General features: G+C 72.5%; 61 protein-coding genes (1 of these 61 running past the window's edge). 36 read left to right on the forward strand and 25 right to left on the reverse strand.

The window, feature by feature from the left end:
• Positions 1–55 precede the first annotated feature (55 nt).
• Together H489_RS21100 and H489_RS21105 are read right to left on the reverse strand one after the other, a co-directional pair.
• Entirely contained in the window at positions 56–2,713 is a 2,658-nt protein-coding gene (locus H489_RS21100) for a phosphoenolpyruvate carboxylase (protein ID WP_017885634.1), read from the reverse strand.
• A gap of 141 nt (positions 2,714–2,854) precedes the next feature.
• The gene (locus tag H489_RS21105) at positions 2,855–3,538 is read right to left on the reverse strand and encodes a heme oxygenase (biliverdin-producing) (protein WP_017885635.1); all 684 of its coding nucleotides are present in this window, start codon (positions 3,536–3,538) and stop codon (positions 2,855–2,857) included.
• Positions 3,539–3,622: 84 nt separating this feature from the next.
• Between H489_RS21105 and H489_RS21110 the strand changes: the two genes are divergently transcribed.
• Together H489_RS21110 and H489_RS21115 are read left to right on the forward strand one after the other, a co-directional pair.
• On the forward strand, positions 3,623–4,468 hold the full coding sequence (locus tag H489_RS21110) for a siderophore-interacting protein (RefSeq protein ID WP_017885636.1): 846 nt from the start codon (positions 3,623–3,625) through the stop codon (positions 4,466–4,468).
• A gap of 125 nt (positions 4,469–4,593) precedes the next feature.
• On the forward strand, positions 4,594–5,160 hold the full coding sequence (locus H489_RS21115) for a GIY-YIG nuclease family protein (protein ID WP_017885637.1): 567 nt from the start codon (positions 4,594–4,596) through the stop codon (positions 5,158–5,160).
• A 49-nt stretch (positions 5,161–5,209) separates the two neighbouring features.
• Here the strand turns inward: H489_RS21115 and H489_RS21120 are convergent, their stop codons facing one another.
• The 3 genes from H489_RS21120 to H489_RS21130 all read right to left on the reverse strand — a co-directional run bounded on the left by H489_RS21120 (position 5,210) and on the right by H489_RS21130 (position 9,196).
• Positions 5,210–6,760 (reverse strand): GMC family oxidoreductase, encoded by a 1,551-nt coding sequence (locus tag H489_RS21120; protein ID WP_017885638.1) that lies wholly within the window; start codon positions 6,758–6,760, stop codon positions 5,210–5,212.
• Complete coding sequence (locus H489_RS21125) at positions 6,757–8,133, reverse strand: alpha/beta fold hydrolase (protein ID WP_167578277.1); 1,377 nt, start codon at positions 8,131–8,133, stop codon at positions 6,757–6,759. Before H489_RS21125 ends, H489_RS21120 begins: the two co-directional genes overlap by 4 nt.
• A gap of 82 nt (positions 8,134–8,215) precedes the next feature.
• Complete coding sequence (locus tag H489_RS21130; RefSeq protein WP_017885640.1) at positions 8,216–9,196, reverse strand: hypothetical protein; 981 nt, start codon at positions 9,194–9,196, stop codon at positions 8,216–8,218.
• A 195-nt stretch (positions 9,197–9,391) separates the two neighbouring features.
• Between H489_RS21130 and H489_RS21135 the strand changes: the two genes are divergently transcribed.
• The 3 genes from H489_RS21135 to H489_RS21145 are packed head-to-tail and all read left to right on the forward strand — an operon-like array spanning position 9,392 to position 12,327.
• Positions 9,392–10,504 (forward strand): amino acid ABC transporter permease, encoded by a 1,113-nt coding sequence (locus H489_RS21135; protein ID WP_017885641.1) that lies wholly within the window; start codon positions 9,392–9,394, stop codon positions 10,502–10,504.
• Positions 10,504–11,277: an amino acid ABC transporter ATP-binding protein gene (locus H489_RS21140; protein ID WP_017885642.1), complete on the forward strand. Its 774-nt coding sequence runs from the start codon at positions 10,504–10,506 to the stop codon at positions 11,275–11,277. Before H489_RS21135 ends, H489_RS21140 begins: the two co-directional genes overlap by 1 nt.
• Before the next feature lie 33 nt (positions 11,278–11,310).
• Positions 11,311–12,327: a transporter substrate-binding domain-containing protein gene (locus tag H489_RS21145; RefSeq protein WP_017885643.1), complete on the forward strand. Its 1,017-nt coding sequence runs from the start codon at positions 11,311–11,313 to the stop codon at positions 12,325–12,327.
• Positions 12,328–12,608: 281 nt separating this feature from the next.
• Here H489_RS21145 and H489_RS21150 read toward each other — a convergent pair whose 3' ends face one another.
• Genes H489_RS21150 through H489_RS21160 form a run of 3 tightly spaced genes read right to left on the reverse strand, consistent with a single transcriptional unit; the run spans position 12,609 to position 16,368 of the window.
• Positions 12,609–13,751 carry an LLM class flavin-dependent oxidoreductase gene (locus tag H489_RS21150; RefSeq protein WP_017885644.1) on the reverse strand — a complete coding sequence of 381 codons (1,143 nt, stop codon included), beginning with the start codon at positions 13,749–13,751 and terminating at the stop codon, positions 12,609–12,611.
• Positions 13,748–15,133, reverse strand: a complete 1,386-nt coding sequence (locus H489_RS21155) for an NtaA/DmoA family FMN-dependent monooxygenase (protein ID WP_017885645.1) — start codon at positions 15,131–15,133, stop codon at positions 13,748–13,750. The genes H489_RS21150 and H489_RS21155 overlap by 4 nt, the downstream gene beginning before the upstream one ends.
• Complete coding sequence (locus H489_RS21160; protein WP_017885646.1) at positions 15,130–16,368, reverse strand: LLM class flavin-dependent oxidoreductase; 1,239 nt, start codon at positions 16,366–16,368, stop codon at positions 15,130–15,132. The genes H489_RS21155 and H489_RS21160 overlap by 4 nt, the downstream gene beginning before the upstream one ends.
• 219 nt (positions 16,369–16,587) lie before the next feature.
• Here H489_RS21160 and H489_RS21165 point away from each other — a divergent pair, with 219 nt between their 5' ends.
• Positions 16,588–17,148 (forward strand): histidine phosphatase family protein, encoded by a 561-nt coding sequence (locus H489_RS21165; RefSeq protein ID WP_017885647.1) that lies wholly within the window; start codon positions 16,588–16,590, stop codon positions 17,146–17,148.
• 69 nt (positions 17,149–17,217) lie between these two features.
• On the opposite strand, the gene H489_RS21170 is transcribed toward H489_RS21165, so the two are convergent.
• A complete protein-coding gene (locus tag H489_RS21170) occupies positions 17,218–18,240 on the reverse strand; it encodes a hypothetical protein (RefSeq protein WP_017885648.1) in 1,023 nt (340 codons plus the stop codon).
• 68 nt (positions 18,241–18,308) lie between these two features.
• Positions 18,309–19,130 (reverse strand): DUF1684 domain-containing protein, encoded by an 822-nt coding sequence (locus H489_RS0118165; protein WP_051067345.1) that lies wholly within the window; start codon positions 19,128–19,130, stop codon positions 18,309–18,311.
• A gap of 382 nt (positions 19,131–19,512) precedes the next feature.
• Here H489_RS0118165 and H489_RS21175 point away from each other — a divergent pair, with 382 nt between their 5' ends.
• Positions 19,513–20,739, forward strand: coding sequence for a cobalamin-independent methionine synthase II family protein (locus H489_RS21175; RefSeq protein WP_017885650.1), 1,227 nt, complete (start codon positions 19,513–19,515; stop codon positions 20,737–20,739).
• Positions 20,740–20,922: 183 nt separating this feature from the next.
• Here H489_RS21175 and H489_RS21180 read toward each other — a convergent pair whose 3' ends face one another.
• Positions 20,923–21,882: an SDR family NAD(P)-dependent oxidoreductase gene (locus tag H489_RS21180; protein WP_017885651.1), complete on the reverse strand. Its 960-nt coding sequence runs from the start codon at positions 21,880–21,882 to the stop codon at positions 20,923–20,925.
• Between the two features lie 75 nt (positions 21,883–21,957).
• Between H489_RS21180 and H489_RS21185 the strand changes: the two genes are divergently transcribed.
• Both H489_RS21185 and H489_RS21190 read left to right on the forward strand, forming a co-directional pair.
• Positions 21,958–22,218, forward strand: a complete 261-nt coding sequence (locus H489_RS21185; RefSeq protein WP_017885652.1) for a hypothetical protein — start codon at positions 21,958–21,960, stop codon at positions 22,216–22,218.
• A gap of 125 nt (positions 22,219–22,343) precedes the next feature.
• Entirely contained in the window at positions 22,344–23,201 is an 858-nt protein-coding gene (locus H489_RS21190) for a family 16 glycosylhydrolase (protein WP_017885653.1), read from the forward strand.
• 27 nt (positions 23,202–23,228) lie between these two features.
• On the opposite strand, the gene H489_RS21195 is transcribed toward H489_RS21190, so the two are convergent.
• Entirely contained in the window at positions 23,229–23,444 is a 216-nt protein-coding gene (locus H489_RS21195) for a hypothetical protein (protein WP_139179681.1), read from the reverse strand.
• A gap of 23 nt (positions 23,445–23,467) precedes the next feature.
• Positions 23,468–23,806 carry a DUF3140 domain-containing protein gene (locus tag H489_RS21200; RefSeq protein ID WP_017885655.1) on the reverse strand — a complete coding sequence of 113 codons (339 nt, stop codon included), beginning with the start codon at positions 23,804–23,806 and terminating at the stop codon, positions 23,468–23,470.
• Positions 23,807–23,920: 114 nt separating this feature from the next.
• On the opposite strand from H489_RS21200, the gene H489_RS37985 reads away from it, so the two are divergent.
• Positions 23,921–24,067 (forward strand): hypothetical protein, encoded by a 147-nt coding sequence (locus tag H489_RS37985; RefSeq protein WP_156155412.1) that lies wholly within the window; start codon positions 23,921–23,923, stop codon positions 24,065–24,067.
• 115 nt (positions 24,068–24,182) lie between these two features.
• A complete protein-coding gene (locus tag H489_RS21210) occupies positions 24,183–25,130 on the forward strand; it encodes a methyltransferase family protein (RefSeq protein WP_017885657.1) in 948 nt (315 codons plus the stop codon).
• 192 nt (positions 25,131–25,322) lie between these two features.
• Here H489_RS21210 and H489_RS38575 read toward each other — a convergent pair whose 3' ends face one another.
• Both H489_RS38575 and H489_RS36555 read right to left on the reverse strand, forming a co-directional pair.
• Positions 25,323–25,940: an acyltransferase gene (locus H489_RS38575; protein ID WP_017885658.1), complete on the reverse strand. Its 618-nt coding sequence runs from the start codon at positions 25,938–25,940 to the stop codon at positions 25,323–25,325.
• A 135-nt stretch (positions 25,941–26,075) separates the two neighbouring features.
• Positions 26,076–27,032, reverse strand: a complete 957-nt coding sequence (locus H489_RS36555) for an AraC family transcriptional regulator (protein ID WP_017885659.1) — start codon at positions 27,030–27,032, stop codon at positions 26,076–26,078.
• Between the two features lie 106 nt (positions 27,033–27,138).
• Between H489_RS36555 and H489_RS0118175 the strand changes: the two genes are divergently transcribed.
• Positions 27,139–27,468: a hypothetical protein gene (locus H489_RS0118175; protein WP_017885660.1), complete on the forward strand. Its 330-nt coding sequence runs from the start codon at positions 27,139–27,141 to the stop codon at positions 27,466–27,468.
• Between the two features lie 35 nt (positions 27,469–27,503).
• Here the strand turns inward: H489_RS0118175 and H489_RS21225 are convergent, their stop codons facing one another.
• Positions 27,504–27,818 carry a hypothetical protein gene (locus H489_RS21225; RefSeq protein ID WP_152427129.1) on the reverse strand — a complete coding sequence of 105 codons (315 nt, stop codon included), beginning with the start codon at positions 27,816–27,818 and terminating at the stop codon, positions 27,504–27,506.
• Between the two features lie 202 nt (positions 27,819–28,020).
• Between H489_RS21225 and H489_RS21230 the strand changes: the two genes are divergently transcribed.
• A complete protein-coding gene (locus H489_RS21230) occupies positions 28,021–28,518 on the forward strand; it encodes a hypothetical protein (protein WP_017885662.1) in 498 nt (165 codons plus the stop codon).
• Positions 28,519–28,543: 25 nt separating this feature from the next.
• Here H489_RS21230 and H489_RS21235 read toward each other — a convergent pair whose 3' ends face one another.
• Positions 28,544–28,897 carry a hypothetical protein gene (locus tag H489_RS21235; protein ID WP_017885663.1) on the reverse strand — a complete coding sequence of 118 codons (354 nt, stop codon included), beginning with the start codon at positions 28,895–28,897 and terminating at the stop codon, positions 28,544–28,546.
• A 293-nt stretch (positions 28,898–29,190) separates the two neighbouring features.
• Between H489_RS21235 and H489_RS21240 the strand changes: the two genes are divergently transcribed.
• Entirely contained in the window at positions 29,191–30,378 is a 1,188-nt protein-coding gene (locus H489_RS21240) for a glycosyltransferase (RefSeq protein ID WP_017885664.1), read from the forward strand.
• 191 nt (positions 30,379–30,569) lie between these two features.
• Here H489_RS21240 and H489_RS21245 read toward each other — a convergent pair whose 3' ends face one another.
• Positions 30,570–31,238 carry a MarR family transcriptional regulator gene (locus H489_RS21245; RefSeq protein ID WP_017885665.1) on the reverse strand — a complete coding sequence of 223 codons (669 nt, stop codon included), beginning with the start codon at positions 31,236–31,238 and terminating at the stop codon, positions 30,570–30,572.
• Positions 31,239–31,283: 45 nt separating this feature from the next.
• Here H489_RS21245 and chrA point away from each other — a divergent pair, with 45 nt between their 5' ends.
• Together chrA and H489_RS21255 are read left to right on the forward strand one after the other, a co-directional pair.
• Positions 31,284–32,495, forward strand: a complete 1,212-nt coding sequence (chrA, locus tag H489_RS21250; RefSeq protein ID WP_017885666.1) for a chromate efflux transporter — start codon at positions 31,284–31,286, stop codon at positions 32,493–32,495.
• A gap of 14 nt (positions 32,496–32,509) precedes the next feature.
• Entirely contained in the window at positions 32,510–32,902 is a 393-nt protein-coding gene (locus H489_RS21255; protein WP_017885667.1) for an arsenate reductase ArsC, read from the forward strand.
• Here the strand turns inward: H489_RS21255 and H489_RS21260 are convergent.
• Together H489_RS21260 and H489_RS21265 are read right to left on the reverse strand one after the other, a co-directional pair.
• Complete coding sequence (locus tag H489_RS21260; protein WP_017885668.1) at positions 32,880–33,674, reverse strand: alpha/beta hydrolase; 795 nt, start codon at positions 33,672–33,674, stop codon at positions 32,880–32,882. The two genes, H489_RS21255 and H489_RS21260, sit on opposite strands and share 23 nt — an antisense overlap.
• A gap of 2 nt (positions 33,675–33,676) precedes the next feature.
• The gene (locus tag H489_RS21265; protein WP_017885669.1) at positions 33,677–34,204 is read right to left on the reverse strand and encodes a phenolic acid decarboxylase; all 528 of its coding nucleotides are present in this window, start codon (positions 34,202–34,204) and stop codon (positions 33,677–33,679) included.
• 63 nt (positions 34,205–34,267) lie between these two features.
• Here H489_RS21265 and H489_RS21270 point away from each other — a divergent pair, with 63 nt between their 5' ends.
• Positions 34,268–34,738 (forward strand): MarR family winged helix-turn-helix transcriptional regulator, encoded by a 471-nt coding sequence (locus H489_RS21270; RefSeq protein WP_017885670.1) that lies wholly within the window; start codon positions 34,268–34,270, stop codon positions 34,736–34,738.
• A 240-nt stretch (positions 34,739–34,978) separates the two neighbouring features.
• On the forward strand, positions 34,979–35,923 hold the full coding sequence (locus tag H489_RS21275; protein ID WP_017885671.1) for a nuclear transport factor 2 family protein: 945 nt from the start codon (positions 34,979–34,981) through the stop codon (positions 35,921–35,923).
• A 31-nt stretch (positions 35,924–35,954) separates the two neighbouring features.
• Here H489_RS21275 and H489_RS21280 read toward each other — a convergent pair whose 3' ends face one another.
• Positions 35,955–36,530, reverse strand: coding sequence for a GrpB family protein (locus H489_RS21280; RefSeq protein WP_017885672.1), 576 nt, complete (start codon positions 36,528–36,530; stop codon positions 35,955–35,957).
• A gap of 105 nt (positions 36,531–36,635) precedes the next feature.
• Between H489_RS21280 and H489_RS21285 the strand changes: the two genes are divergently transcribed.
• The 5 genes from H489_RS21285 to H489_RS21305 all read left to right on the forward strand — a co-directional run bounded on the left by H489_RS21285 (position 36,636) and on the right by H489_RS21305 (position 39,700).
• A complete protein-coding gene (locus H489_RS21285; RefSeq protein WP_017885673.1) occupies positions 36,636–37,484 on the forward strand; it encodes an alpha/beta fold hydrolase in 849 nt (282 codons plus the stop codon).
• Complete coding sequence (locus H489_RS21290) at positions 37,477–38,049, forward strand: TetR/AcrR family transcriptional regulator (RefSeq protein WP_017885674.1); 573 nt, start codon at positions 37,477–37,479, stop codon at positions 38,047–38,049. The genes H489_RS21285 and H489_RS21290 overlap by 8 nt, the downstream gene beginning before the upstream one ends.
• Positions 38,046–38,480, forward strand: coding sequence for a hypothetical protein (locus H489_RS21295; protein ID WP_017885675.1), 435 nt, complete (start codon positions 38,046–38,048; stop codon positions 38,478–38,480). The genes H489_RS21290 and H489_RS21295 overlap by 4 nt, the downstream gene beginning before the upstream one ends.
• Before the next feature lie 49 nt (positions 38,481–38,529).
• Positions 38,530–39,069: a hypothetical protein gene (locus H489_RS21300; protein ID WP_139179683.1), complete on the forward strand. Its 540-nt coding sequence runs from the start codon at positions 38,530–38,532 to the stop codon at positions 39,067–39,069.
• Between the two features lie 103 nt (positions 39,070–39,172).
• Positions 39,173–39,700: a hypothetical protein gene (locus tag H489_RS21305; RefSeq protein ID WP_017885677.1), complete on the forward strand. Its 528-nt coding sequence runs from the start codon at positions 39,173–39,175 to the stop codon at positions 39,698–39,700.
• Between the two features lie 63 nt (positions 39,701–39,763).
• Here H489_RS21305 and H489_RS21310 read toward each other — a convergent pair whose 3' ends face one another.
• A complete protein-coding gene (locus tag H489_RS21310; RefSeq protein ID WP_017885678.1) occupies positions 39,764–40,417 on the reverse strand; it encodes a helix-turn-helix domain-containing protein in 654 nt (217 codons plus the stop codon).
• A 178-nt stretch (positions 40,418–40,595) separates the two neighbouring features.
• Between H489_RS21310 and H489_RS21315 the strand changes: the two genes are divergently transcribed.
• From H489_RS21315 to H489_RS21340, 6 genes are all read left to right on the forward strand, one after another.
• Positions 40,596–41,093 carry a hypothetical protein gene (locus tag H489_RS21315; protein WP_017885679.1) on the forward strand — a complete coding sequence of 166 codons (498 nt, stop codon included), beginning with the start codon at positions 40,596–40,598 and terminating at the stop codon, positions 41,091–41,093.
• Positions 41,094–41,117: 24 nt separating this feature from the next.
• Positions 41,118–41,921, forward strand: a complete 804-nt coding sequence (locus H489_RS21320; RefSeq protein WP_017885680.1) for a trypsin-like serine protease — start codon at positions 41,118–41,120, stop codon at positions 41,919–41,921.
• A gap of 192 nt (positions 41,922–42,113) precedes the next feature.
• Positions 42,114–43,205, forward strand: coding sequence for a tyrosine-protein phosphatase (locus tag H489_RS21325; RefSeq protein ID WP_017885681.1), 1,092 nt, complete (start codon positions 42,114–42,116; stop codon positions 43,203–43,205).
• Positions 43,206–43,367: 162 nt separating this feature from the next.
• Positions 43,368–44,387 carry a LacI family DNA-binding transcriptional regulator gene (locus tag H489_RS21330; RefSeq protein WP_017885682.1) on the forward strand — a complete coding sequence of 340 codons (1,020 nt, stop codon included), beginning with the start codon at positions 43,368–43,370 and terminating at the stop codon, positions 44,385–44,387.
• A 134-nt stretch (positions 44,388–44,521) separates the two neighbouring features.
• Entirely contained in the window at positions 44,522–45,172 is a 651-nt protein-coding gene (locus tag H489_RS21335) for a 2'-5' RNA ligase family protein (RefSeq protein ID WP_017885683.1), read from the forward strand.
• 2 nt (positions 45,173–45,174) lie between these two features.
• On the forward strand, positions 45,175–46,194 hold the full coding sequence (locus H489_RS21340) for a LacI family DNA-binding transcriptional regulator (protein WP_017885684.1): 1,020 nt from the start codon (positions 45,175–45,177) through the stop codon (positions 46,192–46,194).
• Positions 46,195–46,287: 93 nt separating this feature from the next.
• On the opposite strand, the gene H489_RS21345 is transcribed toward H489_RS21340, so the two are convergent.
• Positions 46,288–47,187, reverse strand: coding sequence for an inositol monophosphatase family protein (locus H489_RS21345; RefSeq protein WP_031259088.1), 900 nt, complete (start codon positions 47,185–47,187; stop codon positions 46,288–46,290).
• Between the two features lie 241 nt (positions 47,188–47,428).
• Between H489_RS21345 and H489_RS21350 the strand changes: the two genes are divergently transcribed.
• From H489_RS21350 to H489_RS21365, 4 genes are all read left to right on the forward strand, one after another.
• On the forward strand, positions 47,429–48,415 hold the full coding sequence (locus H489_RS21350; RefSeq protein WP_017885686.1) for a carbohydrate ABC transporter permease: 987 nt from the start codon (positions 47,429–47,431) through the stop codon (positions 48,413–48,415).
• Positions 48,415–49,245, forward strand: coding sequence for a carbohydrate ABC transporter permease (locus H489_RS21355; protein WP_017885687.1), 831 nt, complete (start codon positions 48,415–48,417; stop codon positions 49,243–49,245). Before H489_RS21350 ends, H489_RS21355 begins: the two co-directional genes overlap by 1 nt.
• Positions 49,246–49,301: 56 nt before the next feature.
• Positions 49,302–50,639: an ABC transporter substrate-binding protein gene (locus H489_RS21360; protein ID WP_017885688.1), complete on the forward strand. Its 1,338-nt coding sequence runs from the start codon at positions 49,302–49,304 to the stop codon at positions 50,637–50,639.
• A 122-nt stretch (positions 50,640–50,761) separates the two neighbouring features.
• A complete protein-coding gene (locus H489_RS21365) occupies positions 50,762–51,955 on the forward strand; it encodes a glycosyltransferase (RefSeq protein ID WP_051067346.1) in 1,194 nt (397 codons plus the stop codon).
• A 444-nt stretch (positions 51,956–52,399) separates the two neighbouring features.
• Here H489_RS21365 and H489_RS37240 read toward each other — a convergent pair whose 3' ends face one another.
• Complete coding sequence (locus H489_RS37240; protein ID WP_161598062.1) at positions 52,400–52,918, reverse strand: GrpB family protein; 519 nt, start codon at positions 52,916–52,918, stop codon at positions 52,400–52,402.
• Positions 52,919–52,983: 65 nt separating this feature from the next.
• Positions 52,984–53,256 carry a hypothetical protein gene (locus H489_RS21370; protein ID WP_152427132.1) on the reverse strand — a complete coding sequence of 91 codons (273 nt, stop codon included), beginning with the start codon at positions 53,254–53,256 and terminating at the stop codon, positions 52,984–52,986.
• A 306-nt stretch (positions 53,257–53,562) separates the two neighbouring features.
• Between H489_RS21370 and H489_RS21375 the strand changes: the two genes are divergently transcribed.
• The 3 genes in view from H489_RS21375 to H489_RS21385 are tightly spaced (each overlapping or abutting the next) and all read left to right on the forward strand, a layout consistent with a single transcriptional unit that may run on beyond the window.
• On the forward strand, positions 53,563–54,069 hold the full coding sequence (locus H489_RS21375) for a universal stress protein (protein WP_031259090.1): 507 nt from the start codon (positions 53,563–53,565) through the stop codon (positions 54,067–54,069).
• Positions 54,054–54,809, forward strand: a complete 756-nt coding sequence (locus H489_RS21380) for a 2,3-bisphosphoglycerate-dependent phosphoglycerate mutase (protein WP_017885692.1) — start codon at positions 54,054–54,056, stop codon at positions 54,807–54,809. Before H489_RS21375 ends, H489_RS21380 begins: the two co-directional genes overlap by 16 nt.
• Positions 54,806–55,067, forward strand: partial view of a FluC/FEX family fluoride channel gene (locus H489_RS21385; protein WP_175470743.1) — the 5' portion only. 242 nt of this gene lie beyond the right edge of the window; only the first 262 of its 504 coding nucleotides appear in the window; it begins with the start codon at positions 54,806–54,808; its stop codon lies beyond the right edge, outside the window. The genes H489_RS21380 and H489_RS21385 overlap by 4 nt, the downstream gene beginning before the upstream one ends.

Below are 55,067 nucleotides of genomic sequence, written 5' to 3' on the forward strand. Positions count from 1 at the left end.
GACAGGAGGCCCGGTGCCAGCTGGCACCGGGCCTCCTGTCCGTGGGGTGGGGGCGTCAGCCCGTGTTCTGCAGGCCGGCGGCGATCCCGTTCACGGTGAGCAGCAGGAGCCGGTGGTCGGCGTCCGTCGGGTCCGTGCTGCCGGACGTGCGGATGGCGCGCAGCGCACGGAGCTGCAGGTGCGACAGGGCGTCGACGTACGGGCTGCGCAGGCGCACGGCGCGGGCCAGGACGGGTCGGTCCTCGAGCACGTCGCTGCCGCCGGAGACGCGGAGCACCCAGTCGCGGGTGCGGACCATCTCGTCGAGCACCTTCGCGGCGAGGTCGTCACGGTCGGCGAGCTCGAGGTACCGGCGGGCGATGTGCTCGTCGGTCTTCGCGAGCGACATCTCGACGTTCTTGATCATCGCGGCGAAGAGCGGCCACTCCGCGTAGGCGGCGCGGAGCACGTCGACGTCGCCGACGGCCTCGAGCGCGGATCCGAGCCCGTACCAGCCGGCGAGGTTGATGCGCGCCTGCGTCCACGAGAACACCCACGGGATGGCGCGGAGGTCCTCCAGCGACTCGACCGACAGCCCGCGACGGGCCGGGCGGGAGCCGAGGGGCAGCAGGCCGATCTCCTCCATCGGGGTGACCCGGGCGAACCACGGCGCGAACCCGTCGGCCTTGACCAGGTCGTAGAAGGCGACGCGCGAGACGTCGTCGAGCTGCTGGGCGAGGTCGGCGAAGCGGGCGGCCGCGGCGGCGGTCCGTGCCTCGTTGGACGGCGAGGACGCGAAGAGCGTCGCCGAGGCCATCTGCTCAAGGTGGCGGGCGGCGATGTCCTGGTCGCCGTACTGGGCGAAGATGACCTCGCCCTGCTCGGTGAGCTTCAGCCGACCGTCGATCGATCCCGGCGGCTGCGCCAGGACGGCTTCGTTCGCGGGGCCGCCACCGCGGCCGAGCGAACCGCCGCGGCCGTGGAACAGGGTCAGCTCGATGTCGTTGTCGCGGGCCCAGTCGGCGATGCGGGCCTGGGCGTCGTAGAGCGCCAGGTTCGCGGACACCGGGCCGACGTCCTTCGAGGAGTCCGAGTACCCGAGCATGACCTCGAGCCGACGGCCGGTCGCGGCGAGGCGTCGCTGGAACGCCTCGGTGCGGACGGCCTCGTCGAGGATGTCGACACTGGCGTGCAGGTCGGCGAACGTCTCGAACAGCGGGATCACGTCGAGCACCGGCGCGGCCTCGGCGGACCCGAGCGCGGCGACGGCCAGCTCGTGCACGTTCGCCAGGTCGGCCGGGGACTGCGTGAAGGACACGATGTACCGGTTCGCCGCGCGGACGCCGTAGCGGGACTGCAGCCCGGCGATCGTGCGGAAGACGGCGAGGACCTCTTCCGTGGTCTCGCTCAGTTCACCACCGGCGCGGATCTCGGCCAGGGCCGTGCGGTGCACCTGCGAGTGCTGGCGGACCTCGAGCTCGGCCAGGTGGAACCCGAAGGTCTCGACCTGCCAGAGGAGGTTCTGCAGTTCACCGTTCGCCGGTCGGATCGCACCGGCGGCGATGAGCGAGGCCTGGATGACACGGAGGTCGGCCAGCAGCGCCTCGGGCCCGTCGTAGGCCAGCGGCGTGCTGCCGGTCCGGGTGGCGTCGATGCGCGCGGCGACGAACAGGAGCGCACGTCGGTGCGTCTCGTTCGGTGCGCGGACACCGATGCGCTCCGCGATGCCCGGGTCGAGCGACTCCTGCGCGGCGACGAGGGCGGTGAGCCCGGCGTCGGCGGGGGTGTCGCTCGCGTCGAGGGTCAGGGCGCTGCCGATGCGGGTCGTCGCGCGGGCGAGGCCGAGCAGGATGTGCTCCGCCGCGATCTCGGCGGCCTGACGGGTGACGTCGGCGGTGACGTGCGGGTTGCCGTCGCGGTCGCCGCCGATCCAGGTGCCGAAGCGCACGAACGCGGGGGCGATCACGGGCGCCCGGCCGGCGTCGTCGCCCTGCAGCCGGTCGTCGAGCAGGCGGTACACCTGCGGGACGATCTCGAACAGGGTCTGGTCGAACACGCTCATCGCGGTGCGGACCTCGTCCAGCGGGGTCGGCCGCGTGGTGCGGAGCGGCGAGGTGCGCAGGAGGGTCGTGATCTCCTCGAGCAGGCGGCGCTCGTTCTCGGCGCGGGCCGTGGCGTTGCGGGCACGGTCACGCTCGTCGATGAGGTCCGTGATGCGGCGGACACCCGTCGTGACCGCGCGCCGGCGGGCCTCGGTCGGGTGGGCGGTCAGCACCGGGTGGAACCGCAGGGTGCGGAGCCGCTCGGCCGCCTCGGCCTCGCCCACCTCGGCGACGAGTTCGGCGTACGTGGCGGGGAACGAGTCCCCGGGCACGCCGCCGTCGTCTCCGCGCTGCCGGAGGACGCGCACGCGGTGGTGCTCCTCGGCCAGGTTCGTCAGGTGGAAGTAGGTGGTGAACGCCTGCGCCACTGCCTCGGCGCGTTCGGCCGACATGCCCGAGACGATCGCCTGGGCACGTGCGGCGCCCTCGGCGTGGTCGCCCTCGTAGGCGTCGATCACGGCCGCGCGCAGTGACTCCACGTCGTGGAGCAGTTCGTCGCCCCCGTTCTCGCGCAGCACCCGGCCGAGCAGGTTGCCGAGGTACCGGACGTCGGCGCGCAGGTCGCTGTCGACCGCACCGCTGACGTCGTCCCGCGCGCGCTCGTGGCGTGCAGATCCGTCGATCGCCGTCATGGAGTCCTTTCCGGGTCGTCCGGGAGGCTGGTCCCGGGTCCCAGCAGCGTATCGGCACCCGGGGGCGCATGACGTCGACCGTCCGGACGGACGCGGGGCGGGGTCCGGGCCCGGGCCCGGTGCCGGGCTGCCGCTGCCGCGTCAGGCCGGGACGGAGGCCCCGCCCGGCTCCTGCCGGAACGGCGCACGTCGGGCATCGAGGCCGGCGAGCAGCCCGCGGTTCAGCTCGTAGGCCAGCTCGACCTCGGCGATCACCCGTTCCTGCTCGTCGGCCGACCACGGCGCGGCGTCGAGCTGGGCCCGGTAGGTGTGCTCGAAGTCGCTCGGGTCGGCGACCTGGTCGAAGATGTAGAAGAGGATCCCGTTCGTGTCGAACCCGAACCGCTCCGCCAGCACCTGCCCGATCACGTGCCCGCCGGACACGTCGCCGAGGTACCGCGTGTAGTGGTGTGCCACGAAGCCGCCGGGCCACTCGGCCGCGACCTCGTTCAGCCGTCGCACGTACGCGGTCGTCGCGGGCAGCGGGCACACCAGCTCGGACCAGTCCGGGCCGATCAGGTACTCCAGGTCGGCGCGGATCGCCGGCATCCGGGTGAGCTGCGCGGTGACGAACGGCGCCGCCACGGGGTGGTCAGCCATGCGCTCCGCCGCCCGCTCGAGCGCGTCGTACACGAAGGCGTACTGTCCGAGCAGGTCCGCGTAGTCGGCGACGTCGCAGTCGCCGCCGAGCAGGTCCTGCATGAAGCCGCTCGTGGCCGAGGCACCGTGCGAGCGCCGCGTGCGTCGCCGCAGCAGCTCGGAGAACGGGATGACGGTCGAGTCCATGAGGTAAGGCTAACCTTACTGATGCGCGCGTCAAGCAGGGATCACCCAGGTGACGCCGAACCTCCGAGAGGAAGCTCCCCCACGATGAGCTCGAAACCCAAACGCCAGCAGCACGTCTTCGTCGTCGACCGCACCGAGCGACTCTCGCCCCACATGGTGCGCGTGCACCTGGGCGGCTCGGCGTTCGAGGACTTCGTCGCCCAGGCCGACCCCGACCGCCTCGCCGCCACCGACAAGTACGTGAAGCTCCTGCTCGCGAAGCCGTCGCTGGGGCTCGTGCCGCCGTACGACCTCGAGGCCCTGCGCGAGACCCTGCCGAAGCACGACCGCCCCGCCCGCCGCACCTACACCGTGCGCGCCGTCGACCACACCACGCGGACGATCGCGATCGACTTCGTCGTGCACGGCGACGCGGGCCTCGCCGGTCCCTGGGCAGCGTCCGCGCAGCCCGGCGACCGGATCGCCCTGTCCGGACCCGGCGGCGGCTACGCACCGACCACCGACCCGGCCTTCACGCACGTGCTGCTCGGTGACGACAGCGCCCTGCCCGCGATCGGGGCCGCACTCGAGTCGATGCCCGACACCGCCACCGGGGTCGCGCTGGTCGAGGTGGCCGGGCCGGCGGACGAGCAGGACCTCCGGCGCCCGGCCGGGGTCGACCTGCGGTGGCTGCACCGGGACGCCACCGGCGCACAGCCGGGCACGCTCCTGCTGGAGACGGCCCGCGGGCTGCCGCGTGCCTCCCGGCCGGTCCAGGTCTTCGCGCACGGCGAGCGGACCGCGATGAAGGCGATCCGTCGACTGCTGCAGGACGACTGGGGGCTGGAGAAACGCGAGATGTCGCTGTCGGCGTACTGGGCGCTCGGTCGTGGCGAGGACGAGTTCCAGGAGGAGAAGCGCGAGCCGGTCGGGGTGATCTTCACCGACTGACGGCGGGCCTGCGTGCCCGTTCTAGGTCGGTACGCCCGATTCGACCAGGGACGCCCGGCACGCCCGGCGCGCGCAACGGCCGGGAGGCCCGGGGCGCGTCGGTGGGTCCGGCTAGCGTTCGGCGCATGGTCACCTCGTCGTGCTGCGTCCCGGGTTGCGCAGGCGTCCTCGCGGACGGACTCGCGGGCGTCCCCCTGTGCGGCGCGCACGTCGCGTTGGTCGCCGACCTCGCCGCCGAGCACCCCGGCGTCGAGGACGCCCTGCCCGGCCCGTGTCCGGTGTGCGCGTCCCGGATCGGGGTGCGCTACCCCTCCGGTGCGGTGTGCGCCCGATGCGAGTGGCGGTGGGGCGAGGTACCCGACGGCGATCTGGCTCCCCCACGGGTCGACGTCGTCTACTACCTGCGCATGCGCGACGACTTCGGCGACCGCATCAAGATCGGCACGACGATGAACCCCCGGCAGCGGCTCGCGGCCATCCCGCACCAGGACCTGCTGGCGTTCGAGCTCGGTGACCGGACGCTCGAGCGCCGGCGGCACGCCACGTTCGCGGCCAGCCGGTACCCGGGTACCGAGTGGTTCCGGGTGACGCCGGAACTGCTCGCCCACGTGGACATCGTCGCCGCCGGGGCCCACGACCCGTGGGACCTGCACGCGCGGTGGACGAGCGAGGCGCTCGCCTTGCGGGGCTGAGCCGCGGCAGGGCGGTCGGGGCGCGTGCGCAGCCGGTCGGGACGCCTGCTCAGGCGGCCTGCAGCATGCGGTCCGCGGTGCGGAGCGAGAGCGCCATGATCGTCAGCGCCGGGTTCGCGATGACCGCGCTCGGGAACACCGAGTTGTCAGCGATCCACAGGTTCGGGACGTCCCACGAGCGGCCGTCCTGGTCGACGACGGAGGTCTCGCGGTCCGTGCCCATCCGCGCGGTGCCGATGGTGTGCGCCGTGCGTTCGAGCACCCGGACGTCCTGACCGCCAGCAGCCTCGACGATGGTCGTCATCGTGCGGACCGCGTGGCGGCGGATCGCCTCTTCGTTCGAGCCCGGGGTGAACGAGACCCGCGCACGCGGGACACCGTGCTCGTCGAGTTCGTCGGTCAGCTGGAGGCGGTTGTCGTCGTACGGCAGGCACTCGGCGTTGATGCCGACGCCGGCCGAGAACGGGTAGTCGTGCAGCGCCCGGACGAGTTCTGCGCCGCGGAGTCCGCCGCCCCGGACCAGCGAGGTGGCGAAGGTCTGCGGCTGCGCGCCCAGGCTCTGGATGAGGTAGCCGCCGGCGAAGTCGGCGTCCGCCGGCCGCACGAAGTCCTCGGTGATGATCGACGACGGGTACCCGCGGTACGAACGCATCGACTCGTCGAACCGCGCCCACACCTGGGTGGCTCCGTGCGCGGTGAAGTTGCGACCGACCTGCCCGCTGCCGTTCGCGACACCGGTGTGCAGCAGCAGCCGCGGGGTCTCGACACCGCCCGCGGCGAGGACCAGGGACCGGCAGCGCTGGCGGTGCTCGCGCCCACCCGCGGTGTACACGACCGCCTCGACACGTCCACTCGAGTCGAGCTCGATGCCGTGCACGAAGGACTCCGGTCGGATCTCGGCACCGAAGGCCACGGCCGCCGGCAGGTAGGTCGTGTCCATCGACACCTTCGCACCGTTGCGGCACCCCTGGTGGCACGATCCGCAGGACACGCAGGCCTGGCGCAGCCCGTGGTGCTCCTGGTGGCGGTCCTCGGTGGTCAGCCCGACCGGGGCATCGGTCGCGGTGATGCCTGCGGCAGCGGTGCCGCGCATCATCATGTCCGACGAGGCGTTCCGGGCCGGCGGGCGCATCCGGTAGCGGCGGGACGGGTCCCACGGGTAGTGCTCGGGACCGGCGACACCGACGTCGTGCTCGACCTGCTCGATCCATCCGGTGAGCTCGGCGTGGCTGATAGGCCAGTCCTGCCCTTCGCCGCTCTCGGTGCGGAGCCGCAGGTCGTGGGCGCTCGGCCGCGGGGTGAACGCGCCCCAGTGCAGCGTCGAACCGCCGACACCCGTCCCGCTGTTGTTCGGACCGAAGGCCGTCGGGGCTCCGCCACCGCTCAGCCGCTCGTCCATCCAGTTGATGTCACCGGGGGCGGCGACCTCGTCCGGCACGTGGTCGCCCGGCTCGGTGTTGCGGCCGGCCTCGAGCGCGACGACCGTCAGGCCACGGCGGGCCAGCGATGTGAGGAGCGGGGCTCCGCCGGCTCCGGTGCCGACCACCACCACGTCGACGACGTCGTCCGTGCCGTACGTGCGTTGTCCGTCGAGTCTCATCGTGCAGCTCCGGTCGTCGGTGCGGTGTCGATCGTGGTGTGGGGTGCGGGGGCTTCGGGCTCCCAGGCCTCGCGCTCCCCCGCCGCGAACAGTCGGAAGCCCTGCTTGCGGACGCCGTCGCCACCGTTCGCGTAGCCGTCGAAGTCGATGGCGGCCATGGTGGCGGGGTGCGCGAGCCAGTGCTTCACCAGGTCGACGCTGGCGTCCTCGAACCACGCACGCAGCTGTTCGGCGTCGAGGCCACCGTCGGCGCGGTACCGACCGACCGCCACGGCCTCGAGCGCCTGGTCGAGCGCACCATCGCGGGCGGGTGCGGCGAGGACGTCGAGCGCGGCACGGTAGGCCTCGGCGTCCACCGGCAGCCCGTCGGGTCGCCAGCCGTCGCCGAGCCCGGCGGCGAGCTGCGCGTCGACCCGCAGCGCCAGGTCGACCTGGTCGGAACCGGGCTGCGGGACGACGATCCTGGCGACCGCGCGGAGGGTGTCCAGCTGCGTCGGGGTGAGGGCCTGCGGTGCGGCGGCCGGGTCATCGGGCAGGGCACGAGCGGCGAGCAGGCCCCGGGTGCGGGCGCTGACCCGCGGCGAGGCGATCACGCGGGCGTGCTCCACGGGGACGACCGGTGACCCAGCGACCCGGCGTTGCCAGAAGTCGCGGATGCGCGCGGCCACGGCCTCGGGCTGCTCCCACGGCAGCAGGTGGGCGGCGCCGTCGACGACGTGGAGCTCGTTGTTCGGCCAGTGCGGCACGGTCAGGCGGCGCTGGGCGTCGGCATCGAGGTCGCCGTCCTCGGCACCGGCGAGCACGAGGGCGGGCACCGGGTTCGGCGCCGCGTCGGACCAGTCTTCACGGCTGCCGCGGGTCAGCCAGTCCCGCCAGGCCTCGGGGTCGGTCCGCTTGACGTCCCGCACCGCCGCCGTGTGGCGCGACGGTGCGAGGGCCGACGCCGTGTTCGCGGCGACGAACTCCTCGGCGTCGTCGGCGCTGATCGGGCCGTCGGCCGCCCACGACAGCATGGACCGGCGGCGGTCCTCGTCCATCGGCTCCGGGGCGAGCGGGGACGCGGCGAGGAGCACCACGGCACGCAGGCCGAACAGACCGTTCGCACCGGAGATCGTCCGGTCGGCGACCACCGTGGCGACCTTGCCGCCCATCGAGTGCCCGAGGAGTACCCATTCGGTCGAGCCGCTCGCGCCGATCGTGCGCTCCACCAGGACGGCCATCTCCTCGACGGTGGTGCCGGACGACGCCGGGCTGCGGCCGAAGCCGGGCAGGTCGATGCCGATCAGGTCGAGGTCGCCGACGAGTTCGGCGCGCAGCAGCGCGAACTCCTCGGAACTCGCGCCGAGGGCGTGGAGACAGAAGACGGTGGTCACCATGTATGCCTACCCGTCCCTTGCGGCCGCTCCCAGCCGGGCCGTACCCCGCCGGGTCGTGCGTGTACCCCGATCGACGGCGTCACCGGGCGTACGCGTCGACGAACAGGGCGCCCCGGAGATCACGCAGGGTGTCCGCCAGGCGATCGACGGTGCGGCCGGAGATGCCCGACACCTGCAGGTCGTGCGGGCCGAGCGCCGGCAGCCGTCCGGTGCGGATGCGGACGACCTCCCACCCCACGGCGCGGACGGCGCGGTCCTTCTTCCGGTCGGTCTCCTGCCGCGGGCCGACGTGCTCGAGCCCGTGCCGCCCGGTGGAGTCGTACTCGATGGCGACGCGGAGCTCGGGCAGGATGATGTCGGGCCAGGCCTCGACGTGGTCGAAGAACGGGCGGTCGAGCCGGATCGCGGAGTGGTCGTAGGTGAACGCGAACCGCTCGGACAGCATGCCCCGGAGCTCGGCCTCGACCGCCGAGGCCGTCGCCGGGGCGCAGACGCTCGTGAACGACTCACCCGACGGCAGCCGCGGGGTCTTCGGGCAGATCGTGCGGGGAACGGACTGGGCGCTCCGCCGTGGCGCCCCACCGGCCGACCCGGCGACGGGCCGACGGGACCGGGAACGGCTCGACGCGACGGCGCCGGCCGGGACCCCGCGCACCGGAGCCGCGGGCAGCGTCTGTCGTCCGGCACTCCGGACGACCCGCTGCGGCACGGGGACCGCCTGGGGCCAGTCCGACGGCAGCACCGGCCACCGCTGCGGCTGCGCCTGCACCGCGCACTCGGGGCACCACACGGAGCGGCGCCGCTCACGGCCCGGACGGGACCGCTGTTCGGACGGGGTCGCGACGAACACGTGCCCGACGTCGCACTCCCAGGTGAGCAGGACCTCGGCCGCCGGGGGGACCTGGGTCAGGACGACGCCGTGGTTCCAGTCGGGGTGGTACTGCCGGATGAGCACCGGGTACGGCGCCCAGTCGGCGCGGAACTGACCGACGGCGTACGGCACCGCTTCGCCGCGCGACCACTGTCGGCGGCGCCACCACGCATCGACGGGTTCGGCCACGCCACCACGCTAGGAACGACCACCGACAATCACCGACGTCTCCGACAGCCGCGGATCGTCACCGATCACCCCGATCCGTGACGCCGCGTTGCGCCGGATGGCACGGTGTTGCGCCGGATGGCACCGTGTTGCGCCGCGTGGCGGGGTGTTGCGCGAGGCGTTGTCGGCGGCGTCCGGCCCTCCTACGGTCGCGACATGACCGACACCACCAGGGCCCCGCAGTGGGAGGCGACCAGCGTCGACGACGCGGGCCGGACGACCGGGGCGAGCCGCGCCTCCAGGCAGGAGCACGCGACCATCGACGCGGCCGGACGCGCCGCACTCGACCGGCGCGTCGTGCCGTTGCGGCACCCCGCGCGGTGGATCGCCGCCGCCCTTGTGCTCGTCGTGCTGCTGAACTTCGGCGAGACGTTGTTCACGAACGAGCAGTGGGGCTGGCCCGCCGTCGGGAAGTGGCTGTTCAGTCCGGCGGTGCTGACGGGCCTGCAGCTGACGCTCACCGCGACGGCGCTGAGTGCCGTGATCAGCTTCGCGGGCGGCATCGTCGTCGCCGTCGCCCGGCTGTCGCGCAACCCGGTGCTGTCCGGGCTGGCGTGGGGCTACGTGTGGCTGTTCCGGTCGGTGCCGCTCATCCTGGTGCTCGTCTTCCTGTACAACCTCGGGTCGCTCTACCCGACGATCGGCATCGGGATCCCCTTCGGGCCGCAGCTCCAGGTGCCGACCGCCAACGTGCTCGGGGACCTGGCGATCGGGGTCATCGGGCTGAGCCTCAGTGAGATCGCCTACGCGTCCGAGATCGTCCGCGCCGGGGTGCTCGCCGTCGACCACGGGCAGCACGAGGCCGCACAGGCACTCGGGCTCCCCCGTCGCCGGCAGTTCGTGCGGGTGATCCTGCCGCAGGCGCTGCGGTCGATCGTCCCGGCGTTCGTGAACCAGGTCGTCGGACTGCTGAAGGCCTCGTCACTGCTGTTCTACGTCTCGCTGCTCGACCTGTTCGGCGTGGTGCAGAACCTGTCGAGCACCTACCCGACGGACATCATCCCGCTGCTCGTCGTCGCCACGATCTGGTACCTCGTGCTCACCAGCGCGGTCTCGATCGTCCAGTACTACGTCGAGCGGTGGACCGCCCGAGGTTCGGTCCGGACGTTGCCGCCCACGCCGTTCCAGCGGGTGCGGGCCGCCGTGCGTCGCGGTTCCGGACGCGGGTCGGGACGGCCTGGAGGCCCGGATCGCCCCCGGCAGTCCGCCTCCGCCGCGCGCGTGGTCGCGTCCGGCCCCGCTTCCACCGTCGACGACAGGACCATCTGATGAGCGCAGCGATCAGCATCCACGGAGCCGTCAAGGCGTTCGGCGACACGGTCGTCGTCGACGGCGTCGACCTGTCGCTGCCGTCCGGCAGCGTGACCGTCGTCCTCGGCCCCTCCGGTTCGGGCAAGTCCACGCTGCTCCGGGCGATCAACCACCTCGAACCGCTCGACCGCGGGGTCGTCATCGTCGGCGACGAACCCATCGGCGTCCGCCTGCGCACCGGCCGCGACGGGGTCCCCCGCTGGAAGGAGTTGCCCGAGCGGCACATCCTGCGGCAGCGGTCGCGGATCGGCTTCGTGTTCCAGCACTTCAACCTGTTCCCGCACCTGACCGCGCTCGAGAACGTGGCCGAGGGGCCGATCGCCGCCGGGGTCCCCCGTGCCGTGGCGCGCGACCGCGCGGCGGCCCTGCTCGAGCGCGTCGGACTCGGCGACCGTGGTGACACCCGGCCGCGGCAGCTCTCCGGCGGGCAGCAGCAGCGTGTGGCCATCGCGCGGGCGCTGGCGCTCGAGCCGTCGGTCGTCCTGCTCGACGAACCGACCTCGGCACTCGACCCGGAGCTCGTCGGCGAGGTGCTCGGGGTCATCCGGGGGTTGGCGGACACGGGCACCACGCTCGTCATCGTCACGCACGAGATCGCCTTCGCCCGCGAGGTCGCCGACCACGTCGTGTTCCTCGACCACGGGCGGGTCGTCGAGCAGGGGCCGCCGGCCCAGGTGCTCGACCACCCGCAGCACACCCGCACGCGCGACTTCCTGTCCCGCGTCCGCTGACCCCTGATCCCCGCACGCCCCCCAAGGAGAACCATGTCCACGATCACCCCGTCCCGCTGGCGCAACCGCGCCGGCTTCCTCTTCCTCGCTGCCGGCGTCGTCGTCGCCCTCGCCGGGTGCTCCGCGGGCGCTTCCGCCGACACGAGCGGCGCACCCGACGGCTCCGTCACCATCGGCGCCGCCTCGAACGGTGCCGCGAAGGAGACGACCCTCGAGGTCACCGAGGACACGACGCTGCACGACGCGCTCCCTGCCGCCGTCCGGAAGTCCGGCAAGCTGACGATCGGCGTGGGTGCTCTGCCCGCCGGGTTCCCACCGCTCGCCTTCACCGGTGACGACCAGAAGACGATCACCGGCTCGGAGCCCGACCTCGGACGGCTCGTCGCCGCGAAGCTCGGGCTGCGCGCGGACGTGCAGAACGCCACGTGGGACAACCTGTTCGTCGGCATCGACAGCGGCAAGTACGACGCCGGCTTCTCGAACGTCACGGTCACCGAGCAGCGCAAGGAGAAGTACGACTTCGCCTCGTACCGGCAGGACAACCTGGCGTTCCAGGTGCTGGCCTCGAGCTCGCTGCGGTTCGACGGCGACCCGTCCGTGCTCGCCGGGAAGACCCTGTCCGTCAGTTCCGGCACCAACCAGGAGAACATCCTGCTCGAGTGGCAGAAGGAGCTCCGGTCCGAGGGCAAGGACTTCACGATCAAGTACTACCCGGACGGCAACGCGGTGAGGCTCGCGCTCGACTCGGGCAAGATCGACGCGTACTTCGGTCCGAACCCGACGATCGCCTACCAGAACACGCAGAGCGAGAGCACCGCGAAGCCGACGAAGACCGCGGGCACGTACTCCGGCGCCGGCTCGTCACTGCAGGGGCTCATCGCGGCGACGACGAAGCAGGGCAGCGGCATCGCGAAGCCCGTCGCGGCAGCGATCGACGAACTCATCGAGGACGGTACCTACGCGAAGTGGCTCGCGGCCTACAACCTGTCGAACGAGGCCGTGAAGACGTCCGAGGTGAACCCCGAGGGTCTGCCGCTCGACAACAGCTGACGAGCAAGCGTCGCGTGCGAAGGCTGCACCGTGCCCGGTTCCGCATCCCGTGCCCGGTTGGCCGCACCGTGCGAGCTTGCACGCCCGCACCCAGCGGCCAACACCGCGCCGGCCCGCGAAGGCGGCACGGTGCGGACGGGAGGCACGCGGCGGCCCGGCACCGCGCCTCCAGGCCGCACCGTGCCCGACTACGCATCCCGTGCCCGGTTCCGCACCGTGCGCTGCGCACGAGAACGACTCCGTCGCTGTCGGACGACAGCGACGGAGTCGTTCCGCGTCGGTCAGCGCGCGGCGGCCGCCGGCTCAGGCAGGGCGGCGCGCGCCGCCCACTCCGCGGCGAGCAGCTCGTACGAGCGCACCCGGGCGTCGTGGTCGTGCGTGATCGTGGTGACGAGCAGTTCGTCGGCACCGGTGGCGCGACGGAGCACCTCGAGGCGGTCGGCGACGCGCGCGGCATCGCCCACGAACCGCGTCGCGAGCCGATCGGCAACGGTGGCTGCAGCGTCGGCTGCGAGCGGGCGCTGCCGGGCCTCGGACGGCGTCGGGTACTCGATCGCCCCGACGCCGGAACGGATCGAGTGCACCCACTGGGCGTACCCGAGCCCGAGTTCGTCCGCTTCGGCCGAGGTCGGCGCCACGAGGACGTCGGCCGACACGATGACGTGCGGGGCGTCCAGCACGCCGGGGCGGAAGGCATCGCGGTACGCCTGCACGGACGCCAGGACCGTGCCCGGCGACGTGTGGTAATTCGCGCCGTAGGGCAGGCCGAGCGCGCCGGCGGTCCGGGCGCTCTCGCCGCCGGTGGACCCGTGGATCCACAGCTCGATCTCGGCGCCCGCGGCAGGGGGCGCCTCGACCACCCCGCCGTCCCGCGACCACGTGCCGGCGAACAACCCGCGGATCAGGTCGAGTTCGCCCGCGAACCGGTCGACGTCGCCCGGCACCCGTCCGAGCAGCTCCCCCTGCAGCGCGAACCGGCTGCCGGGCGCGATGCGGAACTCGAACGGGGCCGGGACGAGCAGGCCGTCGACGACCTGGTCGGTCCTCGGGACGAGCGAGGGTGGCTTCGGCGTGCCCGGTGCTGGTGCTCCTGAGCGGCCGAGCCCGAGGTCGATGCGCGGCCCGTACAGCGCGGCGAGCGTGCCGAAGGTCTCGGCGATCTGCAGCCCGCGGACGTTGCCGACCAGGGTCGCGGCGCTGCCGACCCGCATGGTCGAGGTGGCTGCGGCGACCGCACCGATGACGACGGTCGGCGCACTGCCGGCGACACCGGGGTTGAGGTGGTGCTCGGCGAGCCAGTAGCGGGCGTACCCGGCACGTTCCGCGGCGACGGCCAGGTCGACCGTGTTCGCCAGGGCCTCGGCGGGGGTCGACCCGCTGCTCACCGGCACGAGGTCGAGGACGGAGAGCGGGACCCGGCTCATGCGAGCACCCGCTGCCGGTCGAGGACCCGTCCGGGCAGGCCCAGGGTCTGGCGGAGCGTCGCGCCCTCGTCGTACGACTGCCGGTAGACGCCGCGCTCCTGCAGCAGCGGGACGACCCGGTCGACGAACTCGTCGAGGCCGTACGGGTTGGTGTGCGGCACGACCACGAAGCCGTCGGTGGCGCGCTCCTGCACGTACCGGTCGATCTCGGCGGCGATGTGTGCGGGCGTCCCGACGAACCCGCCGCGGGTCGAGACCCGGATGACCAGGTCACGGATCGACAGGTGTTCGGCCGCGGCGAGGTCGCGCCACGACTGCACCAGCGCGGGCACATCGCGGCTGTGACGGACACGGCCACGGGTGATGTCGGCCCCCTCCAGGTCCGGCTCGACCGAGGGCAACGGCCCGTCGACGTCGTACGACGACAGGTCACGGTTCCACACCTGCTCGAGTAACGCGATCGCCGTCGCCGGGCTGACCTGGGCGCGGCGGATCGCACGGGAACGCTCCTCGGCCTCGTCCGCCGTGTCGCCGAGCACGAAGGTCGCGCCGGGCAGGATCAGCAGCTCGTCCTTCGACCGGCCGACCCGTTCGAGTCGCTCGGTCACGTCGCGGTGGAACGCCTGCGCGTCGTCGAACTCGGTGTGCAGCGAGAAGATGACCTCGGCGTGCCCGGCGGCGAGGTCGCGGCCCTCGTCGGAGTCGCCGGCCTGCACGATCACCGGGTGTAGCTGAGGGCTGCGCGGGACCGGGAACGTACCGGTCACGTCGAACTGCGGGCCGTGGTGGTCGACGTCGTGGATGCGGGAGCGGTCGGCGAAGACGCCGGCGGCCAGCGCCCCGGCGGCGCCCGACCCGTTTGCCACGATCGCGTCCGACTCCCACGAGTCCCAGAGCTCGCGCGACAGCTCCACGAACTCCGCGGCCCGCGTGTACCGGTCGGCGTGGTCGAGGAACCCGCCCCGGCGGAAGTTCGCGCCGTGGAACGCGTCCGAGCTCGTCACGACGTTCCAGCCCGCGCGGCCGTCGGTCAGGTGGTCGAGCGTGGCGAGCTGCTTCGCCAGTTCGACGGGCTCGTTGAAGGTCGTCTGCAGCGTGCCGACGAGCCCGATGTGGTCGGTGACGCCGGCCAGCGCGGCGAGGATCGCGAGCGTGTTCGGGCGCCCGACGACGTCGAGGTCGTGGATGCGTCCCTTCTGCTCGCGCAACCGCAGCCCCTCGGCGAGGAACAGGAAGTCGAAGCACCCCCGCTCGGCGTTCCGGGCGAAGTGCTCGAACGACGAGAACGCGATCTGGCTCTCGGCGCGGTCGTCGCTCCAGACGGTGGTGTTGTTGACGCCCGGGAAGTGGGCGGCGAGGTGGACCTGACGCTTGACGCTCATGCTGAGACCCCCGAGGAGACGGAACCGACACCGGAACCGACACCGGCACCGGTGACGGCAGGACGCGCGTACCGGCTGACCGCCGGCGCGATGCCGAGCCGCGTGCGCAGGTCGGCGGTGGGACGGGACGCCACGTCGGCGCGGAGCCCCGCGGTGACGAGCGCCGGGACGAGCTGCCGCGCGATGGCGGTCGAGTCGATCGGGATGCGCAGCGGACGGAGCCGGACACCGGCGTACCCGAGGGCCCGCAGGTCCGCGATCCGGGTCACCAGGTCCGGCACCGTCGTCGCGAGGACGGACGTGTCCGACCCGGAGCCGACCGCGTACGGGGCGCCCGCTGCCGCGTCGAGCGCGGCGAGCTCGTCGGCGGCGGATGCCGGCGACGACCCGATGAGCACCGCGAGGTCCGCGAGGACCGGACGACGGAGGTCGGACCCGGCCGCCTGCTCGGCGTCACGGACGAGTGCCAGCGTGTCCCGCGCCTCCCGGCCGTCGAAGCCGGGCGTGACCAGCACGACGTCCGCGGCGTCCACGGCGAACGCCGCCGCGTCGGCGCGGTGTGCCAGCGCGAACACCGGCGGGCGCCCCTGCGGCGACCGCGGCACGATCGACGCGCCGTGCACCGAGACGAACGACCCGGAGAACGCCGCGTTGTGGATGCGGTCGCGGTCGATGAAGCGGCCGGTCCTGACGTCGCGGATGATCGCGTCGTCGTCCCAGCTGTCCCAGAGGCGGGAGACGACCTCGGCGGCCTCGCGGGCCTCGTCGAACAGCGTGGCCGCATCGTCGCCGCCGGGTCGGCGGCCGAACAGCGCGGCCTCGCGGGTCGTCGGGCTCACCTGGATCCGCCACCCGGCTCGCCCCAGCGAGACGTGGTCGAGGGTCTGGAGGCCCGTGGCGACGTGGAACGGTTCGGTGTGCGTGACCGAGACGGTCGGCACCAGACCGATCGCGCGGGTCGCGGGGGCGACCGCGTTCGCGACGAGGAGGGCGTCGAGGCGGCCGACGACGGTCGACGTGTCGAGGTCGCCGTCGGCGTCGGTGGGGCCGGCGGTGAAGGAGTCCTCGAGGGTGACGGCGTCGACGCCGAGCCGGTCCTGCTCGACGACGACGTCGCGCCAGTGCCGGAGGCTCGTGAGGCGCTGTGCTGCCGGGCCGGCGGCGCGCCAGGCGGCGGGATGCCAGCCGGCGCCCTGCAGCGCGGTGACGAGGGTGATGCGGTCGGGCAGGGTCATGGGGCGACGCTAGGACGGTTCGGCCGGACGGCGAAGCGGTGTTGCGGAACGTGACCGACGGTGTCGCCGTGTGACGCGCGGCGGGGGGCGTCGCGGGCGGCGGGGCGTCGCTCGGTGCGAGGTTGTCCACTCCGTGCGTCGGAGTAGACCGGGCACGGAGTGGGCAACCTCGCACCACACGGGGCCGGTGCGTACCTCGCACCGTGCGAGGATCGCCGGATGGTCTCGTCGTTCCTGACCCACGCTGAAGTGGTGGTCGACCCCGCGGTCCCGATCGAGTCGTGGGGGCTGTCGCCCGAGGGACGCGTCCGGGCCGCCGCCGCACACCGGCTCGCGTGGTCACCGGGCTCCCGGCGGATCGTCTCGAGCACCGAGTGCAAGGCCGTCGAGACCGCCGACCTGCTCGCCAGCGCCGTCGGGCTGTCGGTCGAGCACGACCCCCTGCTGGGCGAGATCGACCGGAGCGCGACTGGCTACCTGCCGCCGTCCGAGTTCGAGGCCGTCGTCGACGCGTTCTTCGCCGCACCCGAGCAGTCGGTCCGCGGCTGGGAGCGAGCCATCGACGCCCAGGAGCGCATCGTCGCGGCCGCCCGCCGGCACTGCGCCACCGGCGACGTCACGATCGTGTCGCACGGTGCGGTCGGCGCGCTGCTCCTGGCCCACCTGCGCGGCGTCCCGATCACGCGCGCCCTCGACCAGCCCGGCATGGGCAGCGTCTTCCGCTTCGACGCGCCCGCCTGGCGGGCGACCAGCGGCTGGAGACGAGTCCCCGCGATCTGACGGGAGGCGCGGGGCGGGGCCGCCACGGGCCTCCCGTCCGCCGCCTGCGCGGCCCGACCGCCCCGCTCGTCAGACCACGCGCGTCGCGCCCGTCACGGGGCCGGGGGCGGCGTCCTCGTCGTCGGCGTCGTGCAGGGTCCGTTCGGCCTGCCCGAGCAGGTGGTGCACGGCGAGGCCGATCGAGCGGGCACCGACGACCGCGACGAGCACGCTCAGCAGCGCCAGCAACGTGGCGGTGGGGATCCAGGCGGACGGCAGCGCGAGTGCCCGGAACCACTCCACCGCGGCGGTGGCGACCGCGGCGGCCGGGAACACGAACGACCAGAACCCGAGCGAGAACGCCAGGCGGACGTACCGCGGCAGCAGGGCCAGCTGCACGAGCACCATCAGGACGCCGAGCCCCGCGATGGCCTGCACGGGCAGGGTCACAGCGCCGTCGGTGAGGGCGAACACCGACAGGGTGGCGACCGCCGGCGGCGCGACCAGGATCGCCATCGTCGGCACGAGCGGCCCCGGCAGCGCCGGCCGGAACGCCAGCCGGATGAGCAGCAGGCCGGTCATGACGCCCCAGAAGAACACGCCGACGCCGAGGGCCGGCCAGGACAGCCAGCCGACGCCGACCTCGTGCGTGGCGACCGAGGCGACCAGGGCCGCGGCGACGGTCGGCAGCAGATAGCCGCCGTGCACGGACTCCAGGGCGAGCCGGCCCTCGAACCAGGTGCTCAGCAGCCAGGCGGCGAACCCGGCAGCTGTGGCCACGGCGGCGAGCACGACGACCTGCCCGGCGACGGGGGCGAACCGCGCGAGGTCGACGCCGAGCAGCATCGCGGTCGCGGGGACGAGCGCGGCGATCGGCCCCTGGGCCGGGTGGCGGAGCTGGTCGACGAGCCGTTCGCCGACGCGTGCGCCCCGGACGGCGTGCGCCCCGAGCAGCCACACCCACGCGACGGCCGCGATCGCCCAGAACACCTGCGGCACCACGGCGGGCAGGTGCAGCACGGGGGCGGCGTACGACCACGTCTCGGCGAAGCCGGCGAGGCCGAACGGGACGGCGAGGGTGTTGAGCGGGATGCGGGAAGTGGGTCGTGGCATGGCTCCCCCATTCTCCCGGACGGGTCGGGTGTGCCGGTGCGCGCCCGTGGGCCGTGCGTGCTCCGCGGTCAGGCTGCGGGCAGTTGCTCGCCCGCCTCGATCGCCACGTCGAGCCGGTTCTCGGCGGGCGGCAGCGGGCAGGTCGCGTGCGGGGTGTACGCGCACGGCAGGTTCGTCGACCGGTTGAAGTCGATGCGGGTGGCACCGTCGGCATCCGGTGCGGCGATGTCGAGACTCCGGTTCGCCGCGTACGTCGTGACCCCGCTCGTGCGGTCGGTGAACAGCACGTGCAGGCCGCCGGCGTGCCCGTTGAACGCCAGGAGCGACCGTGGCCCGTCGAGGTCGAACGTCAGGACGCCGGGGGCCTCGTAGACGTGCAGCAGGCCGTCGACGACGCTGCCGACGGTGACCTCGCGCGGGGTGTCGAACGGCTCGAAGTGGGCGTCCACGACGAAGCGTTCGGTGGGTGCGTACGCGGGGGTGCCGCGGTACGCGACGCGCGTCGGGTTCGAGGGGTGCCGCGGACGCAGCAGGTCGCTGCCGCCGCGCCGGGCGACCTCGATCACCACGGTCTCGTCGCCGTCGCGCCACACCACGTTCGTACTCGAGCGCTCCGGCAGCGGGCCGAACCGGTGCGTCCCGCTGACGTGCTGCCCGTCGACCTCGATCGTCTCGTCCTCGGCCAGTGCGACCACCGGGCCGTCCTCGTCCGTCGACCAGCTGCCGGGTGCGTCCTCGAAGCGTTCCGGCGTGGCGGTGAGCCAGCGGATGCTGGTGATCGCGAGGAACCCGTGTTCGCTCGCCCGGGCCTGTTCGTGGTCGTCGTGCCAGGCGGTCCACGCTCCGGCGAAGGTCGGAGCGGCCGGGGTGGTCGGGTTCGTCGTGCTCATGGGTCGACCGTACGACGGGCGGCCCGGCGGCGCGACGATCGTGTCCCCGTGCGTCGGCGGGCGTGCGCGGGGCGGGGCGGGCGGCGGGACGGGCGGCGCGATGCGCGGCGGCGCGGGCGGCGCGATGCGGAACGACAGCGTCGACGTCGCACGACATCGACCCTGTCGTTCGCACGCGCCTGTAACCGTCCGCGCGCGCAACGAGCGACCGAGTCGGTGTCGGACGACGTCGGCCATGTCGTTCGACGTCCGCACGCATCCACAGTCGCGGAACGTAACGGGCCCGATCCCTCGTGGCAGAGTGGCACTGCAGCGCACCGCGAAGCCTCGCGCGCGGCCCCCGACTCCCGACAGTCCGTCCCCATCGAGAGGAAGGCAGCGCATGCCCTTCGAGAACCCCGACCGCATCCAGGCCACCACCGCCGGATCGCTCCCCCGGACCCCCGAGCTCATCGCCGCGAACGCCGCGCGGCCCGTCGCCGCCGACGGCTTCACGCTCGAGACCACCGACGAGGTCCGGGCCCTGACGAGCGCGGCCGTCGACGACGTCGTCGCACGGCAGACCGCGCTCGGCATCACGCAGCCCGGCGACGGCGAGTTCGGCAAGGCGATGTCGAACAGCGTCGACTACGGCGCCTGGTGGGGCTACTCGTTCCAGCGCGTCAGCGGCCTGAGCCTGACCGACGAGAACATCTTCTCGCAGCATCCGGTCCGGTCCACCCCGGGGAACATCCGGCTGACGAGCTTTCCGGACCGCCGCGACTGGACGATCTTCCACGACGCCTACACGGACCCCGAGTCGGGCATCGGCACCGGCAAGAACGCCACCGCGTTCCCGACCACCACCGGCCCGATCACCTACACCGGACACGAGGCCGCGGCCACCGACGCCGCGAACCTCGAGCACGCGGTCGAGGCCGCCGGCGTGGACAACGGCTTCATCACGGCACTCTCCCCCGGTTCGGCCGCCCGCATCGCGAACGAGTACTACGCGACCGAGGAAGAACACATCTGGGCCTGGGCCGATGCTCTGCGCGAGGAGTACACGACGGTCCTCGACGCCGGCCTCGTGCTGCAGATCGACGACCCCTCGATCGCCGAGAACTGGGACCAGATCAACCCCGAGCCGAGCATCGAGGACTACCGGGCCTTCACCCGCATCCGCGTCGAGGCGCTCAACCACGCGCTCCGCGGCCTCGACACGAGCCGGGTGCGCTTCCACCTGTGCTGGGGGTCCTGGCACGGCCCGCACACCACCGACATCGAGCTCCGCCACATCGTCGACCTGATGCTCGAGATCGACGCCGGCGCCTACTCGTTCGAGGCCGCGAACGCCCGCCACGAGCACGAGTGGGCGCTCTGGCAGGACGTCACGCTGCCCGACGGCAAGGTCATCGTCCCGGGGGTCGTCAGCCACGCCACGAACGTCGTCGAGCACCCCGACCTGGTCGCGCAGCGCATCGAGCGGTTCGCCTCGGTGGTCGGTCGCGAGCGTGTCATCGCCAGCACCGACTGTGGCCTGGGCGGGCGGGTGCACCCGCAGATCGCCGCGGCGAAGCTCGAGTCGCTCGGCGAGGGTGCTCGGCGCGCGAGCGCGAAGCTCTTCTAGCCGCCCGTTCCTTCCCAGAACGGCTGCGATCCCTGGCGAGATCGGGCGTACCTGCCACGAAGATCACGGCAGGTACGCCCGTTTCGTGCGGGTACGCCCGGTGCCGGCAGGTACGCCCGGATCCGGGCGCACGCACGAGCGGACGGGAGGCCCGGTGCCAGCTGGCACCGGGCCTCCAGTCCGTCAGCGGCGTCGGCCCAGGGCGACGGCCGCGATCGCCACGAGCGCTCCGGCCCACAGCACCGGGCGCGTGACGCGCCGTCGCTTCGCGACCCAGCCGCCGTCCGTCGCGTTCGCGGCGTCGGCGGGGGCGTAGAGGTTGCCGTCGGTCGGGGCGCCCTTGCCGCGGAGCGCGAACGTCTCCACCATCGGCTTCGTGATCTTGTGGAACAGGCCCGGGAACACGTACTGCAGCGGCACGAGCGCTGCCTGCAGTCGCCCGACGAAGCGGTAGCGCTTGGGGTGCGTGGCGGCGTGCACCACGGCACGGCCGGCACGCTCGACCGAGACGGTGGGCGGCAGCGGGTGCGAGTTCTTGCCGGTGTAGTTGGCGCCGTTCTGGTAGATCGGGGTGTCGATCGTGGACGGCAGCAGGGCGGTGAACCTGATGCCGGTGCCTGCGAACTCGTCGCCGAGCACGTCGACCAGGCCGAGCGCCGCGTGCTTGCTCGTCACGTACGCCGACTGGTACGGGGCGGACAGCAGCGACTGGATCGAGCCGACCAGCACGTAGGTGCCCTTCCCGCGCTGCTTCCAGTGCGGCAGCAGGTGCGTGATGGCGTTGAGGTGCCCGTAGAGATTCGTGTCGACGACGCGCTTGAACGCCTCGGTGGGGGTCTGCTCGAACAGGCCGTAGACGAACAGCGCCGCGTTGCCGACGAAGACGTCGATGCGACCGAAGCGCGTCGTGACGGTGCCGATGAGGTCCTTGACCTGGCGCTCGTCGGCGACGTCCGTCGGGATCGCGATCGCCTCGGCGCCCAGCTTCCGGCACTCGGCGGCGGCGGCCTCGAGCGAGTCGTGCCCGCGCGCGGCGAGCACGAGTGTGGCGCCCTGCCGGGCGAACTCGTGTGCGGCGGCCCTCCCGATGCCGCTCGATGCTCCGGTGATGACGACGATCTTCCCGCGGTACCGATGTCCCATGCGTCCTTGGTACCCGTCGTCGGTCCGTTCCCGCACAGCCGGGCCGTACCCCTGGGCACGGTGCGAAGATGGAGCATGCGCAAGGACGACCTGACCGTCGACGAAGCCGCGGTCATCGCCGAACACGCCCGCTCCGGTGCCCTCGACGTCGACGACCCCGAGGTGCGGAAGGTCGTCGAGCAGGCGAACCGGGTGCTCGTGCGTGCGCAGATGTGGGGCGAGGAGCGGAGCCCGAAGCTGCGGCGCCGCCGACGGTTCATCGCCATCGGCGCCCTCGTGATGGTGCTCGTCTGGGTCGCCGGGTTGCTCGTGCCGCTGGCACTGCGCTTCGGCTGACGGGTCCGTCAGCGCCGACTGCGGTGTGCGCGGTGTGGACCGAACACGGTCAGACCCTGGTCAGACGCGCCCCGATGGTGCATGATCCGACGACCACACCACCGCCGCACTGCAGGGAGCACGACTTGGACCAGCACATCGATCGACGGCGCTTCGTGTCGCTCGGACTCGCAGGCGCTGCCGCCACCGCGCTCGGCGTCACGGCGATCGGCGCGGACGGGTCGGCGCAGGCGGCGACCGGGGCTGCGGCCCCGACTGCCGAACCCGTCCTGCTCGCCGCCGACGAGTTCGACGGCCCGGCCGGCAGTGCACCGAACCCGGCGGTCTGGCGGTACGACCTGGGTGCCGGCGGCTGGGGAAACGCCGAACTGGAGACCTACACGGACTCGCGGCGGAACGCGGCGCTCGACGGCGCGGGCAACCTCGTCATCACCGCACAGCGCGAAGCCGACGGCTCGTACACCTCGGCCCGGCTGAAGTCCGAAGGCGCCTCCACCGCGCAGTTCGGCCGCATCGAGGCGCGGATCCGGATCCCTCGGGGGCAGGGCATCTGGCCGGCGTTCTGGATGCTCGGCGCCGACATCGGGCAGGTCGGCTGGCCCGCGTGCGGGGAGATCGACGTCATGGAGAACGTCGGGTACGAGCCGGGGATCGTGCACGGCACGGTGCACGGGCCCGGGTACTCCGGTGCCCAGGGCATCTCGGCGTCGTACACGGCTCCGTCCGGCGCAGCGTTCGCCGACGACTTCCACGTGTACGGGGTCGACTGGCGCCCCGGTTCGATCACCTGGACGGTCGACGGTGTCGCGTACCGGACCCTCACCCGGGCCGACGTGGGATCGAACCCGTGGGTCTTCGACAAGCCGTTCTTCGTCATCCTCAACGTCGCGGTCGGCGGCACGTGGCCCGGGTCGCCCGACGACTCGACGCAGTTCCCGCAGCAGATGACCGTCGACTGGCTGCGGGTCCACCAGAACGCCTAGCCGGGGTCGCGCCGCGGCAGGAGCGTGTCAGGGACGACGGTTCGCCCGGGCGACGAGCCACAGGTAGGTGCTGTGCCCGACCAGGGCGAGTCCGAAGAACACCGCGGCGACCGCGTACACCCGGTCGAGCTTGCCCTGCCCGATCACGAGCATCACGACGCAGAACACGACGGCGATCGCGAGGACACCGACCTGCACGGTCGACCAGATCCGTCGGAAGCGCGGCATGCCCGTCTCGTTCACGCCACCCATTCTGCCCGATGCCGTCAGTGCTTCTCCGGGTCGTGTCCCCAGTTCATGAGCGAGTACCGCCACGGGGTGTCGTGCACGTCGCCGTCGGGGCGCTGCTCCGCGTGCCGGGCGACGTAGCCGACGACCTTCCGCATGTGCGCCAGGTCGTCGTCGGTGCGGTCGGCCTTGTGCTTCTGGAGGATGCGGATGATGTGCCGACCGCTCTCGTGCCCGGTCGACTCGCCGCCGCCGGAGGGCTTCTGCCCGACGGACTTCGACTCGTCGGTGTCGAGCCACCTCCGCAACTCGGTGGCGGTCATGTTCACCGCGTCGTCGAAGTCGGCCCGGGTCTGCTCGTCGTCGTGCTCGCTCATGCGGTCGAGACAACCCGTCGGTCCTGGACGACTGCGCAGTGCGGGCCGGGTCAGATGGGAATGGAACGACCCCGCGCGGTGTCGAACTCTCCACTGACCACGAAGGAGCCCACCATGAGCGTCGACCTCCACGAGAGCACCGGCACCCGGATCGTCACCGACGAGCGGACGTGCCTGCAGACGACCGTCCTGCCGAAGCTGCACGACGAGCGCACCCCGTCCTTCGGCCGCTGGCTCGGACAGATCAACCACACCGGCTGAGCCGGCACCCGGCGACGGCACGCACGGCCCGGCCCAGACACCCGGCCCGCCAGGCCCGCCAGGCACGGCCTGTCGCCGCCGAAGTCGCCGTCGCCGGCACTGCTACCGTGCACCCATGTCCTGGGGCCGGCGGTACTACGCGCTGCAAGCCGTCGGCGGAGCGGCCTGGTGGATCGCCGTCGCCACGCTGCCGTGGGTCCGGACCACCACGCTCGGTTCGCTCGACCCGGTGCTCGTCGCCGTCTTCGACGTCCCGTTGTTCGTCGTGGCCTCGGCCCTCGCCGCCGCCGGTGTCCGGGCCGCCGCGGTCGTCACGACGGGATGGACCGCCGTGGTGCTCTGCGCGCTCGCCGTCTGGGCAACGGCCACCGGCGAGGCCGGCTGGGGCGTGCTGATCATGCTCGCGGCCACGATCGGCTCGGTGCTCGCGCTCGGTCTCGTGCTGCTCGGACGGATCCCGACCGAGTGGGTGACGAGCGGCCCGCTGCGGATCCGCACCGCCGACGCCGACGCCCCGCGGTCCCGGCACGTCGCCGCGACCGTGCTGCAGATCGTCGTGTTCTGGGGTCTGTTCCTCGGGGTGTTCCCCCTGGTCATCGCGTTCGCGGAGCACCGATGGGGCCTGCACCCGGACCTGCCCGCTCCCCTGGTGAGCGCCTCGACCGTCCTCGGGGTGGTCGTGCTCCTGCTGGCGAGCGCACTCGGCATCGCGTCGGCGGCGGCCATGTCGACGAAGGGCGGCGGCACCCCGCTGCCCTCGGCGACGGCGAACCGCCTGGTCGTCGCGGGGCCGTACCGTTCGGTGCGGAACCCGATGGCCCTGGCCGGCATCACCCAGGGCGTCGCCGTCGGCCTGCTGCTGTCGTCGTGGCTGGTCGTCGTCTACGCGGTCGCGGGTTCCGTGGTCTGGAACTGCATCGTCCGACCGCTCGAGGAAGCCGACCTCGACGAGCGGTTCGGCGACGACTTCCGCCGGTACGCCGAGCAGGTGCGCTGCTGGGTGCCTCGGTGGCCGATCCCCGCTCGGGTGGGCTCGGTGCCGCTCAGTTCGTCGCGCCGCTGAGCGGTCCGACGACGCCGGCGTCGTCGTTCGGCGCCGCCGGGTCGTCGAGACGCCTCCGTTTCCGGCGGCGTCTCGACGACGGGGCGGCGTCTCGACGACACGCCGGCGTCTCGACGTGACGCCGGCGTGTCCGGACCGGCACCGACACCGGCCTGGAGGCGCCAGGCGGCGCCGCCACGGGCCTCCTGTCCGTCAGCCGGCCGGGTCCACCACCGGCGGCCGCGCGGACGGGGCGAGCGCACGGATCCGCTTGGCGGGGACGCCGGCGTAGACGCCGTGCGCCGCCAGGCGGCCGACCACCACGGCGCCGGCTGCGACCACCACGTCGTGCTCGATGTGGGCCCCCGGCAGGATGGTGGCCCGACCGCCGATCCAGACGTGCTCCTCGATGAGGACCGGGCGGCCCGTCGGGACGTCGTTCCACCGGCCGTCGGCGTCGATGTCGTGGTGGCTCGTCATGATGAGCACCTGCATGCCGATCGCGGTGTTCGCACCGATCGTCACGGGTGCCACGGCCTCGACGGTGACGTTCCGGTTGCAGAACACGCCCCGGCCGATCGTCAGGTGCCTGGGATCGCCCGTCAGCGAGAACCCGGCGCCCACACCGGACTCCGCGCGGGCCCCGGCGACGAGCAGCAGGAGCCGCCGCACGATCCGCGGCAGCAGCGCCGACCCGAGCACGGCGGTGAAGAGCAGGTGCTCCCTGGCGTGTGCGGCATCCTCGAGGAGCCGCCGACCGAACGTCGACGGGGCAGCAACCGCCGGAGCGGGTGCCGAGGTCGGGACGGGTGGTGCTGCTGAGCCGGCCATGGGGTCTCCAGTCGTCGTGGCTGCGTGTCCGTGCAGCGCCACCGTAGGACGACGACCGTCGGCGACCGGCCGGACGACGGGCGGTTGCGGGATTCTTGCGGGGCCGCGCCGCTCGGCGGCCACGCGCCGGCTCGGCTACGCGCGTGCGCCGTCGCGGGCGGTGGACGCCGTCTGCCGGGGCAGCTCGCCGAACTCCTCGCGGTAGCTCCCCGCGAACCGGCCCAGGTGGGCGAACCCGGTGGCACGGGCGATCTCGGCGACGCTCCGGCCGTCTCCGGACTCGAGCTGTTCGCGCGCGAGCAGCAGCCGGATCCGACGCAGGTACATCGTCGGGGTGATGCCGTGGTGGCGCTGGAACGCCGCCTGCACGCCGCGCACGCTCAGGCCGGCGGCCTCGGCGACGTCGTCGACGCTGATCGGTTCGGTGGCGTGCTCGAGCAGGAACGTCTCGGCTCGGGCGAACCGGGCCGTGGCGGCCACGACCGGTTCGTGCTGGCCGACGGGCCAGTGCGGGATGGCGGTGAGCAGGCCACCGGCCGCGAAGCGGGCGAGTTCCCGCTCACGCTCGACCGGCACGGTCTCCGGTCCGGCCAGGACCTCCTGGGCGACGGACCGGACCATCAGCCACCAGGCCGCCAGCGGTGCGCCCTCGGGGACGTGCCGCGGACGGAACTCGAGCGGGCCCGGGGCCCAGTCCCCACGCTCCGCTGCGACCTGCTCGACGATCGCGCGGTCGATGCGCAGGACGTCCTTGTTGCAGTCGATCCACCGGAAGCGCTGCGGGCCCTGCCGGAACAGCATCGGGCGGCCGATCTGCACCGGCTCGCCGTCGAGCTGCGCGACGCCCGACTTCATCCAGACGATCATCATCTCGCTGCCCGGCTCGATCGCTCCGCGCAGGTCGCCCGTGCAGCGGGTGGACTCGAGCGACAGCAGCGACGTCCCGCGGATCCGTTCCTCGAAGACGAACTCGGCGTCCGTCGGCTCGACCGACAGGTCGTGCGTGGTGTGCGTCCGAGCCAGGGCCTCGGCCGCGACCGACGGCTCGACGGTCTGGATCTCCCGCAGCAGGCGGTGCATCGTCTCGGGCACGTGACGATCCTCCCGAGATCTCGGCGTCCGCGCAACGAGCGACGCGCCGGGTTCCTGGACGGCGACCAGCGAGGGCACTGTTTGCTGTGCTCCAGGAGGTCGCCACATGAAGCAGATCCAGTACGACCGCTCGACGATCCTGACGAGCGACGACGTGGCCGATGCCGTGATCGAGTACGCCGCGGCCCTGGCCGGCGGCAACCGGGCGGACACCGTCGCGATCCCCTCGGTGGCGGCGGACGGCACCATGACGACCACCAAGGTGCTCATCGGCCCGTCGAGCCAGCTCGTCGTCGCCGATGCCGACGAGGACGAGCTCGAGCGCGAGGACGCGGACTTCGTCGAGCGGTTGCGTGCCGCCGCACTGACGTTCGAGCACGACGAGGTGATCCACGCGGACACCCGGTCGGACCTGACCGAGGGGCCCGTGGCCTAGCAGGGCCTGCGGGCGCGGGGAGGTGGACCGCTGGACTAGCGCCCGAAGTCCGGCGGCTCGGCGCTCGTGTCCACGGCGAGCACCGCTTCGGTGCGGCGCGCGACCTCGAGCAGGAACGCTTCGCCCTCGGGTTCGAGGTCGTCGTCGGGTGCGGGCTCCACCGCGACCGGGACACCCGGGGCCAGCAACACCTCGACGGTGCTCGCCACCCCGAAGTCGTCGGCGGTGGGGATCGACACGACGTCGCTCAGTCGGCTCTGGTGCAGCGCGGCCGCGTAGCGGATCACCGCTTCGGCGATCGAGTCGCTCGTCAGGACACGGACGGTGCCCGCGTAGTTCACGTACTTCAACGTTGCTCCCTGGTGAAGAGGAGCATCCGCCGCGGTGACGGTTCCCTGATCCGGTGCCACGGTAGGCCGCCGTCGGGCCACGCACACATCTTCGCGGACAGAACGGGGTACGCGGCGCCCGGCCGGTCGGTGCCGGGTGACCGGTGTCGGGGGACGCTCCCCCTGAACCGTCGCCCACCGCGAGCGGCCTACGTTCTGGCCCATGTCCACGCGAGCGAAGACCGTCACGGCGCTGTTCGGCGCCGCCACCGTAGCCCTGCTGCTCACCGCCTGCGACCCCGGCGGAGCGCAGAACATCGACCCCGTCGGCAAGGTGCCCGGCTCCGAGCAGAAGTCCCAGTCGGCGCAGTGCGATGTTGCCGCGAGTGCCACCGTCGACATGATCGACGAGGCGGTCGGGTCGCACGACACCACCGAGTTCGCGAACGTCCAGGAGGGCGACGGCGGCTGGTACCTCGGTGCGGCGATCGTCCCGGCGGACAGCAACGACTCGAACGACGACGAGATCACCGTCTGGGCGACCACCGCCGACCCCACGGCCGACGGCTTCGACGGTCCGCTGTACGCCGTGAACGACGTCGCGAAGCAGGCCGTCGCCGACGAGTCGACCACCACCTCGGACGCGCCGACGCCGTTCGCCGACGACTCCGAGGCCGCCCAGCAGGTCGAGAGCTGCGTCGTCGAGGCGTCCGACCGCTAGTCGCCGGACACCCTGCCGTGGCCGGTCAGCCCTTGGGCTGGTCGGCCACTTCCACGTCCACGTGGTATTCGTCGCCCCCGTCGGTGCTGATGGTGGACACCGAGTCGTAGACCACGTCGTAGCCCGCGGTGTTCACGTCGCAGTGCACCTCGGCGCCGTCCTCGATCGCGATGTCGTCCTCGCCGCAGTCGACCTCGGGCGTCGCGTCCGAGATGTCCGCCAGCGCGTCGACGACGACCTGTTCGAAGGCCTCCGGCGTGACGGTCCGCGAGGACGAAGCGGTCGAAGTCGACGTCGTCACCGTGCACCCGCTGAGCGTCACCGCCAGCGCGATCGTCGCGGTGAGCGTCGCGAGCGTGGTGGTGGTGCGCTGCTGCATGGTGTCCCCCGTCGTCCCCTGGCCGGTGGCTGCCCCGCGATCGGGGCCGGCCGTTCCCGACGGTAGTCGCCGCGACGGTGCGAGGACGCCGTCTGGTCCGAATCCGGTGGCGCACCGGCGGCTGGACGTCCGCCCGGGGTGTCGTGAAGGGGCGCTCAGCCGGTGGGCGAGTTCACTAGACGATCGTCTTCTGAACCCCTACGGTTCCGAACACCCCGTCCTGCCACGAACCGTGAGAGACCGCATGCGCACCCCTCGTCAGACCACACCCCTGATCGGGCCCGGCAGCTGACGTGGCAGCTGCGAAGGTCACCGTCCTGCTCGTGAGCGACTTCCCGCTGTCGGCGATGCGCGGCGAACGAGCCGCCCTGGTCCAGCAGGCGAAGGCGTTCGCCGCGTCCGGACACGTCGTCTGGGTGGCGACTCCCCCGACGAGCGACACCGCCGACCTGCGGAAGTCCGGTGTGCGCCTGCTCGAGGTCGAGCCGTCGATCAGCGTCCCGGGGGCGGACCTGCCGGTGGTCCGCAACTCGGTGCGGGTGCGTCGGCACCTCGGCACGGTGATGCTCGAGGAACGGATCGGTCTCGTCGTCACCCACTCGGACTTCGGTCTCGCCGCCGCAGCCCTGACCACGGCGCGCTCGCTCGGGCTGCCGACGATCCACACCGTGCACGGTTCCGCTCCGATCCGCGGGCGGACCGCCGCGGCGTTCGCGCCCCTGGCACGTCGTGCCCACCGCGTCGTGACCGGGCTCCGGACCGGCCGGCACCGCGTCGGCGGCCACCCCATGGAGGACGCGCGCCGCAGGATGGCCGTCGCCGTCTCCGCGGCCGCCGACGTCGTCGTCACCTCGACCACCCGACAGGCGGGAGTCCTGCGTGCCGCCGGCCTGGACGAGGTGCACGTCGTGCCCAACGCCATCGGGAACCGCACGGTGACACCGCCGCCACCGCCGGAGCTCGGCCCGCTCCGGCTCGTCTGGGCGTCGCGGTTCACGCCGGACAAGCGCCTCGACGTGCTGTTCAACGCGATCCGGCTGGTCGAGATCCGGTTGGGGGCGCACGCGGTCCGGGTCGACGTCGCCGGCGGGACCGTCCCTCCGACGCGCACGCCGGTGTCGGTGCGCGTGCACGGCCGCCTGTCCCTGCAGGGCGTCCACGACCTGCTGCTCTGCGGGCACGCAGCGGTCATCTGCTCGCTCGAGCACGACGGCCAGCCGATGACCGCGCTCGAGGCGTTCCGCGACCACCGTCCGGTCATCGTCTCCGACATCCGTCTGGCGAGCGAGTTCGGATCCGCCGCCGTCCTGACGGACGACGAGACCGCGTTCGGGCTCGCCACGACGATCATCGAACTCGCCTCGGACCGGGACCTGCTGCGACCGCACACCGACGCCGCGATCGAGCACGCCCGACTCGCGACGGCGGAACGCCACACCGAGCAGGTCCTCGGGCTCGTCGCGGATCACTGCGGTCCCTGAACGCACCGTCCCGGAGCGCGCGGTCCCCGCGGCGACGCGCTCGGCCGTGGGGCCGCCACGGGACGGACGGGAGGCACGGTGCAGGCCCGCCCCGAGCCTCCCGCCCGGCGGTGCGTGCCGACCACGGCACAGGGAGAACGCCCCGATGAGGAGGGGGGATCTCATCGGGGCGTTCCGTTCGTGGGGCCGCGTCAGGCGGCGAGGCGCGCAGCGAGCGCCGTGGCGCGGGACCGGAGGTCCGCGTAGGTGGCCTCGTACGCGTCCGGCGTGCCGGTGCGCGAGGGGTTCGGCAGTGACCAGTGCAGGCTGTCACCGTCGTCGATCGACTCGTGCGCACGGTCGCAGACCGTGACGACCAGGTCGCCGTCGGCGACGACGTCGTGGAAGGACCGCGGGACGTGGTCGCCGAGGTCGAGGCCGTGGCGCGCACCGACGGCGACCGCGCCGGGGACGATGGCGGGGGCGGGACGCGTCCCGCCGGACAGGGAACCGATCTCGCTGACCTGTGCCCAGACGCCCGCGGCCAGCGGGGAGCGCGCGGAGTTGCCGGTGCAGACGAACAGCACGCGCGACACCGGGCCCGGCACCGCCGCCGCCCCGTGCGGGACACCGCTCGGTTCGAGGTGCAGGTAGCTGCGACGGCCGTCGCCGTCGGAGCGGCGCCGCGTGACCAGGCCGGCCTGCTCGAGGACGCGCAGGTGGTGCGCGAGGAGCGGGCCGGACAGGCCGAGGGCGGCCCGGACCTCGCTCGGGCTGGCGTCGGAGGCCGCGAGCAGGTCGATGACCGCCAGGCGTGCGACGTCACCGAGGGCCGCGTGCTGCGCCGCGCGCTGCTCGAGGTCCTGCTGCCGCATGTTCATCAGTTCAATGTTGACTGAACCATCTGCCGTCGTCAAGATGAGCGGGTGACGACGAGCCCCGAGCCCCTGCGGTCGTCCGCGGCCTCGGTGTTCCTGGTGTTCCTGCGGCTCGGGCTGACCTCGTTCGGCGGGCCGGTCGCGCACCTCGGGTACTTCCGAGAAACCTTCGTGGTGCGTCGGCGGTGGCTGGGCGACGACGCCTACGCCGACCTCGTCGCGCTCTGCCAGTTCCTGCCCGGGCCGGCGTCGAGCCAGGTCGGGATGGCACTCGGCCTGCAGCGCGCCGGGCTGCTCGGACTCCTCGCCGCCTGGTGCGGGTTCACGCTGCCGTCCGCGGTGCTGCTCGTCGCGTTCGCCCTGCTCGTGTCCGGCACGCCCGACATGGCCGGCGCCGGGTGGCTGCTCGGGCTGCAGGCCGCCGCAGCCGCGGTGGTGGCGCAGGCGGTGCTCGGCATGGCGCGCTCGCTCACGCCGGACCGCCGACGGGCGACCGTCGCTGCCGCAGCCGCGATCGTGGTGCTGCTCGTCCCCGGCCCGGGGCCGCAGGTCGCGGTGATCGCGGTGTGCGGTGTGGTCGGCGCCGTGTGGCTCCGCGGCGTCGTCGCCGTGGGCGTGGATGCAGGCGCCACCGACACGGGCGGCGCCGTCCGGCTCCCCCGCTGGGTCGCGGTGTCGGCGCTCGTCGCGTTCGCCGCCCTGCTCGTCGCGGCCCCGATCGCCGCGAACGGCACCGGTGCCGTGCGCCTGTTCGGGGTCTTCGCGCAGGCGGGCTCGCTCGTCTTCGGCGGCGGCCACGTCGTCCTGCCGCTGCTCGAGTCGCAGACCGTGGCCACACACCTGGTGGGGCACGCCGACTTCCTGGCCGGGTACGGCGCCGCACAGGCCGTACCCGGGCCGCTGTTCACCTTCGCCGCGTACCTCGGCGCCGTCGCCCACGGCAGCCCCGGCGGGGTCCTCGGCGCAACCGTCGCACTCGTCGCGATCTTCCTGCCCGCCGCGCTCCTGGTCATCGGCGCACTGCCGTTCTGGCACGTGCTCCGCGCCCTGCCGTGGGCCCGACGCGTGCTCGCCGGAGTGAACGCGGGGGTCGTCGGGCTCCTCGCCGCAGCGCTCTGGGACCCGGTCATCACCGAGGGGGTCCGCTCGGCACCCGCACTGGCGCTCGCCGTGGCTGCCTTCACCGCCCTCACCCGCTGGTCCGCTCCCCCGTGGGCCGTCGTCATCGGAGCCGGCCTGCTCGGCGCCGTCGTCCTCTGATCGGAGCACCCCGCATGCCCACCGTCCTGTTCGTCTGCGTCCACAACGCCGGCCGTTCCCAGATGGCCGCCGGCTTCCTGCAGCACCTGGCCGGTGACCGCGTCGACGTCCGGAGCGCCGGCTCCGAACCGGCCGACCAGCTCAACCCCGTGGTCGTCGAGGCGATGCTCGAGGAGGGCATCGACATCCGGGGCGAGCAGCCCGCCCTGCTCCGCACCGACGCCGTCCGTGCCGCCGACGTCGTCATCACGATGGGCTGCGGGGACGCCTGCCCGGTGTTCCCCGGCAAGCGCTACGAGGACTGGGAGCTCCCGGACCCCGCAGGGCTCGACCTCGACGCCGTCCGGCCGATCCGCGACGACGTGCGTGCGCGGGTGCAGGACCTCATCGCCCGGACCGCTCCCTGACGCGCTCGAGCAGGCGGTCGACGAGCTGCTCGCGCCACGGGACCGACGACCAGACGTGGTCCGCACCCTCGACCGCGGTGAACGTCGCCCCGCTGAGCAGTTCGCCGTAGCGCCGACCGTACTCGACCGGGACGATCTCGTCGGCGGTACCGTGCAGCACGTCGACCGGCCCGTCGTACCCGCGCGCCTGGGCGTAGACGTCGAGTCCGTCCCGGACCTCGTCGACGAACCCGCGCCCGAGGGCGGTCCCAGCGAAGTCGAACCAGCCGCGGTCGCGGACGGGCGCGAGCGGCTGCCCCTGGATGGTGTCGTGCACGGCGATGTCGTCGACCACGACCCCGGCCGGCGACCACAGGGTCAGGCTCCGCACCAGGTCGGGGACCCTCGCCGCCGCCATCGCCGACTCGACGGCGCCCAGGCTGTGGGCGACGACGTGGATCGGTGCCCCCTGGTCGGCCGAGAACGCCCGGATCATCGTGACGACCTGCTCGACCTCGTCGCCGATCGAGATGTCCGCGAAGCGTCCGTCGCTCGTGCCGTGCCCGAGACGGTCGTAGGAGCGGACCGTCAGACCGCTGTCGGTCAGGGCGGTCGCGGCCTGCACGAAGAGCTGGCGCGGACCGATCGACGAGTCACCGAACCCGTGCACGAACAGCACCGAGCCGCCGGCAGCCGCGGGCGCCGGGTGGTACTCCCACCCCCGGAGCGCCCCGCCCCGGTGCTCGAGCCGGATGCTCGTCAGGGCACGCTCCAGCGGACGTTCCGCAGTCACGCTCAGTTGCTCCGGTCGGCGAACCCGGCCGGCAGGTCGGCGGGCGCGGTGTCGACGACGGTCTCGTCGTCCTGGCCGACGAACTCGAACAGGGTGATGTGGGCGAACTCGGGGACGACGTAGATCGGGTAGGTGGGGCCGGCGTCGCGGTACTCGCGCATCCGGTCCAGGTGGTCGTTCTGGAACAGCACGGTCTTGCTGCCGTCCTCCTCGACCCAGTGCGGGAAGAAGATCGTGCCGTGCAGCACGCGCTCCCCCGGCACCACGGTCACGACGACGCTCGTGCCGGTCGGCTCGTTCCACGACACCTTGTAGACGCCGGCGGTGAGCACCACGAGGTCGACCTGCTGGTCCTTGACCCAGCGCCCGCCGACCATGCCGGAGTGGATGCGGTAGTCGATGGTGGTGGCGTTCTTGACGTACATCTCGTACTGCCAGCCGTTGGCGTACGTGTAGATGAACCGGTGTCCGACGATGCCGGAGAGGTCCTGCGACGGGACGGGCTGTGCGACTGAGGTGGTGATCGTCATGCACCCATCCTGCGCCAAACATAGTTTTGTTGCAAACCTTTTTCGAGGACCTAAGCTGAGGACATGGGCAGCGAGCACGACACCGCAGGACTCCGGGACATCGCTCGGCGGCTCAGCGACCAGGTCGGCCCGTTCCGCCGCACCCTGCTGAACGCGTCACGCCGTGACGGTGCGCTGCCGGAACTGCCCGACGCCCAGATCGAGGTGCTGCGACGCCTCGACGAGGCCGGGTGGCTCACGCCGACGGCGCTCGGCCGGTCCCTCGGCCTCGCCCGCTCCACGGTCAGCAACCTCGTCACCGCGATGGAGCGCGGCGGGCTCGTCCACCGGCGGCTCGCCACCGGCGACGGCCGCAGCACCGAGATCGCCCTGACCGAGCTCGCGTCCGAGCGGCTCCGGGTCTACGACGCCTCGGCCGAGCACGTCCTGGTCGGCGCGCTCGAACGCCTGGGCCCGGACGGGGTCGACGCGCTGCGCGCCGCGCTGCCCGTCCTCGCCGAGCTCCGTCTGGCCATCGACGAACCCGGAGCGTAGGGATCGGCTGACAGTGCGCGTGAGCCGTCGCACAGGTCCGGCTCGTCGATCACCAGCGGGAGCGGGTCACCCTGGCAGGGTGTTCGCAGACCACCCGGGAGGCCCGCACCGCGCCTGAGAAGTCGGTCACGGTCGCAGCACGCGACGGCTCCAGGGCGCGCGGCGGCCCCCAGGGACCGGTTCCATCGTTCTGCCGTGCAGACGACATCACTTCTCCCCATCATCGCCAAGGCGTGTGCGGTGGCAGCTCCGGTCGCCATCGCCGTGTCGCTCGTGGCCGGCCCGGCCGTGGCGGCACCCCTCCACACCTCCACCACCACGACCTCCGCGCACCACACGGTGTCCCGCGCGGCGCGGACCACCGAGGGCGGCACGGCCGTCTCGCGGCTCGACCGTCGCGCCGAGCAGCGCAACGAGGCCACCGTCCGGCACCTGTTCCGGTGCGCCTTCCGCTCCCCCGCCTCGGCGACGGCACGCGCTGCCGCCCGGACCGCCGTGGCATCGGGTGCCGTCGCCCACGGTGCGAAGAGCGCCTCGGGTCCGGCTGCACTGCTCGCCGAGTTCACCGCCGACCGCGCCCGGGTCCCCGGTGCCCACGCCGTGATCAAGCACATCGCCGGTGACGCCGACCTGGTGGCCGTGCACTGGCAGATCACCGCGAAGCCGAAGGACGAACGCACCGGTGACGCCGCCGTCGACCTGTTCCGCATGCGCAACGGCCGCATCAGCGAGTGGTGGGCGCTCCGGCAGACGGTCCCGACGGGCACGCCGGCCAGCGGCAACACGAACAGCATGTTCAGCGACCTGTACCCGGCCGCCAAGCGTGACCACCACCTGACCGAGCGGCAGGAGGAGCACAACCGGGTGCTCGCGGTGACCGCGTACAACCGGCTGTTCCGCGACCACGACGTGTCCGTGCTGGACGAGAAGTTCGACCCGGCGTACCTGCAGCACAACTCGGTCGCCGCGAACGGCACCGCCGCGCTCAAGCAGTTCTTCGCCGGCAGTGCCGCGCAGGGTCTGCCGAAGCAGGAGTCCGTCATCTCGCTGGCCGACGGCGACCTGGTGTGGACGTTCTCGAAGCAGGTCGGGGCGAAGGCCGACGCACCGTTCGGCGCAGCCGACCTGTTCCGGGTGGACGGCAACCTGATCCGCGAGCACTGGGACGTCGTCCCGACGAGCTGAGACCGGGCAGCGGGAACCGGAGCCGCGCGTCTCAGGACGCGCGGCTCCGGCGCGCCCGCTCCTTGATCGCCGTGATGACGGCCGTCTTCGCGTCGGCGTAGGCGTTCATGTCGTCCCAGCTCCGGCCGAGCAGCTCCCGCTTGGTGCGCTCGTACAGCGCGCGGTCGTCGGCGTCGACGCGCAGGTGGTCGCGGAGGAGCAGGTACTCCTCGACCGCCGTCGCGCCCTGCTCGTAGACGTGCACGTGCACGTCGCGAGCCGGTGTCCGGACCAGGCGGTGGCCGGGTTCGCGCACGCGGAGCTCGTACCCGGCCGCGAGGAGCTGGTCGAGGTAGGTCGCCTCGGCGGTGATGTCGGCGACGACGACCACGATGTCGACGATGGGTTTCGCCGCCAGGCCGGGGACGGCCGTGGAGCCGATGTGCTCGACGACCGCAGCGTCCGCGCCGGAGCCGGGCAGGGCCTCCAGGATGCGTCGCCGGTGGTCCGCGAAGACCGCAGCCCACCCGCTGTCGGCGGGGTGCAGGGTCACGGTGACCGGTTCTGGGCCGCCGATGATCTCGACGGTCGTGACGTCCGGTCGGGGGTGGTCCTCGTCATGGTGCACCCGGCCATGATGGCAGCACCCGGAGCGCGGACCAGAGCAGTCCTTGACTTTCCGGCTACGCGTATTAGCCTTTGAGTTACTACCCGTAGCCGAAGGAGCCACGTCATGCTCGAACACCTGGACACCGAGGGCGGCACGATCGCCTACGACCTCTCCGGCTCAGGGCCGCTCGTGGTCCTCGCCCACGGGATGGGCGACAGCCGCCACTCCTACCGCTTCGTCGTGCCGGAGCTCGTCGCGGCCGGCTACCGGGTCGCGAACGTCGACCTGCGGGGTTGCGGCGACTCGAGCACCGGGTGGTCCGGGTACGAGCGCTCCGACATCGCACGCGACCTGGTCGCCGTCACCCGGCACCTCGGCGGCCCGGCCGTGGTCGTCGGGCAGTCGATCAGCGGCGGCGCAGCGACGATCGCCGCGGCCACCGCACCCGACCTGGTCGCCGGCATCGTCGAGCTGGCACCGTTCACGCGCAAGCAGTCCGTCGACCTCGGTGGGCTCCTGCGCAACCGCCGACACCGCGCCGGCACCGTCCAGCTCGCACGCGTGATGACGAGCGGCAGCCTGCCCGGCTGGCTCGCGTACCTGGACATCGCGATCCCCGCCAAGCCCGCCGACTGGGCGACCGAGCGCGGCCGCATCGAGACGACCCTGCGGCAACCGGAGCGGCTGGCGGTCCTCCGCGCCATGACCCGCACGTCGCCCGCCGACGCCGGCGAGCAGCTGGGTGCCGTCCGGTGCCCCGTGCTCGTCGTCGAGGGCAGCGCCGATCCGGACTGGGCCGACCCCCGCGCCGAGGGCGAGCGCGTCCTCGCCGACCTGCCCGACGGCCTCGGGGAGCTCGCCGTCATCGACGGCGCCGGCCACTACCCCCACACCGAGACGCCGACTGCACTCCTCGCCCTGCTGCTGCCGTTCCTCGCCCGCACCTTGCCCGTCGCAGGCCCCGTTGCCTAGGGCGGGGCTCGACCCGGCGACCGTCACCGAGACCGCGGCGACGCTGGCCGACGAGATCGGTCTGGCCCGACTGAGCATGAGCGTCGTCGCCGACCGCCTCGGGGTGAAGGCACCGTCGCTGTACAAGCACGTCGACGGACTCGGTGACCTCACGCGCAGGATCGCGATCCTCGGCGCGAACGAGCTCGGGGACGCACTCCGCGACGCCATGCAGGGGCGCAGCGGCCGGAGTGCGCTCGAGGCGGCGGTGCAGACCGTGCGCCGGAGCGTCCGGGAGCACCCGGCGCGGTACCAGGCAGCCGTCAGCGTCCGGCCGACCGACGCCCAGGACCCGCTGGCCGTCGCGCTCGGCCGCACCCTGGCGTCCTTCGCCGCGGCGCTCCGCGACCACCCGCTCGACCCCGCCGACGAGGTCCACGCACTCCGGGTGCTCCGCAGCGTCCTGCACGGGTTCGCCACGATCGAGACGTCCGGCGGGTTCCAGATGGACACGGACGTCGATGCGAGTGCTGCGTGGATGGTCGACTTCCTGGATCGCGGGTTCCGTGCCGCGACGACACGGTGACCGTCACCACGGCGGCGCGCGCGTCGAGGCCCGTCGGTCACGACCCGCTCCGTGGCGGCCTGCGGTTCACGGCGGAGCTCGTCGCATGGGTGGCCGTGCCCTGGGCGCTCTGGCCCCGTTCGCCGGTGCTCGCGATCGCCGCCGTCCTGCTCCTCGTCGTGCCGCCGGCGGTCTTCGGGACGCCGGGTGACCGCCCCGGCGGCGACCCACCCGTCGCGGCACCGGGAGTGGGGACGATCGCGTCGGTCCTCGCGCACCTGGTCGGAGCCATCGCCGCGTCCTGGGTCGTCTGGCCGGCTGCGGTCGCGGTCGCCGTCACGGTCCTGTGCGTCGCCGTCGTCATCTCGGAACAGCGGCGGTGGCGCGTCCTGGTGGGGCGCGGGCGCGGGCGCGGACGCGGGCGAACAGACGATCGTCTGGCCAAGCGGTAGCGTGTGGCGTGGCGACTTCCGCCACACGCCGTCCACGAAGGGGCCGACCATGTCGCGCAGCACCGACCGGGTCCGGGTGTCACCGATCGTCCTCGCCGCGGGGATCGCCGCGCTCGCCGTCGCGCTCGCCCTGCCGGCGCCGCCACCGACCACGACGGGTACCGAGACACTCGGCCTCGGGGCATCGGGAGCGCTCGGTGCCGCACTCGGCGCACCGCCCTCGACGAGCGGCGCGCACCGGTTCGCGATCCGCCCACCACGGACGGTCGGTACCGGCGGAGTCGTGAGCGTGCGCTTCGCCGGGAGGGGCACCCCCGGCGCCGTCGTGGTCATCCACTACGGCGAACCGCGGGACGGCACCGGGGACGATCGCGTCGCGGAGATCGCGCCGGGCAGCAGCGCGGTGGGTCGGACCGGCCGGTTCGCCTTCACCGCGGTCCTGCCGGAGTTGCCCCGCGACGCCGATCAGGCGTCCTGGAGCGCCCGACTGATCGACCCGGAGTCGCTGGACGTCATCGGGCGTGTCGACGGCGTCCACGTGGTCGAGCACACGGACCGCCGCTCCCACGATCCGCGGCCCACCGGATGAGAGGCCGCGCAGGGTGCTGGCCGCCGCTCGGTACTGCGGTTACGTTCGCTAGACGAACGTCTGGCCAGCAGTCAGCGGCGAGACCTGACCACGAGGAGCCCCCGTGTCGACACCCCACCGCACACCGTCATCCCGATCCGTCTCCGTCCTCCTCGGTGCCGCACTGGCCCTGAGCCTCGGACTCGCCGGCTGCTCCACGGCCGGCTCCGCGGCACCGTCGCCCTCGCCGTCCCCCGCCGCACAGGGCGACGCGCCCGCGACGACCGACTCGTCCCCCTCGGTCGACGCGACCGTCGCTTCGACGACACTCGGCAAGGTCGTCGTCGACGGCAAGGGCATGACCGCCTACTACTTCGACGCCGACGTCAAGGACTCCGGCACGAGCACGTGCACCGGTGCGTGCGCGGCGGCGTGGCCGGCGATCGAAGCGTCGACCACGAAGCCGAAGGTGTCGGGCATCACCGGGACGGTCGGCACCATCAAGGGCGTGGACGGCGGGCGGCAGATCACGATCGACGGGCGCCCGATCTACACCTTCGTCGGGGACAAGAAGGCCGGCGACGTGACGGGACAGGGCGACAAGGGCGTCTGGTACGTCGTCAACCCGGACGGCAGCGAGCAGAAGAAGTAGGCCCGGCGCCCCGGTGGACCAGCAGTCCGCCGGGGCCCCTCGGGAGGGGCGAGCCCTGCGGGGTCAGTCCCCCGGGGTGGCCGGGTGTCCGCCGACCCGCACGGGCTCCACCTGTTCGAGCAAGCCGTGCACGCCGGGCAGTCCGAGCCCGGTGAACAGTGCCGCCCACAGGTCCCGGAGCTGCCCCTCGGTGTCACGGGTCAGTCGTGCACTCGTCCGGGCCCACATCACCCCGAAGGTCGACGTCAGCACGAGGTCCGCCGCACGAGCCCACTCGGGATCGGTGGCGGGGCCGACACCCCCGCTCGAAGCCGACAGGTGCCGACGGACGTAGTCGTCCCACGTGAAGACCCGCGGGATCACCTCTCCCGCACCGCGGAGTTCGTGACTCAGACGGATGGCCCCGGCAGCCACCGGACACCGGATGGCATCGGAACAGGCGGACGTCAGCATGACGAGCAGGTGCTCGAGGCCCTCGGGTTGCGTGATCAGCGAGTCGATCACCGCCCAGCGGGCCTGCTGCCGCTCGATGACCGCGAAGGCGAGCTCGTGCTTGGACGAGAAGACGTGGTAGCCGATCGCCGACTTCGGGCGGTCCATGGCGGCGGCCACCCGGGCGAACGACGTCCCCGCGTAGCCGTGGCTCGCGAACACCGCCGCCGCGGCCTCGATGATCTGCTCGCGGGTCCGGGTCTTCGCCTGCTGCCGCTGGTTCATCGCACTCCTCGTTCGGGTCTCGGGTCATCATACGAACGTCTGACAGCACGAGGGGAGCACGCCGTCCGGACGGTTTGCCTCTGATCCACTCAGCTTCCGGCATTCGCTAGACGATCGTCTGGCCCGTTGTTAGCGTTCACGCACACCGAGTCGACCCGAGCCGAACCGAGGAGTCCCCATGCGTCCCACCCCGTCCACCGCCCGCAAGCCGGCGTCCCGGCGGCTGACCGCGCTCATCGCCGGCGTCGCCCTCGGCGGAGCACTCGCCGCCGGCGCCCTGGTCCCCGCGCAGGCCGGGGCCGCCACGATCCCGCACACCACGCACACCGCCCACGCCCCGACCCGGTCTGCAGCCGTGGCGTTCACCCTGAAGACCCACGGCGGACCAGACCGGACGAGCTTCACCGGCACCACCTTCGCCGGCGCCGGCAAGCCCGGCACCCTGGTCATCGTCTACTACGACGCACCGGGCAAGCCCCGCGGCCTGTTCAGCAAGCACATCGCCGAGGTCACGAGCGGGGACGACATGGTCAGCGCCAGCGGGCACTACCGCTTCACCGCGGCGTTCCCCGACCTGCCGCGCGGCACGACGACGCTGCACTGGCACGCCCGCCTCGCCGACCCGGACACCCTGTCCGTGATCGGACGCGTCAACGGCACCCGCCGGCTCGGCTGAACCGTGTTCCGTCACACGCAAGCGGTGCGCGTCCGCACCCTGGCCGTCGCCCTGTCCGTCGCGGCCGCCGTCGGCATCGCCCTCGCCGGCACCGCACCGGCCTCGGCTGCCACGAGCGACCCGGACCGCACCGCGGCACCGATCATCGCCGGCACCCAGGTCGGGGTCCCCGGCAGCACCTGCACGGTCGGGGCGGTCCTGACCGCCAAGGGCTTCCGGAGCCAGGTCACCGCGTACCAGCGGGCGACCAGGTGGGTCGTGCTGGCGAAGCGCTGCGCGCCGCTGCAGGCGCCGGTGCGGCTCGACGGCGCGGCCGTCGGCAGCGTGGTCTGGCAGTCCGCGGACTCCGACGTCGAGCTCGCGGTCATCCCACCCCTGGCGTGCACGCGCGTCCGGGCGGCCGCCGGGTCCTGCGACCCGTCCGTCTCGACGTACACGCCGCGAGCATCCGGTCGTGTCTTCACCCGCGTCGACGGCGACCCGGCACGTGCCGCCGTCAACGGCACCGGCCGGCCCGACGCCGATCCCTTCTGCACCAGCGGGGCGGCGAGCGGGGTGCTCTGCTCCTGGACGGCCACGCGGGTGCCGACAGCGAGCCGTGCCGGCGCGCAGCACCTCGCCGCCGCACGCACCGATGCCGGCGGGGGCATCGAGCCGGGTGACGCCGGCGGACCGGTGATCAGCGCCACGAACCGGCTGTACGGGATCATCTCGGGCGGTTCGACGACGGGCACGACGAGCACGACGAGCACGACGGTTCTGCTCTACACGCCCGTGCAGCAGGTGCTCAGCGAGCTGTTCCGGTACCGGCTGGCCCCGGCGTCCTGAGCCGGCTGCGACCGGGTGGTGCACCCGGCCGCGGCCGTCTCAGCGACTGAGCGCTGCCTCATGACCCGGACACACCCCGGTCACCTCGCAGCCACTCGGCCGACCACCCACCTCGCGATCCTGCGGGGATCCGGACGTCACCGCGTCCGGATCCCCGCGACCCCCGGGTCCTGATCAGATCGAGGATGCCCCGTGCCCCCGCTCCACCGCTCCCCCCTCACCCACTCCCCGCGCACCGCCCGTGTGGCCGCGACCGCACTCGCCGGCCTTGCCGTCGTCGCCTCCGCCGCGTTCTCCGTCACGGCCGCCCACGCCGACACCGCACTCCAGCCCGCGTTCACCGCCGCGGACCACCCGATCACCGACGTCCCCGGACTGGTCAACGGTCGCGAGCTCGCCGCGGTGCACGGCCGGTCCGGTCAGACCGTGAACGCTCCGCGGCTGATCCGTTCCGAGTCGCTCGACAAGATCACCGCGGCCGGGGCCACGACCCTGGCTGACGAGTACCACGTCGACCTCGTCGTCGACCTGCGGACGTCGTCCCAGATCGCCGCGAAGCCCGACGTCGCGATCCCCGGCGCGCGGCACGTCGACATCTCGATGTTCGGCGCGGACGGCGACTACAGCGACGACACGGCGATGTACCACGACCTGGTCGACAAGGGCCACGTCGACCCGGCGACCCCCGGGTCGATGATCACCGCCTACCGCCGCGTGCTCCGGATCCTCGCCTCGCACACCAGCGGCACGGTGCTCATCCACTGCTCGCACGGCATGGACCGAACCGGCACCGTGGTGGACCTGCTCGACCGGGTCCTCGGCGTGGACAGCGCCGACATCCTGCACGACTACCTGCTCTCGAACACGCAGCTCGGGGTCACCTGGGCCACCCCGCAGCTGCTGCAGGGCACCTTCGAGCAGGACATCGCCACCGACTTCGGTGGGATGGACGCGTACCTGCGCGACACCATCGGCGTGACGGGGCACGAGGCCGCCGCACTGCGCCAGCGGTTCCTCGTGTCGAGCGACGCCACCGTCTCCTCGATCGCGGTCGCGGGCGTGCGCGTCCACCTGCCCGCCGCCGCCTCGTCGCAGGGTGCGACGGTGACGGCGCCGGTCCGGACGCTCCGGGCCGCCGACGTCCACGTGCACACGACGAACCCGAACGCGGTCGCCACCGTGCACGTCTCCGGCCGGACCGCACGCATCACGGTCACCGCGCAGGACGGCACCACGAAGAAGGAGTACCGCCTGACGGTCCGTCGACCGGCGACGCACCGCTGACCCGACACCGCCACCGGCCGCCACCACCGGCCACCCACGCCGACCGCTCGGACTCCCCCGGGCGGTCGGCGTGACCAACTGTTCACCACCACCGTCGCCCGCTCCGGGCGTCCGTCCGGCTACCGTGACACTCGTGCAGTCATCTGAACGACGGTGCCCGCGGTGACCGGACACCCGGCAGTCCCGACCATCCACGACGTCGCAGCACTGGCCGGAGTGTCGAAGTCGGTCGTCTCCCGTGCCCTCGCGGGCTCGTACGGGGTGGCGCCGTCGACGACCGAACGCGTCAAGCGGGCGGCACTCGACCTGGGCTACGTGGCGAACGCGAACGCCCGCGGCATGTCGGCACACCGCACGCACACGCTCGGGGCGTTCGTCCGTGATGCCTCGACCCCGTTCTACGGGCACCTGCTCACCGCGTTCCAGCTGCAGGCCGCCGCGCGCGGGTACCGCGTCGTCACCGCCACCGGCGCGGGGTCGTTCCCGGTCAGCGAGGAACGCCGGGCGCTCGAGACCCTGGTGTCCCTGCGCGTCGAGGGGCTCATCGTCTGCAGCGGCGCGTTGCCCATCGACGACGTCCTGCCGTTCGCCCGACGCATCCCGACGGTGGTCTCCGGACGCCCCGAGACGGACCCGGCGGTGAGCAGCGCCTACTGCGACGAGCGCGGCGGCGGTCGCGGCCTCGCCGACCACGTCGCCGACCTGGGGCACCGTCGCGTCGCCGTGCTGACGGTCACACCGTCCGGGTCCCTGACGCAGTCGGCCCGCACCGACGCGATGGTGCGCCGGCTCCGTGCGCGCGGCGCCGAGGTGCTCCGGATCCGCTCCGAGGACCACGGCGCGGACCCCGAGGACCTCGACTCGTTCCTCGAGCAGGTCCTCGGCGCCGGCGGCGTGACGGCGGTCATGGCACCGAGCGACCGCTGGGCCGTCGGTGTGCTCGAGTCGATGCGCCGCCGTGGTCTCCGTGCACCAGACGACCTGTCGGTCACGGGCTACGACGGGGTCGCGCCGCTCGCCACCGAGCTGCTCGGCATCACCTCGTGGCGACAGCCGCTCGGCCTGATCGGCCGCCTGTCCGTCGACGACGTGGTCGACCAGATCGACGGCCGTTCGACGGGCGTCGCCCACAACGCCGTCGACGGCACCCTGGTGCCGGGCCGGACCGCCGCACGCGTCTGACCCGGCGTCGCCGACACCGATCGTTCACCGTCCCGTCACGGGCCGACGGGTGAGATCCGGGCCGCTCCGGTCGATCATGGGGAACGTTCCCGACGATCGGGAACGTTCCCCATCGACCGACCCCGGACGGACCCATGCCCCAGAACGTCACCGCCAAACTGCCGCGCGACCCGAGCGACCCCTACCGCCACGGCATCTACCTGCGCCCTGATGCCCGCACCTGCCGCGCCGTCACGGTCGTCACCGACCAGCTCCGCGCGCAGTACGGCCTGGTGTCCGCCGGCGCCTTCCCGCCGCACGCCACGCTCGTCGGCAGCCAGCCGTTCGGCAGCAACGAGGACCAGGTCATCGCGGCCGTCACGGCGCTGCTCGACTCACGCCCGGCGTTCGACGTCCACAACGCCGGCGTCCGCGAGCAGGGCATCGGGTTCGTCTACGACGTCGCGACCCGGCCCGACGGCTCGCACAACGACGACTTCGTCCGACTCGCCGCCGACATCGATGCCGTGGTCGCCCCCTTCCGGCAGCCGATGCAGGTCCCGCCGTCGAACGACTACGACCCGGAGCAGTACCGCGCGCACCTCTCGCTCGCCTCGCACGACCTGTACGTCCGCCCGGACCTGCACGACGAGGTGGGCGCGTACATCCACGAACTCGACGTCGACGTGCCGACCGGGTTCCGCGGCGACACCGTCGTGCTCTACCGCACCGCGAGCCCGGACTGGTCCGGCCGCTGGTGGCAGACGATGACCTGGGAGCACGTCCACACCTGGAAGCTCGCCTGACCGTGGCCGCCACCCTCCGCGACGTCGCCGAGCGCTGCGCTGTCTCGCGATCGCTCGTGTCACTCGCCCTGCGGGGCGACGACGGTGTGTCGCGACCACGTCGGGAACTCGCGGTGCGGACGGCGGACGAGCTGGGCCTCCCGGTCGGTACGCTCGCCCGGCGACGCGCGCAGGGCGCGCCGCTCGTGCTCGGCGTGCTGGTCACCGAAGCCGCGAACCCGTTCCACGACGAAGCCCTCCGGAGCGCACGCGCGACCGCCGAGACCCTGGGGTTCGCGCTCCGCGTCGTGGACGGGTTCCGTGACGCCGCCCGGCTGGCCGACGGCCTGGAGGCCCTGCACGCCTCCCGCGGGTCGGCCGACGGCGTCCTCGGGGTCGCGGTCCTGAGCAGCCGGGTCGCCCCGGCACGGCTCGCTGCGGTCGCGCGCGACCTGCCGGTCGCGGTCCTCGGCTCGAGCGGGTCGGGTCTCGCCGGACTCGGACTCGACACCGTGCGCGCCGACGAGGAATCGGGCATGCGCCACCTGGTGCTCCACCTCGCCGCACTCGGGCACCGGCGCACGTGTTTCGTGGCGGAGTCGGACCACCCCTCGACGACCCGTCGTGCCGTCGCGCACGCCACGGTCTCGGCGCAGCTCGGCCGGCCCGGTGACCACCGTGTCGACGACGTCGATGCCCTGGCGGCGGACCCGGCGCGGATCGCCCGGCACCTGGGCGACGGGGTGACGGCGTTCGTCGCGACGAACGACGCGACCGCGGCGCGGCTCGTGGCGATCGCCGACGGCGCGGGACTCGCGCTCCCCCGGATGGCGGCGGTGACCGGGTTCGACGGCACCGGTCTCGGCGACCGGCTCGACCTGACGAGCGTCGACCAGCCGCGGGTCCGGATGGGCGCGCGGGCGGTGGAGCTCGTCGTCGAACGGCTGCGCGGGCGACGCGGTGACCGCCACGAGGTCCTGCCGACGCGCCTGCTGCTGCGGGGGTCGACGGGACGGGCGGTCGCCGGGCACCAGGTCGGCTGAGCACCGCGACGCCGTCGACGGCGCGGCCGGCGGCGGATCGGTCCAGTGGGCGATGCGGTTCAGTGGGCGGTGCCGCTCGGTCGGCGGTGCGGCTCAGCCAGCGGTCGGGTCGGCGGCGGTTCGATCGGCGGCGGCTGCAGCGTCCGTGGAGGTCATCGCCGACAGGTCCTGCACCCGACGGACCAGCTCGGTGTGCGATCCACCGGCACCGGCAGCGACGTAGTCGTCGGCCAGGTGCGCACGGTCGACGGGCTCGCCCCCGCGGAAGCCCCGGAACCACCCACCGGCCCGCTCGAGCACCAGTGCCCCGGCGGCGACGTCCCAGGGGTGCGTGGCGAAGCCCATCGTGGCGTCCGACCACCCCGCGGCGACGTGCACCAGGTTGAGTGCGCCGCTGCCGAGGCTGTGGTGGTGGCGGTACCGCACCGTCAGGTCACGCAGCAGGTCGAACGCCGCGGCCTCGCCGAGCAGGTCGAGGTCCTGCTGCACCGGGAAGCTCGTCAGCACCGTCGCGGCGTCGTCGGGGCCGGACGACGAGTGCATCGGCGCACCGTCGAGCCAGGCTCCGTCGTCGTCCGCCGCGAACACGTGGTCGGCGACCGGGTCGAAGACCACCCCCGCGACGACCTCGCCGTCGACCTCGGCCGCGATCGAGATGCACCAGTACGCGAGTCCGCGGGCGAAGTTCGCCGTGCCGTCGATCGGGTCGACGATCCACCGCACCACGGCGTCCCCGGTGGTGTCGGCGCTGCCGGGGCCGCCGGTGGTGCCGCCTTCTTCGCCGAGCACGACGGAACCCGGCACCGCCGCGGTGAGCACCGCGGTGATCGCCTCTTCGGCCGCGCGGTCGTGCAGGGTCACCACGTCGTGCGCATCGCGCTTCGTGCTGATCGTCATCGGGGCGCGGAACACGGCGAGGAGGTCGGGCGCGACGGCACGCGCGGCATCCTCGGCGATCACCCGGAGCGTCTGGGGAGCAGGAACGGTTCGCATGGTCCCCGGTTGTACGACGTCGAGGCCCCTGGACGGCGAACCACGCCGGTCGTCGGCCCGAACCGCAGGTGAACGGGTGGGTGCGAACGGTGAACGGCGGCTCTCCGCCGACGGAGGGGTTGAACGCCGCGTGAACGGGTGACGGCGGGTGATCGACGCGCCTTGACCCGTCTCCGGCACCCGCCGCAGAGTGGAGTCGTTCCCGGATAGGGAACGTTCCCTACTCGGAGGTGTCCGCCCCATGACGGTCCCCGTCACGTCCGGCCTGCTCGCCGGTCCCCCGCGTACCGCGGGATCGCCCCGGCCGCCGCAGTCGCGGCGTCCAGCACGGGCGGCCCGGTCGGCCCGGTCGTCGTTGCGCTCCGACCGACGGCTCGGTCTGGTGCTCCTCGCACCGGCGCTGCTCGCGTTCGCGGTCTTCGTCTTCTACCCGCTCGGCCGGGTCCTGGTCCTCAGCACCCAGGGCACCGACATCTTCGGCCAGCCGGCCGGCTCGGTCGGGCTGCAGAACTACGTCCGCACGTTCACCGACCCCGCGTTCGGACGGACGATGCTGACCACGGCCGTCTTCTGTGTCGGCGTGGTCGCCGGGCGGATCGTGTTCGGGCTGCTCGTCGTCGTGCCGCTCACCGTGAAGCTCCGCGGTCTGCCGGTGTTCCGAGCACTCCTGACCGCGCCGATGGTCGTCTCCGTGTCGGCCGGGTCCGTCGCGTTCGCGGCGATGCTCGCCCCCGGCAACGGGCTGTTGAACACGGTGATCACGCAGTTCGGCGGGGCACCCGTCCCGTTCCTGACGAGCACGCAGTGGGCCCTGGCGAGCGTCATCGTCGTCACGATCTGGGGGTCGCTCGGGTTCACCGTGCTGCTCCTGCTCGGAGCGTTCGGCGCCATCGACCAGGACGTCATCGAGGCCGCGCACCTCGACGGGGCCGGCCCCGTCCGGACACTGTGGTCGATCTCGTTGCCACTCGTCACCCCGACGCTCTTCTTCGTGGTCGTGACCGGCACCGTCGAGGCGTTGACGACCTTCGGACAGATCCAGATCCTGACCGGTGGCGGTCCAGCCGACTCGTCGAAGACCCTCGTCTACGCCATCTACCAGCAGGCGTTCGGCTCGGGCAGCGCGAACTTCGGCCTCGCCGCCGCGCTCGGGGTCGTGCTGTTCCTGCTGGTCCTGGGGCTGTCGATCGTGCAGTTCGGCGTGCTCGAGAAGCGGGTGAACTACTGATGCGCCCCGTCACCGTCCGCCGGCTCCGGAGCGCCTTCGTCTACGCCTGGCTCGTCATCGCGGTCGTCGTCGTCTGCTTCCCCCTGTACTACGTGTTCGAGGGCGCACTCACCCCGACCCGGTACCTGGACCAGGGCCTCGCCGGTCTCGTCCCGATCCACCTGACGCTCGACAACATCGTCCGCGCCACGCAGGTCGTCCCGCTCGGAGCGCAGTTCCTGAACAGCGTCGTCGTCACCCTCGCCCAGACGGTGCTGCAGGTCGTCATCGGCATCATGACCGCCTACGCGCTCGTGTTCTGCCGGCTCCGCGGCACCCGTGCCCTGTTCCTCGTCCTGCTCGCCAGCCTGATGATCCCCGGCGAGACGACCCTGATCGCGAACTACCTGACCGTGGCGTCCTGGCACCTCATCGACACGCTCCTGGTCGTCTTCCTGCCGTTCGTGGCCTCGGCGCTGACGATCTTCCTGTTCCGCCAGGCGTTCCTGAGCTTCCCCGACGAGCTGCGGGAAGCCGCGGTCCTCGACGGCGCCGGGCACTTCCGGTTCATCCGGTCCATGCTGCTGCCGCTCACCCGCCCGACGCTCGTCTCGGTCACGCTCGTGAGCGCGACGGCCGCGTGGAACGGGTTCTTCTGGCCGCTCCTCGTCACCAACTCGCCCGAGCACCGCACCGTGCAGGTCGGCATCGCCCAGCTGTCCGACGCCGAGGCCGCCGACATCGGCGTGGTCCTGGCCGGCGCCGCCATGGTGACCCTCCCCGTCCTCGTCCTGGTCCTCGTCGCCCAGCGGTTCCTCGCCGGTGGCCTCACCGCCGGCGCACTCAAGTGACGACGCACACGTTCCCCTCCCCGATCCCCGCCCGCCCCGCACCCGAAGGACGCACCATGCCCACTCGTCGTTCCACCGCCCTCACCGCACTCGCCACCGGCGCCGTCGCGGTCCTCGCCCTGACCGGATGCTCCACGTCGAGCTCGGCGTCGGAGCGCTCCGGCCCCGTCACCGTCGACTTCTGGCACGCCATGTCCGGTCCGGCGGCGACCGAACTCGACGCCCTCGTCGCACGCTTCAACAAGCAGAACGACCAGCACATCACCGTCAAGTCGTCGTTCCAGGGCGACTACGCGGCCGTCCAGACGAAGTACACGGCGGCGGTGCAGTCCGGCTCCACGCCCGACCTGCTCATGATGAACGACGTGTCGACCGGCTTCATGATCGACTCCGGCCAGACGGTGTCCCCCGCGACGGTGAGCGGCTCGACGTCGAGGACCGACACGATGGCACCGGCCGTCTCGACCTACTACAGCGACGGCAAGTCGCTCGCGGCGATGCCGTTCTCGGTCTCGATGCCCGTGCTCTACCTGAACAAGGCACTCGTCGCGAAGGCCGGCCTCGACGCTGCGAAGCCGCCGAAGACGCTGGCCCAGGTCGCGACCTGGGCCGAGAAGATCCACGCCGCGACCGGTGGCTACGGCATGAGCATGAACATGGGCGACTCGTGGATGCTCGAGGAACTGAGTGCCTCGGGCGGCCAGCCGTTCTGCACGCCGGACAACGGCCGGAAGGGCAAGCCCGTCACCGGCGTCTCGCTCACCTCGGACACCCAGGTGCAGTTCATGAGCACGCTGCAGAAGCTGTACCAGGACGGCGCCGCCCTGAACCCCGGCACCGACTCGACCGTGCAGAACTCGGCGTTCTCGAGCGACAAGGTCGGGATGCTGCTGACCTCGTCCGGCGCGTACACGACCGTCGACCCGGACGGCTCCAAGTCGGTCGTCGCCCGGTTCCCCACCACGTCGGACTCCGACGACGCCGGCCAGGTCATCGGCGGCAACGCCCTGTGGATCTCCGGCAAGGGCCACTCGACCGCCGAGCAGAAGGCGTCGTACACGTTCGCCAAGTGGCTCCAGAGTCCCGACGTGCAGGCCGAGTGGGCGAAGGCGACCGGCTACGTCGCGATGAACACCGACTCCGCGAAGACCACCGTCGGCAAGCGCTCCCTGTCCGACCCGAACATCGCCACCATGTACCAGCAGCTCACCGACGACCCCACGAGCGTCGCAGCGGCCGGCTGCATCACCGGCGCGTTCCCGACGGTCCGTGCCACCGTCATCGGAGCCTTCAACCGCATCGTCGAGGGTGCCGACGTCGAGTCGACGATGCAGGACGCGGAACAGCAGGCCGGCAAGCAGATCGCGTCCTACAACGAGGCCGCCGGCAAGTGAGCACGGTCGACGCGTGAGCGCCCCGCGAGGCTGACCAAGGGTTCATGGAGCACGGCCGCCGTTCGCCATACGGTTGTCTGACGAAGCGGGCAGGCAGCCCGCACGACGATCGGAGCCCTGTGGTGTCTGCTGCGAACGGCCGGCCCGGCAACGGTGCTCCGGAACCCCTGCGCATCGTGTTCTCGTTCCCACGGGGACGCGGACACCTCGCACCGATGCTGCCGCTCGCCCGCGCGGCCAGCACTGCCGGACACCGGACGGCCCTGAGCGGCGCACGCGAGGCAGTCCTCGAACAGACCGGCTTCTCGCACCGGCAACCGCGGGACGTGGAGCTGCCGGCGAGCAGGCCGGGCACCGGCACCCTGACCCCGATCGACCCGAGCACGGTGCTCACCCGCGTCCCCCAGGTGTTCCTGGGGGACGCGGCCGCCGGTGCCGTCGTCGACGTCGGACGACTGGTCACACGGTGGACCGCTGACCTCGTGGTCTGCGGGGAGTTCGACTTCGGCGCGATGACCGCCGCCGAACGAGCCGGGGTGCCGTGCGTGGTGGTCCTGGCCTTCGCCTCGGCCGGCGGGACCTGGCGCGAAGCGGTGCGAGAGCCGCTCGAGGCGCTCCGTCGACGCGCGGGACTCGGGCCCGACCCGGAGCAGCACATGCTCGGCGGCGCGCTCACCGTCGTCCCGTTCCCGGCGTCGATGCGATCCGGGCGCGAGCTGCGTGGCCCGGTGATCCGGATGCGACCGGACACCTGGTCGTCACCCCCGTCGGACGCCGCGGCGTGGTTGGCCGCCGGCGACGGACCCCGCGTCTACGTCACGCTCGGCACCGAGTTCAACACGAAGTCCGGCGACCTGTTCGCTCGGCTGATCGACGCGCTCGCCACCCTGCCTGCGCGGATCCTCGTGACGACCGGACCCTGGGTCGACCCGACGACCTTCCCGGTGCCGGCGGGTCCGGGGACGATCCGGGTCGAGCAGTACGTGCCGCAGGACTCGGTGCTCGGGCTCGTGGACCTGGTCGTGAACCACGGCGGATCCGGATCGGTGACCGGGGCGCTCGCGCACGGGGTGCCCCTGCTGGTCCTGCCGCTCGGTGCGGACCAGTTGCCGAACGGCGGCTGCGTCGAGGCCCTGGGCGCCGGACTCGTCCTCGACGCCGCGACGGCGACCGCGGAGGACATCCGCACCACCGCGTCGCGGCTCCTGACCGACCCGGCGTTCCGCGTCGCCGCCGGACGGATCCGGACCGAGATCGCTGCCGGCGAGACCCCGGCCGTCGTGCTGGACGCCGTCGAGCGCCTGGTCGGTGGGTGAGCGCGCACCGCGGTGACGAGCGCCGATCAGCCCGATGCTCGGCGCACCAGGCACGTGTGAGGACGGCGTCTCGCCCGTCCTTCGGAAGGATGCACTCCCCTTCCGCTCGGCCCGCTCGTTGCACCGGGCCAACAGGTTGGGTCCGAGAGTCCCCGATTCGACCCTCACACGGCGCGAGGGCAGAACGTGGAGCCCGTCAGCAACCACTACGACGCCTTTGCGATGAGCCCGGTCCCCGCTCCCAGCCCTGACGCCGTCGCTGCCAGCGAGGTCGCCGCTGTGGTGCGTTTGGCGCCCCTTCACCGGGCATTTTTGCGGGACAGGCATGCGGCAACACCCCCGGTCAGGCGGCAGTACACAACAGAGGCTGTCGAAGGCGGCAACTGTCATGGAGCGGTGAACCACCGCCTTACGGGCACGTTCTGCCGCCCGCCAGACACACCACTATTTGTCGTAGACCGGTACGGAAGGAAGACCTCGGTCAGCTCGGGCACGATCAACGATGGACTGGATGACTGCCGTCTTGGCTGCGTTATACGAAGCTCCGCGCTGCTGAGCTCCCTCTGCGGCAGCAACTTTCGCCGCCTCGTAACGCCTCATGTCCTCGGGGTGGTTGAGGAGCCAATCCCGCAAGATGCGCTGGTTGTTGTGCTCCCATTCGTCTGCCGTGAAGAAGTGCGCGATACGAAGTCTTCGCCCGTCGCGCTCGAAGACCATCACGGGATGGGAACGCACGCTGCTTCCAAGTTCCCATCCGCCAGCTTCCAAGCGCTGGCGGTGGGCCTCGAAGTCCGCGCCGTCGCAGACCCGGACTGCAAGATCGATGATTGGCTTCGCGGCCAGACCAGGAACAGAGGTCGAGCCGATGTGCTCGACGAGCCAAACACTGTTCCCCAGCTTCTGGATCTCCTCAGCGGCAGCCTCGAATTGGTGTGGCCAGGACGGATCGTACGGAACGAGCACAGTTCGCACTCTAGATCCCGCTGCCGTCGAGCCGCTGCCCGGCCACCGATCGGTCTGCGGGACGATCAGCGACCGAACTTGCCGGTGGTTCGCTTGGACTCCGATCGATCGAGCTGGTGCAGCTCATTCCGAGAGTGCCCGACCGCGGCCATGGCCTCCTTGATGCGCGCGAGCGACAGGTCTGCGGCGGCCGCTTGTTCCAACAGCCGCGGCATCATCTCGTCGCTCTGGCCGTTGCGATCCCACCCGTTGTTGCCGATGAAGTGCAGCGTCTCGAGAAGGTCGCGCTGCTGGTTGGTGAAACCGATCCAAGAGAGATCAGCAGGAGGGGTCGTCATGACTCGATTCTGCTGGTCCACTCCGGTGTTCGATGACCGATCGTCCACCGGACACTCCGAGATCTGCGCCAGCCCCCCCCCGGAATCCGTCTGTGGGCAGCTTCGCTCCGTGTCGTCGGAATCGCTTCCTTCGGTGTCGGGACGTCACGGGTGCGCGAGACGGCTCGCGTGACGAGGGGTTCGGGTGCATACTGGTGGTGTCTTCGGACCCGGTAGTGGGGCTTGCCGGACCCAACCTCGACAGTTGTCGACAACAGTCCCTATCTCAGCTGGTCGCGTTTCTGCGCGCCTGAGGTAGGGAGTGTCATGACAGCACCAATAGGTACCGGACCGGTCGTCGTCGGTGTCCTACCCGGCCTCGCGCCGGCGGTGATCGAGGTTGCGTCGTCCATCGCGCGGCGCTTCGGTACGACGCTGGTGTGCGTCAGCGTGGATGCGTCGCTCATCGATGCCGGTACGCGCTCGGACGGGTCGGTGATGGCGGAACCGATCGACCCTGACACCGCTGACACGACACCGCAGGGCTTGTCTGACAGTGACGAGGCGGCAGTACGTGCTGCCGCAACGACCTACGGCGTCGACGTCACGTTCGTTGCCGGTGTCGGGGATCCGAGCCGGGCATTGTCGCAGGTGGCCGAAGACCGCGACGCGGCGATGCTGGTCGTCGGGGCCAGGACGGGAGCGGGTCGAATCGCGGAGTTCTTCACGGGGTCGGTCGCGGCACGACTGACCCATCGCCAGCACCGTTCAGTGCTCGTGGTGCCCGTTGATCCGGTCGGGTTCGATGCCCCGCTGCCGTGGGACACCCCGTGACCGGCCAGCTTGTTCTGCTCCGCCACGGACAGAGCACTGCGAACGATGCCGGCACCTTCACCGGCTTGCGAGACGTCGCGCTGACCGAACAGGGCACCGCCGAAGCGAATCGGGCTGGGTTGCTGCTCCTGCATGCGGGCATCCGACCGGACCTCGTGCTCACGTCGACGCTCGAGCGGGCGCTCCACACGGCGGAGCTCGTCACCGACGTCGTCGGACGTGATGCGCCGATCGAGTCGTCGTGGCGGTTGAACGAGCGGAACTACGGCGCACTCACCGGCATGTCCAAGCAGAGTACGCAAGCGGCGTTGGGGGCGGAGCAGTTCTTCGCTGTTCGCCGGACCCGCACGGGTCGGCCGCCACGCATGTCGATCCGCGCGTGGTTGGCGCTCCGGCGGACGCCGGCGCTTCGTGGACTGCCGTGGGCGGCAGTTCGTCGAACCGAGACACTGTCCGACGTCATCCTCCGGGTCCGACCCGTCCTGTCGGACCGAATCACCCCGGCACTCCGCGACGGGCAGACAGTGCTCGTCGTCGCGCACGGCAACTCATTGCGGGCACTGTGTGCCTGCATGGACGGCCTGACCGACGGTGAGCTCGCGGACCTGAACCTCCCCACGGGCGAACCCCTGGTCTACCGGTTCGACGGCGACGGTGGGTTCTGTCCGCGGGGTGGGGAGTACCTGCATCCGGCAGCACGAGCAGCAGCGGCAGCGGTCGCTGCGGAAGGTGGAACATGACCTCCAGAACGGACACGGACCTGCCCGATGGGCAGCTCCCGCCCGACCCGGACATCGACGCCGATGACCCGGAACGTATCGCCAGGCCAGTGCATCTGCGGTGGCGGTACCTCGGTGTCGTCGCACTCGGCGGCGCCATCGGTACCGCCGCACGTGACGGACTCAGCACCGCGTTCCCCGCTCAGCACGGGGTGTCCTGGGCGATCTTCTGGATCAACATCGCCGGCGCGCTCCTACTCGGTGTGCTGCTGGAACACC

The organism is Curtobacterium flaccumfaciens UCD-AKU (assembly GCF_000349565.1).
Taxonomy (GTDB): Bacteria; Actinomycetota; Actinomycetes; order Actinomycetales; family Microbacteriaceae; genus Curtobacterium; species Curtobacterium poinsettiae.

Excerpts from the sequence above, each read along its gene's own strand:
- H489_RS21100 (WP_017885634.1), bottom strand. The coding sequence starts at position 2,713 with ATGACGGCGATCGACGGATCTGCACGCCACGAGCGCGCGCGGGACGAC.
- H489_RS21105 (WP_017885635.1), bottom strand. The coding sequence starts at position 3,538 with ATGGACTCGACCGTCATCCCGTTCTCCGAGCTGCTGCGGCGACGCACG.
- H489_RS21110 (WP_017885636.1), top strand. The coding sequence starts at position 3,623 with ATGAGCTCGAAACCCAAACGCCAGCAGCACGTCTTCGTCGTCGACCGC.
- H489_RS21115 (WP_017885637.1), top strand. The coding sequence starts at position 4,594 with ATGGTCACCTCGTCGTGCTGCGTCCCGGGTTGCGCAGGCGTCCTCGCG.
- H489_RS21120 (WP_017885638.1), bottom strand. The coding sequence starts at position 6,760 with ATGAGACTCGACGGACAACGCACGTACGGCACGGACGACGTCGTCGAC.
- H489_RS21135 (WP_017885641.1), top strand. The coding sequence starts at position 9,392 with ATGACCGACACCACCAGGGCCCCGCAGTGGGAGGCGACCAGCGTCGAC.
- H489_RS21140 (WP_017885642.1), top strand. The coding sequence starts at position 10,504 with ATGAGCGCAGCGATCAGCATCCACGGAGCCGTCAAGGCGTTCGGCGAC.
- H489_RS21145 (WP_017885643.1), top strand. The coding sequence starts at position 11,311 with ATGTCCACGATCACCCCGTCCCGCTGGCGCAACCGCGCCGGCTTCCTC.
- H489_RS21150 (WP_017885644.1), bottom strand. The coding sequence starts at position 13,751 with ATGAGCCGGGTCCCGCTCTCCGTCCTCGACCTCGTGCCGGTGAGCAGC.
- H489_RS21155 (WP_017885645.1), bottom strand. The coding sequence starts at position 15,133 with ATGAGCGTCAAGCGTCAGGTCCACCTCGCCGCCCACTTCCCGGGCGTC.
- H489_RS21160 (WP_017885646.1), bottom strand. The coding sequence starts at position 16,368 with ATGACCCTGCCCGACCGCATCACCCTCGTCACCGCGCTGCAGGGCGCC.
- H489_RS21165 (WP_017885647.1), top strand. The coding sequence starts at position 16,588 with ATGGTCTCGTCGTTCCTGACCCACGCTGAAGTGGTGGTCGACCCCGCG.
- H489_RS21170 (WP_017885648.1), bottom strand. The coding sequence starts at position 18,240 with ATGCCACGACCCACTTCCCGCATCCCGCTCAACACCCTCGCCGTCCCG.
- H489_RS0118165 (WP_051067345.1), bottom strand. The coding sequence starts at position 19,130 with ATGAGCACGACGAACCCGACCACCCCGGCCGCTCCGACCTTCGCCGGA.
- H489_RS21175 (WP_017885650.1), top strand. The coding sequence starts at position 19,513 with ATGCCCTTCGAGAACCCCGACCGCATCCAGGCCACCACCGCCGGATCG.
- H489_RS21180 (WP_017885651.1), bottom strand. The coding sequence starts at position 21,882 with ATGGGACATCGGTACCGCGGGAAGATCGTCGTCATCACCGGAGCATCG.
- H489_RS21185 (WP_017885652.1), top strand. The coding sequence starts at position 21,958 with ATGCGCAAGGACGACCTGACCGTCGACGAAGCCGCGGTCATCGCCGAA.
- H489_RS21200 (WP_017885655.1), bottom strand. The coding sequence starts at position 23,806 with ATGAGCGAGCACGACGACGAGCAGACCCGGGCCGACTTCGACGACGCG.
- H489_RS37985 (WP_156155412.1), top strand. The coding sequence starts at position 23,921 with ATGAGCGTCGACCTCCACGAGAGCACCGGCACCCGGATCGTCACCGAC.
- H489_RS21210 (WP_017885657.1), top strand. The coding sequence starts at position 24,183 with ATGTCCTGGGGCCGGCGGTACTACGCGCTGCAAGCCGTCGGCGGAGCG.
- H489_RS38575 (WP_017885658.1), bottom strand. The coding sequence starts at position 25,940 with ATGGCCGGCTCAGCAGCACCACCCGTCCCGACCTCGGCACCCGCTCCG.
- H489_RS0118175 (WP_017885660.1), top strand. The coding sequence starts at position 27,139 with ATGAAGCAGATCCAGTACGACCGCTCGACGATCCTGACGAGCGACGAC.
- H489_RS21230 (WP_017885662.1), top strand. The coding sequence starts at position 28,021 with ATGTCCACGCGAGCGAAGACCGTCACGGCGCTGTTCGGCGCCGCCACC.
- H489_RS21235 (WP_017885663.1), bottom strand. The coding sequence starts at position 28,897 with ATGCAGCAGCGCACCACCACCACGCTCGCGACGCTCACCGCGACGATC.
- H489_RS21245 (WP_017885665.1), bottom strand. The coding sequence starts at position 31,238 with ATGAACATGCGGCAGCAGGACCTCGAGCAGCGCGCGGCGCAGCACGCG.
- H489_RS21255 (WP_017885667.1), top strand. The coding sequence starts at position 32,510 with ATGCCCACCGTCCTGTTCGTCTGCGTCCACAACGCCGGCCGTTCCCAG.
- H489_RS21265 (WP_017885669.1), bottom strand. The coding sequence starts at position 34,204 with ATGACGATCACCACCTCAGTCGCACAGCCCGTCCCGTCGCAGGACCTC.
- H489_RS21270 (WP_017885670.1), top strand. The coding sequence starts at position 34,268 with ATGGGCAGCGAGCACGACACCGCAGGACTCCGGGACATCGCTCGGCGG.
- H489_RS21285 (WP_017885673.1), top strand. The coding sequence starts at position 36,636 with ATGCTCGAACACCTGGACACCGAGGGCGGCACGATCGCCTACGACCTC.
- H489_RS21300 (WP_139179683.1), top strand. The coding sequence starts at position 38,530 with ATGTCGCGCAGCACCGACCGGGTCCGGGTGTCACCGATCGTCCTCGCC.
- H489_RS21310 (WP_017885678.1), bottom strand. The coding sequence starts at position 40,417 with ATGAACCAGCGGCAGCAGGCGAAGACCCGGACCCGCGAGCAGATCATC.
- H489_RS21315 (WP_017885679.1), top strand. The coding sequence starts at position 40,596 with ATGCGTCCCACCCCGTCCACCGCCCGCAAGCCGGCGTCCCGGCGGCTG.
- H489_RS21335 (WP_017885683.1), top strand. The coding sequence starts at position 44,522 with ATGCCCCAGAACGTCACCGCCAAACTGCCGCGCGACCCGAGCGACCCC.
- H489_RS21345 (WP_031259088.1), bottom strand. The coding sequence starts at position 47,187 with ATGCGAACCGTTCCTGCTCCCCAGACGCTCCGGGTGATCGCCGAGGAT.
- H489_RS21350 (WP_017885686.1), top strand. The coding sequence starts at position 47,429 with ATGACGGTCCCCGTCACGTCCGGCCTGCTCGCCGGTCCCCCGCGTACC.
- H489_RS21355 (WP_017885687.1), top strand. The coding sequence starts at position 48,415 with ATGCGCCCCGTCACCGTCCGCCGGCTCCGGAGCGCCTTCGTCTACGCC.
- H489_RS21360 (WP_017885688.1), top strand. The coding sequence starts at position 49,302 with ATGCCCACTCGTCGTTCCACCGCCCTCACCGCACTCGCCACCGGCGCC.
- H489_RS21370 (WP_152427132.1), bottom strand. The coding sequence starts at position 53,256 with ATGACGACCCCTCCTGCTGATCTCTCTTGGATCGGTTTCACCAACCAG.
- H489_RS21375 (WP_031259090.1), top strand. The coding sequence starts at position 53,563 with ATGACAGCACCAATAGGTACCGGACCGGTCGTCGTCGGTGTCCTACCC.